The sequence below is a fragment of the Mesorhizobium sp. M0862 genome, from assembly GCF_040319795.1.
GTDB lineage: Bacteria > Pseudomonadota > Alphaproteobacteria > Rhizobiales > Rhizobiaceae > Mesorhizobium.
In genome coordinates this window covers 1-53,791 of record NZ_JAMYOJ010000033.1, presented here as the reverse complement: position 1 = coordinate 53,791, position 53,791 = coordinate 1, and the positions used below count along the sequence as shown (strand labels likewise).

General features: G+C 63.8%; 58 protein-coding genes. 31 read left to right on the top strand and 27 right to left on the bottom strand.

Going from position 1 to position 53,791, the window contains the following annotated elements; genetic code table 11:
* Nucleotides 1-146: 146 nt before the first annotated feature.
* From ftsY to NKI15_RS29980, 4 genes are all read left to right on the top strand, one after another.
* A complete protein-coding gene (gene ftsY / locus NKI15_RS29995) occupies nucleotides 147-1,844 on the top strand; it encodes a signal recognition particle-docking protein FtsY (protein ID WP_352887861.1) in 1,698 nt (565 codons plus the stop codon).
* A gap of 61 nt (nucleotides 1,845-1,905) precedes the next feature.
* A complete protein-coding gene (locus tag NKI15_RS29990; RefSeq protein WP_023687683.1) occupies nucleotides 1,906-2,577 on the top strand; it encodes a septation protein A in 672 nt (223 codons plus the stop codon).
* A 67-nt stretch (nucleotides 2,578-2,644) separates the two neighbouring features.
* Nucleotides 2,645-3,265 carry a pyridoxamine 5'-phosphate oxidase family protein gene (locus NKI15_RS29985; protein WP_023831872.1) on the top strand — a complete coding sequence of 207 codons (621 nt, stop codon included), beginning with the start codon at nucleotides 2,645-2,647 and terminating at the stop codon, nucleotides 3,263-3,265.
* 58 nt (nucleotides 3,266-3,323) lie between these two features.
* Entirely contained in the window at nucleotides 3,324-3,872 is a 549-nt protein-coding gene (locus tag NKI15_RS29980) for an NADPH-dependent FMN reductase (protein ID WP_023821954.1), read from the top strand.
* Between the two features lie 84 nt (nucleotides 3,873-3,956).
* On the opposite strand, the gene NKI15_RS29975 is transcribed toward NKI15_RS29980, so the two are convergent.
* Together NKI15_RS29975 and NKI15_RS29970 are read right to left on the bottom strand one after the other, a co-directional pair.
* Nucleotides 3,957-4,163: a tautomerase family protein gene (locus NKI15_RS29975; RefSeq protein WP_023683852.1), complete on the bottom strand. Its 207-nt coding sequence runs from the start codon at nucleotides 4,161-4,163 to the stop codon at nucleotides 3,957-3,959.
* A 165-nt stretch (nucleotides 4,164-4,328) separates the two neighbouring features.
* The gene (locus NKI15_RS29970) at nucleotides 4,329-5,249 is read right to left on the bottom strand and encodes an SMP-30/gluconolactonase/LRE family protein (protein WP_023671738.1); all 921 of its coding nucleotides are present in this window, start codon (nucleotides 5,247-5,249) and stop codon (nucleotides 4,329-4,331) included.
* A gap of 285 nt (nucleotides 5,250-5,534) precedes the next feature.
* Between NKI15_RS29970 and NKI15_RS29965 the strand changes: the two genes are divergently transcribed.
* Nucleotides 5,535-5,702 (top strand): hypothetical protein, encoded by a 168-nt coding sequence (locus NKI15_RS29965; RefSeq protein ID WP_023742107.1) that lies wholly within the window; start codon nucleotides 5,535-5,537, stop codon nucleotides 5,700-5,702.
* A gap of 183 nt (nucleotides 5,703-5,885) precedes the next feature.
* Here the strand turns inward: NKI15_RS29965 and NKI15_RS29960 are convergent, their stop codons facing one another.
* From NKI15_RS29960 to ccmA, 4 genes are all read right to left on the bottom strand, one after another.
* Nucleotides 5,886-6,467 carry a DsbE family thiol:disulfide interchange protein gene (locus NKI15_RS29960; RefSeq protein ID WP_023683850.1) on the bottom strand — a complete coding sequence of 194 codons (582 nt, stop codon included), beginning with the start codon at nucleotides 6,465-6,467 and terminating at the stop codon, nucleotides 5,886-5,888.
* Complete coding sequence (gene ccmD / locus NKI15_RS29955; RefSeq protein ID WP_023671735.1) at nucleotides 6,464-6,655, bottom strand: heme exporter protein CcmD; 192 nt, start codon at nucleotides 6,653-6,655, stop codon at nucleotides 6,464-6,466. The genes NKI15_RS29960 and ccmD overlap by 4 nt, the downstream gene beginning before the upstream one ends.
* A 122-nt stretch (nucleotides 6,656-6,777) precedes the next feature.
* Nucleotides 6,778-7,443, bottom strand: a complete 666-nt coding sequence (gene ccmB / locus NKI15_RS29950) for a heme exporter protein CcmB (protein WP_023828742.1) — start codon at nucleotides 7,441-7,443, stop codon at nucleotides 6,778-6,780.
* 229 nt (nucleotides 7,444-7,672) lie between these two features.
* Entirely contained in the window at nucleotides 7,673-8,278 is a 606-nt protein-coding gene (gene ccmA / locus NKI15_RS29945) for a heme ABC exporter ATP-binding protein CcmA (RefSeq protein ID WP_023834703.1), read from the bottom strand.
* A gap of 285 nt (nucleotides 8,279-8,563) precedes the next feature.
* Here ccmA and acnA point away from each other — a divergent pair, with 285 nt between their 5' ends.
* From acnA to NKI15_RS29930, 3 genes are all read left to right on the top strand, one after another.
* Nucleotides 8,564-11,254, top strand: a complete 2,691-nt coding sequence (gene acnA / locus NKI15_RS29940; protein WP_023726027.1) for an aconitate hydratase AcnA — start codon at nucleotides 8,564-8,566, stop codon at nucleotides 11,252-11,254.
* 342 nt (nucleotides 11,255-11,596) lie between these two features.
* Nucleotides 11,597-12,376 carry a DUF1223 domain-containing protein gene (locus NKI15_RS29935; RefSeq protein ID WP_027050491.1) on the top strand — a complete coding sequence of 260 codons (780 nt, stop codon included), beginning with the start codon at nucleotides 11,597-11,599 and terminating at the stop codon, nucleotides 12,374-12,376.
* A gap of 584 nt (nucleotides 12,377-12,960) precedes the next feature.
* On the top strand, nucleotides 12,961-13,347 hold the full coding sequence (locus NKI15_RS29930) for a DUF2794 domain-containing protein (protein WP_023683844.1): 387 nt from the start codon (nucleotides 12,961-12,963) through the stop codon (nucleotides 13,345-13,347).
* A 109-nt stretch (nucleotides 13,348-13,456) separates the two neighbouring features.
* Here NKI15_RS29930 and NKI15_RS29925 read toward each other — a convergent pair whose 3' ends face one another.
* The 4 genes from NKI15_RS29925 to NKI15_RS29910 all read right to left on the bottom strand — a co-directional run bounded on the left by NKI15_RS29925 (nucleotide 13,457) and on the right by NKI15_RS29910 (nucleotide 18,395).
* Entirely contained in the window at nucleotides 13,457-14,047 is a 591-nt protein-coding gene (locus tag NKI15_RS29925) for a GNAT family N-acetyltransferase (RefSeq protein ID WP_352515361.1), read from the bottom strand.
* A 117-nt stretch (nucleotides 14,048-14,164) separates the two neighbouring features.
* On the bottom strand, nucleotides 14,165-14,905 hold the full coding sequence (locus NKI15_RS29920) for a Bax inhibitor-1/YccA family protein (RefSeq protein ID WP_352515362.1): 741 nt from the start codon (nucleotides 14,903-14,905) through the stop codon (nucleotides 14,165-14,167).
* 239 nt (nucleotides 14,906-15,144) lie between these two features.
* Complete coding sequence (locus NKI15_RS29915) at nucleotides 15,145-17,694, bottom strand: ABC transporter permease (protein ID WP_023747388.1); 2,550 nt, start codon at nucleotides 17,692-17,694, stop codon at nucleotides 15,145-15,147.
* Nucleotides 17,694-18,395, bottom strand: coding sequence for an ABC transporter ATP-binding protein (locus tag NKI15_RS29910; protein ID WP_023747389.1), 702 nt, complete (start codon nucleotides 18,393-18,395; stop codon nucleotides 17,694-17,696). The genes NKI15_RS29915 and NKI15_RS29910 overlap by 1 nt, the downstream gene beginning before the upstream one ends.
* A gap of 86 nt (nucleotides 18,396-18,481) precedes the next feature.
* Between NKI15_RS29910 and NKI15_RS29905 the strand changes: the two genes are divergently transcribed.
* Together NKI15_RS29905 and thpR are read left to right on the top strand one after the other, a co-directional pair.
* Nucleotides 18,482-19,144: an arylesterase gene (locus tag NKI15_RS29905; RefSeq protein WP_502895766.1), complete on the top strand. Its 663-nt coding sequence runs from the start codon at nucleotides 18,482-18,484 to the stop codon at nucleotides 19,142-19,144.
* 180 nt (nucleotides 19,145-19,324) lie between these two features.
* Entirely contained in the window at nucleotides 19,325-19,921 is a 597-nt protein-coding gene (thpR, locus tag NKI15_RS29900) for an RNA 2',3'-cyclic phosphodiesterase (protein ID WP_023671722.1), read from the top strand.
* On the opposite strand, the gene NKI15_RS29895 is transcribed toward thpR, so the two are convergent.
* Nucleotides 19,825-20,352 carry a low molecular weight protein-tyrosine-phosphatase gene (locus tag NKI15_RS29895; protein ID WP_023671721.1) on the bottom strand — a complete coding sequence of 176 codons (528 nt, stop codon included), beginning with the start codon at nucleotides 20,350-20,352 and terminating at the stop codon, nucleotides 19,825-19,827. The two genes, thpR and NKI15_RS29895, sit on opposite strands and share 97 nt — an antisense overlap.
* A 104-nt stretch (nucleotides 20,353-20,456) precedes the next feature.
* Here NKI15_RS29895 and NKI15_RS29890 point away from each other — a divergent pair, with 104 nt between their 5' ends.
* The 5 genes from NKI15_RS29890 (at nucleotide 20,457) to NKI15_RS29870 (ending at nucleotide 23,859) form a co-directional block, all read left to right on the top strand.
* Nucleotides 20,457-20,753, top strand: coding sequence for a 4a-hydroxytetrahydrobiopterin dehydratase (locus NKI15_RS29890; protein WP_023698863.1), 297 nt, complete (start codon nucleotides 20,457-20,459; stop codon nucleotides 20,751-20,753).
* A 119-nt stretch (nucleotides 20,754-20,872) separates the two neighbouring features.
* Complete coding sequence (locus NKI15_RS29885; RefSeq protein ID WP_023687669.1) at nucleotides 20,873-21,235, top strand: YkvA family protein; 363 nt, start codon at nucleotides 20,873-20,875, stop codon at nucleotides 21,233-21,235.
* Nucleotides 21,236-21,549: 314 nt separating this feature from the next.
* The gene (locus tag NKI15_RS29880; RefSeq protein WP_023671718.1) at nucleotides 21,550-22,053 is read left to right on the top strand and encodes an invasion associated locus B family protein; all 504 of its coding nucleotides are present in this window, start codon (nucleotides 21,550-21,552) and stop codon (nucleotides 22,051-22,053) included.
* A 109-nt stretch (nucleotides 22,054-22,162) separates the two neighbouring features.
* Nucleotides 22,163-23,395, top strand: coding sequence for a dual-specificity RNA methyltransferase RlmN (gene rlmN / locus NKI15_RS29875; protein ID WP_023702598.1), 1,233 nt, complete (start codon nucleotides 22,163-22,165; stop codon nucleotides 23,393-23,395).
* Nucleotides 23,392-23,859, top strand: a complete 468-nt coding sequence (locus NKI15_RS29870) for a hypothetical protein (protein ID WP_023747391.1) — start codon at nucleotides 23,392-23,394, stop codon at nucleotides 23,857-23,859. The genes rlmN and NKI15_RS29870 overlap by 4 nt, the downstream gene beginning before the upstream one ends.
* Here the strand turns inward: NKI15_RS29870 and NKI15_RS29865 are convergent.
* On the bottom strand, nucleotides 23,831-24,472 hold the full coding sequence (locus tag NKI15_RS29865) for a LysE family translocator (protein ID WP_023747392.1): 642 nt from the start codon (nucleotides 24,470-24,472) through the stop codon (nucleotides 23,831-23,833). The two genes, NKI15_RS29870 and NKI15_RS29865, sit on opposite strands and share 29 nt — an antisense overlap.
* A gap of 188 nt (nucleotides 24,473-24,660) precedes the next feature.
* On the opposite strand from NKI15_RS29865, the gene NKI15_RS29860 reads away from it, so the two are divergent.
* Together NKI15_RS29860 and NKI15_RS29855 are read left to right on the top strand one after the other, a co-directional pair.
* Nucleotides 24,661-25,893, top strand: coding sequence for an argininosuccinate synthase (locus NKI15_RS29860; RefSeq protein ID WP_023747393.1), 1,233 nt, complete (start codon nucleotides 24,661-24,663; stop codon nucleotides 25,891-25,893).
* 139 nt (nucleotides 25,894-26,032) lie between these two features.
* Nucleotides 26,033-26,611, top strand: a complete 579-nt coding sequence (locus NKI15_RS29855; protein WP_352887849.1) for a hypothetical protein — start codon at nucleotides 26,033-26,035, stop codon at nucleotides 26,609-26,611.
* 91 nt (nucleotides 26,612-26,702) lie between these two features.
* Here NKI15_RS29855 and NKI15_RS29850 read toward each other — a convergent pair whose 3' ends face one another.
* The gene (locus tag NKI15_RS29850) at nucleotides 26,703-27,500 is read right to left on the bottom strand and encodes a lytic murein transglycosylase (protein WP_023671711.1); all 798 of its coding nucleotides are present in this window, start codon (nucleotides 27,498-27,500) and stop codon (nucleotides 26,703-26,705) included.
* Between the two features lie 293 nt (nucleotides 27,501-27,793).
* On the opposite strand from NKI15_RS29850, the gene NKI15_RS29845 reads away from it, so the two are divergent.
* From NKI15_RS29845 to NKI15_RS29815, 7 genes are all read left to right on the top strand, one after another.
* Nucleotides 27,794-28,891 carry a zinc-binding metallopeptidase family protein gene (locus tag NKI15_RS29845; RefSeq protein WP_023683835.1) on the top strand — a complete coding sequence of 366 codons (1,098 nt, stop codon included), beginning with the start codon at nucleotides 27,794-27,796 and terminating at the stop codon, nucleotides 28,889-28,891.
* 62 nt (nucleotides 28,892-28,953) lie between these two features.
* Entirely contained in the window at nucleotides 28,954-29,553 is a 600-nt protein-coding gene (locus NKI15_RS29840) for a DUF1236 domain-containing protein (RefSeq protein WP_023683834.1), read from the top strand.
* 147 nt (nucleotides 29,554-29,700) lie between these two features.
* A complete protein-coding gene (locus NKI15_RS29835) occupies nucleotides 29,701-30,651 on the top strand; it encodes a CPBP family intramembrane glutamic endopeptidase (RefSeq protein WP_023702592.1) in 951 nt (316 codons plus the stop codon).
* A gap of 383 nt (nucleotides 30,652-31,034) precedes the next feature.
* Entirely contained in the window at nucleotides 31,035-32,621 is a 1,587-nt protein-coding gene (ffh, locus tag NKI15_RS29830) for a signal recognition particle protein (protein ID WP_352514912.1), read from the top strand.
* A 7-nt stretch (nucleotides 32,622-32,628) separates the two neighbouring features.
* Nucleotides 32,629-32,955 (top strand): chorismate mutase, encoded by a 327-nt coding sequence (locus NKI15_RS29825; RefSeq protein WP_023671706.1) that lies wholly within the window; start codon nucleotides 32,629-32,631, stop codon nucleotides 32,953-32,955.
* A 105-nt stretch (nucleotides 32,956-33,060) separates the two neighbouring features.
* Nucleotides 33,061-33,462, top strand: a complete 402-nt coding sequence (gene rpsP, locus NKI15_RS29820) for a 30S ribosomal protein S16 (RefSeq protein WP_023671705.1) — start codon at nucleotides 33,061-33,063, stop codon at nucleotides 33,460-33,462.
* An 87-nt stretch (nucleotides 33,463-33,549) separates the two neighbouring features.
* Entirely contained in the window at nucleotides 33,550-34,395 is an 846-nt protein-coding gene (locus NKI15_RS29815) for an acyl-CoA thioester hydrolase/BAAT C-terminal domain-containing protein (protein WP_023687658.1), read from the top strand.
* A gap of 87 nt (nucleotides 34,396-34,482) precedes the next feature.
* Here NKI15_RS29815 and NKI15_RS29810 read toward each other — a convergent pair whose 3' ends face one another.
* The 3 genes from NKI15_RS29810 to NKI15_RS29800 form a co-directional block, all read right to left on the bottom strand.
* A complete protein-coding gene (locus NKI15_RS29810) occupies nucleotides 34,483-34,746 on the bottom strand; it encodes a YMGG-like glycine zipper-containing protein (protein ID WP_023683830.1) in 264 nt (87 codons plus the stop codon).
* Nucleotides 34,747-34,898: 152 nt separating this feature from the next.
* Entirely contained in the window at nucleotides 34,899-35,426 is a 528-nt protein-coding gene (locus NKI15_RS29805; RefSeq protein WP_352514911.1) for an SRPBCC family protein, read from the bottom strand.
* Nucleotides 35,427-35,440: 14 nt separating this feature from the next.
* Entirely contained in the window at nucleotides 35,441-35,851 is a 411-nt protein-coding gene (locus NKI15_RS29800; protein WP_023687655.1) for a DoxX family protein, read from the bottom strand.
* A gap of 357 nt (nucleotides 35,852-36,208) precedes the next feature.
* Between NKI15_RS29800 and NKI15_RS29795 the strand changes: the two genes are divergently transcribed.
* The gene (locus tag NKI15_RS29795) at nucleotides 36,209-36,610 is read left to right on the top strand and encodes an ACT domain-containing protein (protein ID WP_352514910.1); all 402 of its coding nucleotides are present in this window, start codon (nucleotides 36,209-36,211) and stop codon (nucleotides 36,608-36,610) included.
* A gap of 3 nt (nucleotides 36,611-36,613) precedes the next feature.
* Here the strand turns inward: NKI15_RS29795 and NKI15_RS29790 are convergent, their stop codons facing one another.
* Together NKI15_RS29790 and NKI15_RS29785 are read right to left on the bottom strand one after the other, a co-directional pair.
* The gene (locus NKI15_RS29790) at nucleotides 36,614-37,066 is read right to left on the bottom strand and encodes a GNAT family N-acetyltransferase (RefSeq protein ID WP_352514909.1); all 453 of its coding nucleotides are present in this window, start codon (nucleotides 37,064-37,066) and stop codon (nucleotides 36,614-36,616) included.
* A gap of 190 nt (nucleotides 37,067-37,256) precedes the next feature.
* Nucleotides 37,257-38,291 (bottom strand): aspartate-semialdehyde dehydrogenase, encoded by a 1,035-nt coding sequence (locus NKI15_RS29785; RefSeq protein ID WP_023671698.1) that lies wholly within the window; start codon nucleotides 38,289-38,291, stop codon nucleotides 37,257-37,259.
* Nucleotides 38,292-38,714: 423 nt separating this feature from the next.
* On the opposite strand from NKI15_RS29785, the gene NKI15_RS29780 reads away from it, so the two are divergent.
* From NKI15_RS29780 to NKI15_RS29765, 4 genes are all read left to right on the top strand, one after another.
* Nucleotides 38,715-40,556 carry a DEAD/DEAH box helicase gene (locus tag NKI15_RS29780; protein ID WP_352514908.1) on the top strand — a complete coding sequence of 614 codons (1,842 nt, stop codon included), beginning with the start codon at nucleotides 38,715-38,717 and terminating at the stop codon, nucleotides 40,554-40,556.
* Between the two features lie 324 nt (nucleotides 40,557-40,880).
* The gene (locus NKI15_RS29775; protein ID WP_352514907.1) at nucleotides 40,881-41,603 is read left to right on the top strand and encodes a DUF805 domain-containing protein; all 723 of its coding nucleotides are present in this window, start codon (nucleotides 40,881-40,883) and stop codon (nucleotides 41,601-41,603) included.
* 191 nt (nucleotides 41,604-41,794) lie between these two features.
* Entirely contained in the window at nucleotides 41,795-42,223 is a 429-nt protein-coding gene (locus NKI15_RS29770) for an SRPBCC family protein (RefSeq protein WP_023694553.1), read from the top strand.
* 49 nt (nucleotides 42,224-42,272) lie between these two features.
* Entirely contained in the window at nucleotides 42,273-42,671 is a 399-nt protein-coding gene (locus tag NKI15_RS29765; RefSeq protein WP_245259985.1) for a MarR family winged helix-turn-helix transcriptional regulator, read from the top strand.
* 8 nt (nucleotides 42,672-42,679) lie between these two features.
* Here NKI15_RS29765 and leuB read toward each other — a convergent pair whose 3' ends face one another.
* From leuB to leuD, 5 genes are all read right to left on the bottom strand, one after another.
* Nucleotides 42,680-43,783 carry a 3-isopropylmalate dehydrogenase gene (leuB, locus tag NKI15_RS29760; RefSeq protein WP_023706813.1) on the bottom strand — a complete coding sequence of 368 codons (1,104 nt, stop codon included), beginning with the start codon at nucleotides 43,781-43,783 and terminating at the stop codon, nucleotides 42,680-42,682.
* A gap of 148 nt (nucleotides 43,784-43,931) precedes the next feature.
* The gene (locus tag NKI15_RS29755; RefSeq protein ID WP_023671691.1) at nucleotides 43,932-44,282 is read right to left on the bottom strand and encodes a VOC family protein; all 351 of its coding nucleotides are present in this window, start codon (nucleotides 44,280-44,282) and stop codon (nucleotides 43,932-43,934) included.
* 13 nt (nucleotides 44,283-44,295) lie between these two features.
* Nucleotides 44,296-44,679: a RidA family protein gene (locus NKI15_RS29750; protein ID WP_023683820.1), complete on the bottom strand. Its 384-nt coding sequence runs from the start codon at nucleotides 44,677-44,679 to the stop codon at nucleotides 44,296-44,298.
* Nucleotides 44,680-44,985: 306 nt separating this feature from the next.
* Entirely contained in the window at nucleotides 44,986-45,909 is a 924-nt protein-coding gene (locus NKI15_RS29745; RefSeq protein ID WP_023694555.1) for an Ivy family c-type lysozyme inhibitor, read from the bottom strand.
* Nucleotides 45,910-45,973: 64 nt separating this feature from the next.
* Nucleotides 45,974-46,579: a 3-isopropylmalate dehydratase small subunit gene (gene leuD, locus NKI15_RS29740; RefSeq protein ID WP_023694556.1), complete on the bottom strand. Its 606-nt coding sequence runs from the start codon at nucleotides 46,577-46,579 to the stop codon at nucleotides 45,974-45,976.
* Nucleotides 46,580-46,741: 162 nt separating this feature from the next.
* Between leuD and NKI15_RS29735 the strand changes: the two genes are divergently transcribed.
* Both NKI15_RS29735 and NKI15_RS29730 read left to right on the top strand, forming a co-directional pair.
* Nucleotides 46,742-47,167, top strand: a complete 426-nt coding sequence (locus tag NKI15_RS29735; RefSeq protein ID WP_023694557.1) for a GNAT family N-acetyltransferase — start codon at nucleotides 46,742-46,744, stop codon at nucleotides 47,165-47,167.
* A 145-nt stretch (nucleotides 47,168-47,312) separates the two neighbouring features.
* Nucleotides 47,313-48,044 (top strand): DUF72 domain-containing protein, encoded by a 732-nt coding sequence (locus tag NKI15_RS29730; protein WP_023694558.1) that lies wholly within the window; start codon nucleotides 47,313-47,315, stop codon nucleotides 48,042-48,044.
* Between the two features lie 200 nt (nucleotides 48,045-48,244).
* On the opposite strand, the gene NKI15_RS29725 is transcribed toward NKI15_RS29730, so the two are convergent.
* Genes NKI15_RS29725 through NKI15_RS29710 form a run of 4 tightly spaced genes read right to left on the bottom strand, consistent with a single transcriptional unit; the run spans nucleotide 48,245 to nucleotide 53,262 of the window.
* Nucleotides 48,245-49,411 carry an NAD(P)/FAD-dependent oxidoreductase gene (locus tag NKI15_RS29725; protein WP_023736743.1) on the bottom strand — a complete coding sequence of 389 codons (1,167 nt, stop codon included), beginning with the start codon at nucleotides 49,409-49,411 and terminating at the stop codon, nucleotides 48,245-48,247.
* A gap of 29 nt (nucleotides 49,412-49,440) precedes the next feature.
* The gene (locus NKI15_RS29720; RefSeq protein WP_023694560.1) at nucleotides 49,441-51,036 is read right to left on the bottom strand and encodes a sensor histidine kinase; all 1,596 of its coding nucleotides are present in this window, start codon (nucleotides 51,034-51,036) and stop codon (nucleotides 49,441-49,443) included.
* Nucleotides 51,024-51,719 (bottom strand): response regulator transcription factor, encoded by a 696-nt coding sequence (locus tag NKI15_RS29715; RefSeq protein ID WP_023694561.1) that lies wholly within the window; start codon nucleotides 51,717-51,719, stop codon nucleotides 51,024-51,026. Before NKI15_RS29715 ends, NKI15_RS29720 begins: the two co-directional genes overlap by 13 nt.
* A 4-nt stretch (nucleotides 51,720-51,723) precedes the next feature.
* Nucleotides 51,724-53,262, bottom strand: coding sequence for a DUF4153 domain-containing protein (locus tag NKI15_RS29710; protein WP_352887833.1), 1,539 nt, complete (start codon nucleotides 53,260-53,262; stop codon nucleotides 51,724-51,726).
* Nucleotides 53,263-53,791 lie beyond the last annotated feature (529 nt).

Sequence of the window (53,791 nt, the reverse complement as noted above, 5' to 3'; positions counted from 1 at the left end):
CCCCCCCCCCCCCCCCCCCCCCCCCCCCCCCCCCCCCCCCCCCCCGGGGGGGGGGCGGCCCCCCCCCGGGCGGGGGGGGGGGGGCCCACCGCGCCGACGCCGGCGCCACTCACCCCCACCCCCAAGCTTCGCTTGGGACCTCCCCCATCGAGGGGGAGGTAAAGCCTGCGCCGCAGTCGGCGCCAGAAGAACCGAAGCCCAAACCCGCGCCGACCATCCCGCCCGCGCCGGAACCGGTCGTCCCATCCGAGCCGGAACCGTTGCCGGAGCCCGCGCCGGTAGAAGAACCGCAGCCTGAGCCGGAGATACCCGAGCCGCCTGCACCGGAAGAAGTTCCTGCGCCGCCAGCGGTTCCGGAGCCGGCTCCCGAGCCGCAGCCCCAAGAAGTGCCGCCGGCGCCGGCCGAGCCGGAGATCGAACCATCGCGTCCGGAACCGCAGCTGGAGCCCGCTCCCGTCGAAGCGCCGACGCCTGCCGAGACTCCAGCAGAACCGGCCGCCCCGATCGAAGTGCCGCAACCGTCCGCGCCTCCCGCAGAGCCTAACTCAGAGGTCAGCGCCGCCCCTCATCCGCCTGCCGGCACCTTCTCCCCGTATAGCCACGGGGAGAAGGACGAGGCGCCCCACCCTCCCCTCGATGGGGAGGGTCGACGCGAAGCGGCGGGGTGGGGTGACAGCGCTGACGCCAGCGCAAATCACCCCCACCCCCAAGCTTCGCTTGGGACCTCCCCCATCAAGGGGGAGGTAAAGCGCACGTCGGTTGAAGCTGTACCCGCGCCGGTCGAAGCCAAGACCATCGTTGCCGAGCTAGCGCCCGCGCCGGCCCCGCAACCTTCGCCACAGTCAAAACCAGCTCCCGGCAAAGTCACCGTCACCAAAAAGGTCGAGCAGAAAGCCGAGCCGCAAAAGGCGCCCGAACCGGCGCCTCGACGCTCCTGGTTCCAGCGCATGCGCGACGGGCTTGCCCGCTCCTCGAAAGAACTCACCGGCAACATCGCCGGCGTCTTCACCAAGCGCAAGCTCGACGAGGAGACGCTGCAGGATCTGGAGGACGTGCTGATCCGTGCCGATCTGGGCATGGAAACAGCCTTGCGCGTCACCGATGCCCTCGCTGCCAGCCGCTACGGCAAGGATGTCTCCGACGCGGATGTCCGCACCATCATGGCGGCCGAGGTGGAGAAGGTGCTGGCCCATGTCGCCATGCCGCTGGAGCTCGACCTGTCGCACAAGCCGCATGTCATTCTGGTGGTCGGCGTCAACGGCACCGGCAAGACCACGACCATCGGCAAGCTCGCCGCCAAACTGACCGATGGTGGCCTGTCGGTGATGCTGGCCGCCGGCGATACCTTTCGCGCTGCAGCCATCGAGCAGCTGAAGATCTGGGGCGAGAGGACGAAGTCTCCGGTCATCGCCTCGAAGATCGGCGCGGATGCCGCCGGCCTTGCCTACGACGCTTTCGAACGCGCCAAGGAGGCCGGCTCCGACGTACTGATCATCGACACCGCCGGCCGGCTGCAAAACAAGACCGAACTGATGGCGGAGCTGGAAAAGATCGTGCGCGTGCTGGGCAAGCTCGATCCGGAAGCGCCGCATACCGTGCTGCAGACGGTCGACGCCACCACCGGCCAGAATGCGCTCAATCAGGTCGAGATCTTCCGCAATGTCGCCGGCGTCAACGGCCTGGTGATGACCAAGCTGGACGGCACGGCGCGCGGCGGTATTCTGGTCGCGATCGCGGCAAAGCACAAACTGCCGGTCTATTTCATCGGCGTCGGCGAACAGGTCGACGACCTCGAACCATTCTCGGCCGGCGAATTCGCCAGGGCGATCGCCGGCGTAGCGTAACAGGCAATGATCCCGAAGAGCTGACGGCTTTTTGGACAAGATCATGCGTCAGAAGGAAGTCATGAACCCACCCATCCTCGAACGCGACCCGTCCGACCCGCGAAAGAAGAAAGAAAGCGTCAATCCGCTGCTCAAGCTGGTGCTGGAACTCGGGCCGCTGATGGTGTTCTTCTTCGCCAATGCACGCGGCGCCTGGCTGGTGCAGAAATTTCCTGTCCTGGCCGAATTCGGCGGGCCGATCTTCGTCGCCACCGGCCTGTTCATGGCGGCGACCGCGATCGCGCTGATCGCCTCCTGGCTGCTGCTGCGCACCTTGCCGATCATGCCGATGGTCTCGGGCGTCGTCGTCTTCATCTTCGGCGCGCTGACGCTCTATCTGCAGGACGACGTGTTCATCAAAATGAAGCCGACCATCGTCAACACCCTGTTCGGCGGCGTGCTGCTCGGCGGTCTGTATTTCGGCCGATCGCTGCTCGGCTATGTCTTCGATTCGGCCTTTCGCCTCGATGCCGAAGGCTGGCGCAAGCTGACTTTCCGCTGGGGCCTGTTCTTCCTGTTCCTGGCTCTTGCCAATGAAGTGGTGTGGCGGAATTTTTCCACCGACTTCTGGGTTACCTTCAAGGTCTGGGGCATCATGCCGATCACCCTGTTGTTCACCTTCAGCCAGATGCCGCTGATCCTGCACCATTCGATCGAGGATAAGGCCGAGAAGGTGGAAGAAGCCGGCAAGTAGAGCAATTCCAGGAAAAGTGTGAAGCGGTTTTCCGTCCGGAATTGCGTCCGAATAAACGGAGACGGCCATGGAATTCGTCACCACGCGCGACGAACTGAGGACGATCTACAAGACCCCGCGGCCGACCGACGCCTCAATGCGCAAGGAACTCCGGGCGCTCGACGGCCACTGCCGCTCCTTCATCGGCAAGAGCCCCTTCGTGCTGATTGGTTCTTCCGACGGCGCCGGAAATTCCGACGTGACGCCGAAAGGCGACAGGCCGGGCTTCGCCCTTGTCCTAGACGACACGACCATCGCCATTCCCGACCGGCCCGGCAACAACCGGCTGGACACGCTGGAAAACATCCTGCTCAACCCTTCGGTCGGGCTGCTTTTTCTCATCCCCGGCATGAACGAGACGCTGCGCATCAATGGCGACGCCCGCATAACCGTCGATGCCGGTTTGCGCGAGCGCCTCACCGTCGACGGCAAGCAACCGCAAAGCGTCGTCGTGGTGAGCGTCAAGGCCGCTTACATGCACTGCGCCAAGGCCTTCATGCGCTCCGAATTGTGGAAGCCGGACAGCTGGCACGACCGCGCGACATTGCCGACGCTCGGTCAGATCCTGTCCGATCAGATGGCGCATGCCGAAACTGCCGACGATTTCGACCGCTCGCTGGACGAAGCCTACAGCAAGACCCTGTGGTAGATTTCGGGTACGATTCGCCATTGCGGTCCTTTGCCGGTTTCCCTAGCCCTGTTTCCCCGTGATCGAACTCCTCGCCATCTCCGGCAGCCTGCGCGCCGCCTCGACCAATTCGGCGCTGCTGGCGGCGCTGTCCGCGAACGCGCCTTCGGATTGCCGCGTAACTGTCTATGACGGGCTCGGCCTGCTGCCGATCTTCAACCCGGATGACGAAGGCGAGCGCACACCGGCCGAGGCCATGCGGCTGATCGAGGCCGTCACCAGCGCCGACGGCATCATCGTCTCCTGCCCCGAATATGCCCATGGCGTGCCCGGCGGCATGAAAAACGCGCTCGACTGGCTGGTCTCGCGCGACGCCGCAGTCGGCAAGCCCGCCATGCTGGCCCACGCCTCCGCGCGCTCGCTCTACGCCCGCGCAGCGCTTGCGGAGATCATGCGGACGATGTCGTTTGCGCTTTGTGAGGACGCGGTTCTGGAGATTGCCTTGCTCGGCAAGAAACCGCCGGAGATGGAAGCGATCCTGGGAGAGAACGAGAACCTGCGGGCCATGCGCGAAGCGGTGCAGGTTTTCGCGAGTTTTATACGCGCAGACGTTGCCTCGTCATCCTAGGGCGGAGCAAGGAGCGAAGCGACGCGGCGCAGACCCTAGGATGACGAACGAAAGGGTGCGGCCGCACCCCAACGTGCCGCTGTGCTACCCCTTCCGCAACGTCTCGACATCGGTCACACCGACATACCAGTCGCGCGCGTTGACCTCTTCGAACACCACCCAGACGTCGTCATTGCTAAGCCCGGTGGCGTCCATGATGGCCGCCGTGACCTTTTTGGCGATGTCGGCCTTCTTGCCAGCGGGATCAGCGGCGATCACTTCCTTGACGATGCGGATGTTGACGAATGGCATGACGTCCTCCCCTTGAATTGTGTCTGATACCGCCGCCGCTGGGCGGCTTCGAAATCCGCTCCGGCGAACCGCTTGGCGGCGGTTCCGGCGGCCGCCGCGCAACAGGCGCCGCGGACATGCGCAGAAACGCCATCAAGGGCCGCCAGAGAAGCGTTTCCAGCAGCCTCAATACGTCTTCGCCCCGTTCACCATCAGCCGCACCATGTAGAGCGACGTGGTGCCGGCGATGTAGAGGCAGTTCAGCTTGTTGCCGCCGAACACGCAATTGGCGGTCACTTCCGGCACCTTGACCTTGCCGATCAGCGTGCCGTCGGGATCGTAGCAATGGATGCCGTCGGCGGCACTGGTCCAGATGCGGCCGGCCTCGTCGAGCCGGAAGCCGTCGAACAGGCCGGCCGTGCAGTCGGCGAACACCTTGCCGCCCGACACCTTCTTGCCGTGCTTGCCGACGTTGAAGACCCGCATATGCGCGGGGTTCTGCGCGCCATGCGTGCGGCCGGTGTCGACGACATAGAGCTGGCTTTCATCCAGCGAAAAGGCAAGCCCGTTCGGCCGGACCATGTCGGTGATCACGGCCTCGACCTCGCCCGTATCCGGATCGACCCGGTAGACATTGCAAGCGCCGATCTCGCTTTCGGCCTTGTCGCCCTCATAGTCGGTGTCGATGCCGTAGCTCGGATCGGTGAACCAGATCGAGCCGTCGGATTTCACGACCGCGTCATTGGGCGAATTCAGCCGCTTGCCTTTCCATTCGGCCGCGATGGTGGTGACGGAACCGTCATGCTCGGTGCGGCTGACGCGGCGGCCGGAATGCTCGCACGTCACCAGTCGGCCCTGGCGGTCGACGGTGTTGCCGTTGGAATTGCCGGAGGGCTGACGGAAGACGCTCACATTGCCGTCGGTCTCGTCATAGCGCAGCATCCGGTTGTTGGGGATGTCGGACCAGACGACATAGCGGCCGGCGGCGAACCAGGCCGGCCCTTCCGCCCACTGACATCCGGTAAACAGCTTTTCCACCTGGGCGTTGCCGTTGAACAGCCGCGCGAAACGCGGATCGAGAATTTCGTAATAGTCTGCGGTCGCCATGCATTTCCTCCGGGCATCACGTGACGCGCGGATCAAGCCAGCCTGCGGGCGCGATGGCAAGGTGGCGCAGGCGCAATTGTAAGACAAAAGGTGCCCGGCCGGCATGGCCCGCCAGCCTGTCCGGCCGTTTATGGTGCTGTTAGCGCTGTATTAACCCGCTATGCGCCCTGTGCAATGGTGCATTGCAACATCTTCTTTTTGCATCGCACCATTCCTATGTCATGGTGCGAACGACCAAGGGAGGAACAATTCACCGCTGATATGCGGTACGAAAGGACCCTTGCTATGGCTTTTGACAACCTCTTCTCCCGCGCGCGCACCTCGATGGCCAAGCGCCGCCACTACAACCGCCTCGTCGCGGAAATCGAAAACCTGACGAGCCGCGATCTGGCCGACCTGCGCGCCGACCGCTCGGAAATGCTCTACCAGGTCCACAAGCAGATCTACGGCTGAGCTTTCAGACGTCAGCGGGGCACCGCCCCCTCACCCGGATTGCCAAACCGAATTGCATGAGCAATTCGGGCAATTCGACCTCTCCCCCCGGGAGAGGAGCTAGCCTGTGCCGATGCTTCCCTCTTCTCCCCACGGGGAGAAGGTGGCCGCGTAGCGGCTCGATGAGGGGGCATGGCGCCAACGTCAGCCCGGTGCCGCGAGCGCCTTTTCAATCTGCGGCAACAGAACATCCCTCGCCGACTCCCCTGTCAGCGGCCCGACATGCTTGTAGGCAATCTTGCCGTCCTTGCCGATGACGAAGGTTTCCGGCACGCCGTAGACGCCCCAGTCGATGGCCGTGCGGCCGGCCTCGTCGACACCTATCGCCTGGAACGGATTGCCGAGATCACCAAGGAACCGGCGCGCGTTTTGCGCTTGGTCCTTGTAGTTTAGCGCGGCCATGACGAAGCGCTTGTCCTGCGACAGCTGCAAGAGCACCGGATGCTCTTCCCGGCACGGCGCGCACCACGATGCAAAGACGTTGACCAGCGTTACCTTGCCGGCGAAGGCTTTCGAATCCAGCCCGGGCAGGTTTGACCCTTCCAGCGCCGGCAGGTTGGTCTGCGGCGCCGGCAGGCCGATCAGCGCCGACGGCACTGCCGCCTCATCGCGTCCCGACAAAAGCTGCGACAGGAACAATCCGGCGAGGCCGAGAAAAACCAGCAGCGGCAACAGCACGACCAGGCGGCGGCGCGGCGACGCCGGCGTTTCGCTTTCCGTGCTCATGGCTTGCTGGCCCCAGTGCTGGCCCCAGTACCGGCTTTGTCCGAGCGACGCCGCACGCCGGCCGCTTCGAGGTCTGCCAGTTCGCGCTTGCGGGTCCGCTGGTCGAGCAGGATCCAGCCGATCAGCCCGGCCAGCACGATCACCGTGATGCCATAGGCGGCCGCGACATAGAGTGCGTGTGCACTCATGCGCTTCGCTCCCCTTCCACCGTCACTTCGTCGTGCTCGATCATGGCCTTCCCATAGCTTTGCGGCTTTCTTAGCTTTGCGGCTGGGGCTTCGCAATTGATCGTCGCGCCGCAGCGGTCATATCAATCCGTTCCATGCCGCAGCGCCAGTGCTGCCGCCACCGGACCCAGCACGGCAAGAAACAGCGTCAGCGCGGCAAGAATGAGGAAGGGCTGCAGGAACGGATCAGGATCGGCCACCGCGCCGTAGCTCGCCGACACCCCGAAGATCAGCACCGGGATGGTCAGCGGCAGCACCAGCACCGAGATCAGCAGCCCGCCACGTGGCAGCGCCACCGCCACCGCCGCCCCGACCGCGCCGATGAAAGTGATCGCCGGCGTGCCGACCAGCAGCGTCAGCGCGGTGGCGCCGATGCTGAGCGGCTCCATGTTCATGAACAGGCTCAGCAGAGGTGCCGCAACCACCAGCGGCAGAACGCTGCCCGCCCAATGCGCCAGGCACTTCACCAGCACCGTCAGCGCCAGCATGTGGCGGTCATTGCCCAGCACCAGAAGATCGAGCGAACCGTCTTCGCGATCGGCCTGAAACAGCCGGTCGAGGCCGAGCAGGCAGGCGAGCAGAGCGCCGATCCAAAGGATCGCCGGACCGATGCGGGCGAGCAGCTTCAGGTCCGGTCCGACACCGAAGGGGATGGTGGCGATGACGGCGAGGAAGAAGATGACGCCGGTGAGCGCCCCGCCCCCGGCACGGATTGAGAGACGGACGTCGCGCAGGAAGAGGGCTAGCATTGCCAAGCCGCGCCTGCGGTTTGATCGCCATCTTGCCGAAGGTGGCGTTCCTTCACACCCCCCTCTGTCCTCCCGGACATCTCCCCCGCAAGGGGGGAGATTGGCAGTTCCGTTGCTGACGCCTCTTTTTCAATGCCGGTGATTGGCGAAAGCCGGCATGACATCTGATCTCCCCCCCTGCGGGGGAGATGCCCGGCAGGGCAGAGGGGGGTGGGCGGGAATGCCGACATCACCCTGTTGCTCCCATCCTCAATGCCTGTGCTCCATCCAATCCCAGTGGCAAATGCGTCGCCGCGACAATGATTCCGCCTTCTGCGCAATGCCTCGTCATCAGCCCCGCAAACCGCGCCTCCGAGGCCTTATCCAGCCCAGCCGTCGGCTCATCCAGCAGCCACAGCGGCTTATGACTGACCAGCAATTTCGCAATCGCCGCCCGCCGCCTTTGCCCGGTCGACAAATATCCGAAAGGCAGATGGCCGATGCCGCCGAGACCAACCGTCTCCAGCGCCTCTCCGACACCCAACTGCCCATCGCCGTTGAAATCGCGCCAGAAGCGCAGATTCTCCGCCACGCTGAGCGCCGTCTTCAGTGCATTGAGGTGGCCGAGATAGTGGACCGCCGAAGCGATCGTCGGAAACCTTTCGCCGCCCTCGATGCGCACATCGCCTTGCGCCTTCGGTAGCAGCCCGGCGATGACCCTGAGCAGCGTCGATTTGCCCGAGCCGTTCGGCCCGGTGACGACCAGCACCTGGCCCTTGTCGAGCGCAAAACCGATGCCGGAAAAGACCGTCTCGCCGCCGCGTTCGCCGCCCAGATTTTCGGCAATCAGCCGCATGCCTGCCCGTCCCGAAAACTTTACCGCGCGATAGCTGCCGCATCGCACAAATTTGCTCCGCAACTGTCTAGAACTATTCCAGAAAATTCTCTATATGCGGGACATCCGTGCCAGCGGTCGGCACGGGAACAGAATTTGCGCCGAACCAGCGCACGCGCCGCCTTGAACGGCTCGGGTTGGCTGGGAACGGACAGCGGAAATGGCCGTACCCGCACCTTTGCGCGTGATTGCATGCCCATCGGCGTCCGTTCCCTTTCAGGCTGAACAGACAAGGACGGACCGCACGTGTCAAAATCCCTCGACAGTTTCAATTGCCGCCGCACCCTCACCGTGGGTGGCGCGGACTATGTCTATTACAATCTGGTCGAGGCCGAGAAGAACGGCCTCACCGGCATTGCCCAGCTGCCTTATTCGATGAAGGTGCTGCTGGAAAACCTTTTGCGCAATGAAGACGGCCGCTCCGTCACCAAGGACTCTATCCAGGCTGTGGCCGGCTGGCTGACCGACAAGGGCACCGCTGGCGTCGAGATCGCCTATCGCCCGGCGCGTGTCCTGATGCAGGATTTCACCGGCGTCCCGGCGGTGGTCGACCTTGCCGCCATGCGCGACGGCCTCAAGGCGCTCGGCGGGGATCCGCAGAAGATCAATCCGCTGGTGCCGGTCGACCTCGTCATCGACCACTCCGTCATAGTCGACGAATTCGGCACGCCACTGGCCTTTGCCAGGAATGTCGAGCTCGAATATGAGCGCAACGAAGAGCGCTATAAATTCCTGAAATGGGGCCAGCAGGCGTTCCGCAATTTTCGCGTCGTGCCGCCCGGCACCGGCATCTGCCATCAGGTCAACCTCGAATATCTCGGTCAGGTCGTCTGGACCAACACGGAAGACGGCGAAACCACCGCTTATCCCGACACCTGCGTCGGCACCGATTCGCACACCACCATGATCAACGGCCTTGGCGTGCTCGGCTGGGGCGTCGGCGGCATCGAGGCCGAGGCGGCGATGCTCGGCCAGCCGGTTTCCATGCTGTTGCCCGAAGTCATCGGCTTCCGCCTCACCGGCAAACTCAGGGAAGGCATCACCGCCACTGACCTGGTGCTGACCGTCACCCAGATGCTGCGCAAGAAGGGCGTCGTCGGCAAGTTCGTCGAGTTCTTCGGCCCGGGCCTGTCCAACATGACGCTGGCCGACCGCGCCACCATCGGCAACATGGCGCCCGAATATGGCGCCACCTGCGGCTTCTTCCCGGTCGATGGCGAGACCATCCGCTACCTCACAATGTCGGGCCGCGAGGAAAGCCGCATCGCCCTGGTCGAAGCCTATTCCAAGGCGCAAGGCATGTGGCGTGACGCCGGCTCGGCCGACCCTGTCTTCACCGACCTGCTCGAACTCGAGCTCGACAGCGTCGTGCCGTCGATGGCAGGTCCCAAGCGTCCCGAAGGCCGCGTTCCGCTCGAAGGCATTCCGGCCGGCTTCGCCAAGGCGATGGAGACCGAGTACAAGAAGGCTGCCGAAATCCACAAGCGCTATGCCGTCGAAGGCACCGACCATGATCTCGGCCATGGCGATGTCGTGATTGCCGCCATCACGTCCTGCACCAACACCTCCAACCCGAGCGTGCTGATCGGCGCCGGCCTCTTGGCGCGCAACGCCAACCGGCTCGGCCTCAAGCAGAAGCCGTGGGTGAAGACCTCGCTGGCGCCGGGCAGCCAGGTGGTCGCCGAATATCTGGAAAAGTCCGGCCTGCAGAAGGAGCTCGACCAGATCGGCTTCAACCTGGTTGGTTTCGGCTGCACCACCTGCATCGGCAATTCCGGCCCGCTGCCGGCGCCGATCTCCAAGACCATCAACGATAAGGGCCTGATCGCCGCCGCAGTGCTCTCCGGCAACCGCAACTTCGAAGGCCGTGTTTCACCTGACGTGCAGGCGAACTATCTGGCGTCGCCGCCGCTGGTGGTAGCCCATGCTTTGGCCGGCACCGTCACCAAGGACCTGACCACCGAGCCACTCGGCGAAGGCCGCGACGGCAAGCCGGTCTATCTCAGGGATATCTGGCCGAGTTCGGCCGAGATCCAGGAGTTCATCGAGAAGAACGTCACACGTGAGCTATTCGCCCGCAAATATGCCGACGTCTTCAAGGGCGACGAATACTGGCAGAACGTCAAGGCGCCGGAAGGCCAGACCTATGCCTGGGACGACAACTCGACCTATGTGCAGAACCCGCCCTATTTCGCCGGCATGACCTCCGGTTTCGGCAAGATCGGCGACATCAAGGGCGCGCGCGTGCTCGGCCTGTTCGGCGACAAGATCACCACCGATCACATCTCACCGGCGGGTTCGATCAAGGCCGCTTCCCCGGCCGGCAAATACCTCACCGACCATGGCGTCGGCGTTGCCGACTTCAACCAGTACGGCACAAGGCGCGGCAACCATGAGGTGATGATGCGCGGCACCTTCGCCAACATCCGCATCCGCAACCACATGCTGGGCGAGAACGGCCGCGAGGGCGGCTACACCATCCACTACCCGTCGAAGGAAGAGGAATCGATCTACGACGCGGCGATGAGATACAAAAAGGAAGGCGTGCCGCTGGTCATCTTCGCCGGCGTCGAATACGGCAACGGCTCCTCGCGCGACTGGGCAGCTAAAGGAACGAATCTCCTCGGTGTCCGTGCCGTCATCGCCCAGTCCTTCGAGCGCATCCATCGCTCCAACCTGGTCGGCATGGGCGTCATCCCCTTCGTCTTCGAGGAAGGCACCTCATGGGCCTCGCTCAACCTCAAGGGTGACGAGCTGGTCGAGATCGACGGCATAAGCACCATCAAGCCACGCCAGACGATGATCGCCAAGGTGACTTATGGCGACGGCACCGTGAAGAACGTGCCGATCATCTGCCGCATCGATACGCTGGACGAACTCGACTACTTCAAGAATGGCGGCATTTTGCAATACGTGCTGCGCGATCTGGCCGCGTAGCGCCAGGGCTTAGGCAGTAGGGATTGGGCGGTAGCGGGAACGACACTCCCTACTCCCTACTCCCTACTCCCAGTCTTTCCAAAGCATTGCCCGACCCGATCGAAGCTCCGCCCTGTACGACAGGAGTAAAAACCGGCTGGGCTCAGCAAGATCTGCCGCACGCACATGATGCCATGCTCCCGATCGAACCGGGCGGTGAAGTGCTCCGCCTGTGGTGGCCATACCCATGGTTGCGGCAGCAAAAATTTCACCGCAACGTGACTTCCCGTTGACTGTCGCTTCTGCCACAAATCTGGGCAACCAGAACAAAGGCCGGCGTCACCGGCGGGAATCGGAACGACCATGGCACCTCGACAACCTCTGCGGCTTGCGGCTTTTGCGCTGGCCTTCTCGGCGCTTGCCGGGACCGGGTTCGCCGAGGAACCGGGAACGACCCAGACCGACAAACCGCAGATTGACAGGCCCTTGGGCGTGGTCGAGCTGTTCACCAGCCAGGGCTGCAATTCCTGCCCGCCGGCGGACGCTTTCTTTGCCGAGCTGGCGGCCAAGGACAACCTCGTCGCGCTCGCCTACCACGTCAATTACTGGGACTATCTCGGCTGGCAGGACACGCTGAGCAGCAAGGACAATACCGACCGGCAATATGACTATATGCGCGCCTTCGGCACCCGCTCCGTCTACACGCCGCAAGCCGTTATCAATGGCCGCAGCCATGTCAATGGCGCCAGCCGCAAGGAGGTCGACGGCGCGCTTGCCCGCATGGAAAAATCCGGTGAAGGCATGCGGGTCAGCGTCAAGGTCAGCCGCACCAGCGATCGCGTCATGATCGATGCCGGCGACGCCGGTAGCGGCCCGAGCGACGCCCACGTCGTCATCGTCTATTTCGAACCACCGCAGACGGTGACCATCGCCAAGGGCGAGAACACCGGCCGCAGCATGACCTACTGGAACGCCGTCACCGGCATCCAGACCGCCGGCATGTGGCACGGCAAGGCGCAGCGCTACGAATTGCCGATGACCGAGATCGCCAAGAAAGGCGGCTGCGCCGTGCTGCTGCAGTCGGTCGGCAAGGACGGCCTGCCGGGGCCTATTTTGGGCGCCGCGTTTATTCACAAGCCTTAAGAGGCCCCCTCATCCGGCCGCTGTCGGCCACCTTCTCCCCGAGGGGAGAAGAGGCTGAATCAGCGCTGGCGCGAACTCCTCTCCTCTCGGGGGAGGCCGGATTGGGCCGAATTGCTGTTCGCAATTCGGCTGGCAATCCGGGTGAGGCGATGCGCCCGCAAACTGGGCACCGCAGCCTCCGGCAAATTCTTCAAGCAGCCAAAAACAAAAAAACCGACGTCAGCTTGCTTCTGACGTCGGTCATTTAGGTTTTGGGATCGTCGCACCCGGTCTCTCCCTGAGGAAAGTCCGAGGTTGGTTCGATCCGACGCAGACCCGTGGGCGGGGGGCTTGGGGTTTACGAGCCGGTGCCGGACCGAACCGTCTCAGGCAACGCCGGTAAATTCGTCGGACATTGGGGCATGAGCGCGGATAAAAAAAGGCGGAAATGTGGCGAGGCATCACCAATTCAAACACCGCGTTTTATAAAAGTGACTGGACGTTGCGAAAACAGCGCGGTCCCGGGATGGTTAGCCGGGCCTTGCAATTCCACGGCGAACACGCCAACTTCTGCAAGCGAGATTCATTTTCAAAGGGATCGCGGGATGACTGATCGCAGCGGTGGGACGGAGGATGGGGACGCATCCGCAATATTGATCCCGCTGCACGAGGCGCGACGCGAACGCCTCGACCAGCCGGTCCGTTTCGACCGGCGTGAACTCGACGAGATCCTGAGGCTGTACGGACGCATGGTCGCCGCCAACGAATGGCGCGACTATGCCATCGATCATCTGTCTGATCGGGCTGTGTTTTCAGTCTTCCGCCGGGCCAGCGAAGTGCCGCTGTTCCAGATCGTCAAGGATCCGAAACTGGCACGCCGGCAAGGCGCCTTCGCCGTCATCGCCGCCGGCGGCCGAATCCTCAAGCGCGGCCAGGAACTCGGTCGCGTGCTCAACGTCTTCGATGCTAAGCTGAAGATTGTCCAGGCCTAATTGAAAATTGGGGAATTGAAGAGCTGAAGAATTGAAAAAAGAGGATGAACGGTCGAAGTACCGCCGGGTTTGTTCTCAGCTATTCGGATCCTCAATTCTTCAGTTCTCTTCAGTTCTCCTCAATTCCCCTCCTCAGGCTCTCACGAAACTTCCGCTCCGGCAGCGAATGCGGATCGGGCGGAACCGTTACGCCGCCATTCAGCGACAGCTGCATGAACACCGTGTCAAGCCAGCGCCCATGCTTGTAGCCCGAGCCTTCCAGGCGACCGGAATGGCGAAAGCCGAGCTTTTCATGCAGCCGCACCGAGGCGCTGTCTGCATGGCCGTCGCCGATCACCGCGACGATCTGGCGAAAGCCCGCCATACGGCAGGCTTCAATCAGCGCCTGCATCAGCAGCAGCCCGACGCCCTGGCCCTTCGCATCAGGCGCGACATAGACGGAATCCTCTACGATGAAGCGGTAGGCCGGGCGCGGCCGGAACGCGCCGGCATAGGCGTAGCCGAGCAGCGCGCCATCTCGTTCCGCCACCAGATAGGGAAAGCCCCCCGCCATCAGGCTGTCGAAGCGCCCACCCATCTCAGTGCGGCTGGGCGGCTCCAGCTCATAGCTCGCGGTGCCATGCGTCACGGCATCGCCGTAGATCTCGGTGATTCGGCCGAGGTCGCCTTCCAAGGCCGCGCGGATGGAAATAGTGCTCATGATTTATGCAGACGATTCATCTGCCTCCATGACAGCAAAGGCCGGCACAAAAGAAAAGGGCGGCGGTTGGCCGCCCTCTTGATATCAGCTGGTCCAGTGGCCTGATGGGAAGACCGCCTAGCGGCGATCGCCCATGAACTGCAGCAGGAACATGAACAGGTTGATGAAGTCGAGATATAGCCTCAACGCGCCCATGATCGCCTTGCGGCCGGCAACGTCGGCCTGATCGCCTTCGTAGTACATTTCCTTGATGGTCTGCGTGTCATAGGCGGTGAGCCCGGCGAAAATCAGCACGCCGATCGCCGAGATGGCGAAGCCGAGCGCCGACGACTGCAGGAAAATGTTGAGCAGCATGGCGATCACCAGGCCGACCACGCCCATGACCAGGAACGAGCCGAAGGCCGAAAGGTCGCGCTTGGTCGTGTAGCCGTAGAGCGACAGCGCGCCGAAGGCGGCCGCCGTGGCAAAGAAGGTCTGGGTGATCGAGGCGCCGGTGTAGACCAGGAAGATGGTCGACAGCGACAGGCCGACCAGGCCCGAATAGACCCAGAAGGTGGTTTGCGCCGCGGCCACGCTCATCGACTGGATCCTGAACGACAGGAAGAAGACGGCGGCGAGCGGAGCCAGGATGACCACCCAGCGGAAGGCGCTGGCATAGATCAGCGTGCCGAAAGCGGTCAGCTGTCCGTTGCCGGTGACGGCGAGCTGGAAAGCGCCCCAGGCGGCGACGCCGGTGATGAGGAGGCCAAGCCCCATCAAATTGTAGACCTTGAGCATGTAAGTGCGCAGGCCTTGGTCGATGTCGGCGCGCGCGCCCGGCACGGCCGAAGTCTGGTAGTTGCGAATGGGCTCAGCCATTGGAATCCTCTGTTGCTTCTGCCCCGTACGGTGTCAGGCCCTTTCGGACCTGGGCGCCGCTGGCGGGGCTCCAGCATGCCTGTGGCGAAATATGATGGTTCTTGACGTCAAGAACAAGACCGTAACGGGCTGCAACGCTTGGTGAATCTCCGGAAGCCGGTTTTCTTGGGCTTCCATGACTGCACATTACCAAGATTTAATCGGAAACGGCAGATTCGGCCAACCTTGCCGTTTGGGGCCTAGAGGTCGCGCAGCACCGGCGCCGCCTTGTGCCCGAGCACCCGCCAGGTGCCGGCAAGGCCGATGCCGACCGTGATCACCAGCGCAAACACCAAGGTCGCCACTGCCACCTCCGGCATGAAATGCGACGGCAACGTCATGATGCGGGCAACGACGTACCAGGCGGCGATGCCGCCGGCAGCCAACGCAAACACCGCGGTGGCCAGGCCGATCAGCATGTATTCCAGCGAAAACGCCGCGATCAGCGTGCGCCTCGTGGCGCCCAGCGTCTTCAGCACCACGGCATCGTGGATGCGGGCGCGATTTCCCGCGGCGAGCGCGCCGGCCAGCACCAGCACCGAAGCGATCAGCGCCACGCCGGCCGCCGCCCGGATCGCCGTGCCGAGCTGGCCGACCAGCCGGTTGACGACATCGAGCGCGTCCTTGACCCGAACTGTCGTCACCGCCGGGAGGGCGCGGGTGACGGCGTTAAGCAGGCGGGCATCCTCTGCTGCCGTGGCATCCTTTTCGGTCAGCGTCGCCAGCCAGCCATGGGGCGCGCCTGCAAAAGTATTAGGCGAGAACACCATGACGAAGTTGATGCCCATCGTCTCCCATTGCACCTCTCGGAAATTGGCGATCCTGGCCGTCACATTGCGTCCGAGCACATTGACGGTGACGGTATCGCCGAGCTTCAGGCCGAGCGCCTTGCCTTCATCGTTGGAGAACGAGACCAGCGGTTCGCCGCTGTAGTTCTCCGGCCACCAGCTGCCCTCTGTCAATGTCGCATTGGCCGGCTGTTTGGCGTGGTAGGTCAGGCCGCGATCGCCGCGCAGCACCCAGGCGCCTTCCGATGGCACATTGGCCTTGTCGACACTAACGCCGTTCAGCGCCATCACCCGGCCGCGCAGCATCGGCACCTTGACCAGCGTTCCCTTCGGCGCTTCTTTGCCGATCAGTGTCGAGAAGGCATCGACCTCGCTATTCTGGATGTCGACGAAGAAGAAATTCGGCGCCCGTTCCGGCAGACTGCCGGAGATCTGCTGCCTGAGATTGCCGTCGATCAGCGCCAGCGTCACCAAAAGCGTCAGCCCGAGGCCCAGCGACAGCACGACGGACGGCGTCAGCGCGCCGGGCCGGTGGATATTGCCGATGGCGAGCCTGAGCGCGACCGAGCGCACACGCGGGCTTTTGCGCGCCACCCACTGCACCAGCGCACCGACCAGGCGCAACACCAGAAAGGCAAAGATCGTCGCGCCGACGAAGATCAAGGCGATGCGCCGGTCGCCGGAAAACAGGATGGCGAGCGCCGCCAAAGCGAGCGCGATGCCGACCGCCGTGGCAAGATAGGGCAGGCGTGGAAAGCCGCGGCCCTCAAAACCCATTTCGCGAAACAGCGCGGTCGCCGGCACATCGCGGGCGCGGCCGAGCGGCAACAGCGCGAAGGCAAGCGTCACCAGCAGCCCGAACAGCGCCGCCATAGCCAGCGCGTCCGGATAGAGACCGCCTTGCGCCGGCACCGGAATGACCGACTGAAGCGCCGCACTCGCCGCAAACGGCATGGCGGCGCCGAGGATGAGGCCAAGCGCGATGCCGAGGCCGGCGATCATCAGGATTTGCACGAGATAGACGGTGAAGACGAAGCCGCCCGAGGCGCCAAGGCTCTTGAAGGTGGCGATGACGCCGCGCTTGCCGTCGAGATAGGCGCGCACCGCATTGGCAACGCCGACGCCGCCGACCACCAGCGCCGTCAGCCCGACCAGCGTCAGGAATTGCGAGAAGCGCTCGATGTTGGCCGACAGCGCCGGCGCCGCATTGGAACGCGTGCGGATCGACCAGCCGGCTTCAGGGAAATCGCTCGCCGCCCGATCCTGGATGGTCTTGAGATCGGCCTCGCTGGCGCCGGCCGGCAGCCGAACCTTGTAGGCATTCTCGACCAGGCTGCCCGGCTGGATCAGGCCGGACGCGGCAAGCCCCGCGGTCGAGACCATCAGCCGTGGCGCGAAGCCGAAACCGTCCGACACCGCATCCGGTTCGCTCACCAGCCTGGCCCGCAATTCGAATGTCGCGCTGCCGACCTTCAGCCGGTCACCGATCTCCACATTCAGCCGGTCGAACAACAGGTCGGGCGCGGCGGCGCCAAAGACGCCTGATTTCTCGCCGAACAAATCCTCTCTGCCAAGCTGCGGCGCGGTCTCGAGCGCGCCATAGAGCGGATAGGCGTCGTCGACGGCCTTGGCCTCAACCAACGCCTGGTCGGAGCCGTCATCCAGCCGCGCCATCGAGCGCATATTGGCGCTGTGCGACACAGTGCCGAGGCGGTCGAGGAAGGTGCTTTCGGCTGGCGTCGCATCGCGCTGGTTGAGCTGGAAGCGCAAGTCGCCGCCAAGCAGCGTCTGGCCCTGGCCTGCAACGCCTGCGGTGATCGCCTGCGCCACCGAATTGACCCCGCCGATTGCAGCGACGCCGAGCGCGATGCACGCAAGGAAGATCAGGAAACCCGACAACCCGCCGCGCATCTCGCGCAGCGAGAAGCGGAACGCGAGCTTCATCGTCTGCGACAGTGGCATCAGGCCGGCACCTTGACCTGCGCTACCGGCGCATCCTCGATGCGGCCCGAGCGCATCGAGACCTGGCGCGAGCAGCGCGCCGCAAGGGCCGGATCGTGCGTGACCAGCAACAAGGTCATGCCGCGCTCGGCCGCCTTGGCGAACAAAAGGTCGGCAACCTGCCGCCCCGTCGCATGGTCGAGATTGCCGGTCGGCTCGTCGGCGATGAGAATGCGCGGCGACGGCGCCAGCGCGCGGGCGATCGCCACGCGCTGCTGTTCGCCGCCGGACAGCTCGCCCGGATAGTGGGTGACGCGGTCGCTCAAGCCCACCGCTGCCAGCTCGCGCGCCGCGACACCGAACGGATCGGCATGGCCGGCCAGTTCCAGCGGCACCGCGACATTTTCGAGCGCCGTCATGTTGGGAATGAGATGGAACGACTGGAAGACGATGCCGATGTTTCGGCCCCGAAACGATGCGATCTCGTCCTCGCTTTTGCCGTTCAGCAATTCGCCGGCGATCCGCACCGTCCCCGAATCGACCTGCTCCAGCCCGGCAAGCACCATCAGCAAGGTCGACTTGCCGGAACCCGAAGGGCCGACAATGCCGGTCGCCTCGCCGCGCGTCACGTCAAGGCTGACGCCTTTCAGCACATGCACCGACGAAGCCCCTTGGCCCAGGGTCAGGGATATGTCTTTCAGCGCGATGACGGCTTCTGTCACAATTAAAGCGTCCTATATCAGGATGAAGGCTCTGCTTGCCGGAAGCCGCCGCCGGAAGAATTCCTCGGGTATATGGGGCCTGCCACATGTCTTTCAAACGCAAGATATCTTTCAAACGCTTGAATGCCGCAGGGCTCGTCCTTTTCGTCACCCTTTGCGGCGCCATTTCGTCCGTGAGCGCCGAGACGTTCACCATCGTCGGCTTCGGCGACAGCCTGATGGCCGGTTTCGGCCTCGGGCCTGGCGATGGCTTTACCGACAAATTGCAAGCTGCGCTGCGCGCCAAAGGCCATGACGTCACCGTAGCCAACGCCGGCGTTTCAGGCGACACCTCGAGCGGCGGCTTGGCGCGGCTTGACTGGTCGGTGCCGGATGGGACAAGGCTGGTTATCCTCGAACTCGGCGCCAACGACATGCTGCGCGGCGTCTCGCCCAGCATTACGGAAAAGAACCTGGACGACATGCTGGCGAAGCTGAAAGCGCGCAAGATCGCGGTGCTTTTGGCCGGCATGCGCGCCGCTCCCAATCTCGGCGCCGACTACCATAACGCCTTCGATGCGATCTATCCAAAGCTGGCCGCGAAATACGATGTGCCGCTCTATCCGTTCTTTCTCGATGGCGTCGCCGGACAGTCCGGCCTGCAGTTGGAGGACGGCCTGCATCCCAATCCGAAGGGCGTCGCAGTGATGGTCGAGCGCATCCTGCCCGCCGTGGAGAAGGCTGTTGCGGCAGTTCAGGGTGGCGGTTGAACGCCGGCCTGACGAGAATAACGCGGCGTTCGCCTCGCGCGAACTTTGACAAAAGACCGGGCTGCAGAGGGCCCGGTTCGCCTGTTCGTAAAAATGCCTGCAACCAACAAACCACTTGCCCCGTTTGACTATCGATGATTCGCTAGGGGCACAGTTCGATTCGAGGAAGGGAGGCTCACCATGCCGCGTCTTTTCACCGCCCTCGAAATACCTCGTGACGCCGCTCTTTCGCTGTCCCTGCTCAGGGGCGGCCTGCCCGGAGCCCGCTGGATCGATGTCGAAAACTACCATCTGACGCTGCGCTTCATCGGCGACGTCGAAGGCCATATCGCCGACGAAATCGCCAACGCGCTCGACCGGGTGCACCGCCCATCCTTCTCGCTCACCCTGTCCGGAGTTGGCGCTTTCGGCCAGAAGAAGCCGCACGCCGTCTGGGCCGGCGTCTTCGCCTCGCCCGACCTTTCGGCGCTGCAGAGCGAAATCGACCGCATCTGCCAGCGGCTCGGCCTGCCCGCCGACCCGCGCAAGTTCACCCCGCATGTTACGCTGGCACGCTTGCGCAATTCGAGCCCGCTCGACGTCGCCCAGTACCTGTCGGCGCGCGGCAATTTTGCGACGCTACCGTTTCGCGTCGGCCGCTTCGTGCTGATGTCGTCGCGCGATTCGGTCGGCGGCGGTCCCTACATTGTCGAGGAGGCGTGGCCGCTCTCCGGCGTCGACGCCCGCGCCACCAATCTCGTCGCCAGCGCCTCCGACGCTTCGCGGATCATGCGGTAGACCGAAGCGAACGCTTCGGCCCCGTCATAATAGGGATCCGGCACGTCGCGGGTTTTGCCCTGCGCAAACTCTGCCAAGAGATGAATACGTTCGCGCGCACCGGCCGGCGCCAACGCCTTGAGGTCGCGGACATTCTGCCTATCCATGCCGAGGATCAGGTCGAAGCGCGAAAAATCCCCCGGCCTGACCTTGCGTGCCCGCTGCCCTGATATGTCGATGCCGTGGCGGGCCGCAATCGCGATCGAGCGCGGGTCGGGCGCTTCGCCGAGGTTCCAGCCGCCGGTCGCCGCAGAGTCCAGCACAATATCGTCCAGCACCATGTCGCGGCCGCGCTCCGCCAGCACGGCGCGAAACACGCCTTCGGCCAGGGGTGAACGGCAGATGTTGCCGAGGCAGACGAAGAGTATGGAATTTATCGGCTTTACGCTCATTCGATATGCGCCGTTCGTGCATTTGGAAGCCCAAAACGCAAAGGACTTTTGGGCGACTTGCATTATGGTGAGGGTCGATATGTGGGATAGCACGGGAAATCATCATGAAGAGAGAGAAACTCAGCAAGGACGCCATCGCCGCCGCACTGGCCGAACTGCCTGGCTGGTCGCAGGCAGCCGATGGCGCCTCCATCAAGCGCAGCTTTGTCTTCAAGAATTTTTCCGAAGCCTTCACCTTCATGACCCGCGTCGCGCTGGCCGCCGAGAAGATGGACCATCATCCCGACTGGTCGAACGTCTACAAGACTGTCGACGTGACGCTCAACACCCATGATGCCGGCGGTGTCACCGCGCTCGACATCGCGCTGGCCAAGAAGATGAATGGGTATGCAGGCGGCTGAACGCTGGGGCGGCAACGCCAAATCGGCGCCATCCTCTTGCAGTGGACCGGGACTTTCACCACATTTTCCGTGGCGGCCGCGCGCAACGCGTAGCGCGACGGCCGGCAAGGAGAGGATTGATGGCGCAGCAGCCCGGTTTTGATTTCTTCGGCTTCGGCAGCAAGCTCGGCGACGAGAGTGAAGTGCGCGCCAAATTCTGGCGCACGGCCAAGAAGGCCGCCCGGCAGATTCCGTTCATGGAAGAGGTCGTCGCCGGCTATTATTGCGCGCTCGACAGGAAGACGCCTTTGCGTGCCAAGGGCATATTGCTGGCAGCGCTTGGCTATTTCGTGCTGCCGGTCGATGTCATACCCGATTTCGTCTTCGGCCTCGGCTTCACCGACGACATCGCCGTGCTGACCGCCGCGATCTCCGCGGTAAGCGCCCATATCACCCCTGCGCACCGCAAGGCCGCCAAGGAGGCGATCGCCGACAAGAGCTGAATCGGCGTCGCGTTGGCAACTGGGTTCAGAAGAAATCCTCCGCTCAAACAGGACGATAGCGGCTTGGCTTCGGGTTCCGCTGCGGCCGTTCGAAAAGTCAAACTCTTGCCGCTTTCGTGGCCTCCAAGTCGCCGCAGGGACATTGCGAAAGCCGTTTTTTCAAGAAGCGGCGCGGAAATGGCGGTGGTTTCCATGGGTGAATGTCCTTTTCCAAGGGAAATTCACCGTTTGGTAACCCAGATTAAATCAAAATGAAGCGACGGGCAGGACGCCAAGCCGGCCTGCCCCGCACCATTTGGAATACGGGAAAAGCGATGCGCGGATTGATTGCACTAGTCTCGAGCCTGGTCCTGGTGGCCTTTGCCGCGCCGGCGCTGGCGCAGCAGGCGACCAAGATCGGCCAGCACAATGCCTGGGGCACCTACAGCTACCAGGCGCAGGGCGGCAAGGTCTGCTATGTGCTCACCGTGCCGACCGACAAGCAGCCGCCGACGCTCGATCACGGCGACATGTTCTTCTTCGTCAGCCAGCGCCCGGGCCAGCAAGTGTCCTACGAGCCGCAATTCATCGCCGGCTACACATTCCAGGAAGGCTCCAAGGCCACCGTCACCATCGACAAGAAGACGTTCTCGATGTTCACCCGCGGCAAGTCGGCCTGGGTCGAGAACGCCGCCGAAGAGCCTGTGCTGATCGCCGCCATGAAGACCGGCACCGACATGAAGGTCTCGGCGAAGTCTGGCCGCGGCAATCCGACGACTTATGTGTTTTCGCTGAAAGGCATCTCGGCCGCGCTGACGTCGATCGCCAAGTGCAAGTAGGCTAGCGCGGTTCCCGCCGCATGACTCTCGCCGCAACCTGTGCTATGCGCCGCGCTTCTTTCGGCACGATGGATGAAATCGGCCGCAATTCGCTTATATTGGCGCTGATATGACCCTTTCCTTCGATCTCACCAATGAGGGCGCACGCGACGCGTTGCGCACTCGCGCCACGCCCGAGAAGCCGTCGCTGATCGGCCTGACCCGGACCGAGCTCGGCGAGGCCCTCATCAGTGCCGGCATCGTGCCCGAGCGCCAGGCGAAAATGCGCGCCCAACAGCTCTGGCACTGGATGTATGTGCGCGGCGTCTCCGATTTTGCCGGCATGTTCAACATCTCCAAGGATCTGCGCGCCGAACTCGACAAGCATTTTACCGTCGCCCGGCCCGAAATCGTCGAGGAGCAGATTTCCTCCGACGGCACGCGCAAATGGCTGTTCCGCTTTCCGCCGCGCGGCGCCGGCCGTCCCGTCGAGATCGAGACCGTCTACATCCCCGAGGAAGGCCGCGGCACGCTATGCATCTCATCGCAGGTCGGCTGCACGCTGACCTGCTCGTTCTGCCACACCGGCACGCAGAAGCTGGTGCGCAATTTGACGGCGGAAGAGATCCTGGCGCAATTGCTCACCGCCCGCGACCGGCTGGGTGACTTCCCCGACCGCGACACACCCGACGGCGCCATCGTCCCGGCCGAGGGCCGCAAAGTTTCCAACGTCGTCATGATGGGCATGGGCGAGCCGCTCTACAATTTTGAAGCCGTGAAGAAGGCGCTGCTGATCGCCTCCGACGGTGATGGGCTTTCGCTGTCGAAGCGCCGCATCACGCTCTCGACCTCCGGCGTCGTGCCCGAGATCTTCCGCGCCGGCGAGGAGATCGGCGTCATGCTGGCGATCTCGCTGCACGCCACCAATGACGATCTGCGCGACCTGCTTGTGCCGATCAACAAGAAGTATCCGCTGAAGGAACTGATCGAGGCCTGCCGCGCCTATCCCGGCCTGTCCAACGCCAAGCGCATCACCTTCGAATATGTGATGCTGAAGGACGTCAACGATTCCATCGAGGACGCCAAGGGGCTGATCAAGCTGCTCAAAGGCATTCCAGCCAAGATCAATCTGATCCCGTTCAACCCGTGGCCGGGCACCAACTACCAGTGCTCGGACTGGGAGACGATCGAGAAGTTTGCCGACTACATCAACAATGCCGGCTATGCCTCGCCGATCCGCACCCCGCGCGGCCGCGACATCCTCGCCGCCTGCGGCCAGCTCAAATCCGACTCCGAACGCATGCGCAAGGTCGACCGCCTGGCGCTGGAAGCCATGATGATTGCGGGGCATGGCGAGGCGTGAGCCGCCTCTTCGCCTATATCCTCCGTTTCGCTGTCATCCTGTTCGGCTATGTCGTCGCCTCATTGGCGGCGAGCGCCTTTCTCAACGTGCTGTTCCTGGCTTCCGTCGGTTATATGCCGGACGATGCGCACCCAGCGGCGGCCGCGGCGCTGTATTTTTCGATCCCGTTCGTGGCGCTGTTTGTCGCCTATTTCGCTTTCATACCGGCGGTGGTCGCAATCCTGATCTCCGAGGTCCTCAGCCGCCGCGACTGGCTGTTCTATGCACTCGCGGGCGGCGTCGTGGCCGCGGCCTTCCTCGGCTTCGTCCACCAGAACGTGGATTTCGACGTCACCGAACCGCGCGCCATCGCCCCGGTGATCGGCTGCGGCATGGTCGGCGGCATCTTCTACTGGCTAAGCGCCGGCCGCTGGGCCGGAAGCTGGTGGCAGGCCGCTACTTCGCCTGAGCGGTCAGGATCTTGAGCGCGAAGGCCGAAAACACACCGGCAAAGAGATAGTCGACGACCCGCGTCACCCGCGGGCTGGCCTTCATCGCCGCCGAAAACCTTTCCGCGGCAAACACCATCGGCGCCGTCACAGGGATCGACAGCACGATGAACATGAGGCCGAGGAAGAACAGTTTTCCCGGCGCGTTCGGATCGTGAGCCGAGACGAACTGCGGCAGAAACGTCATGAAGAACAGGATGATCTTCGGGTTGAGCAAATTGACGCCGAGTCCGGCGGCCCAGCTGCGGAACAGCGAAATCTGCGGCCCGTTCTTCTTCTGCGGTGAAAACGCCGAGCCCTTGGTCATCGCCTGCCAGGCCAGGAACACCAGATAGGCGGCGCCGAAGATTTTCAGCACCAGGAAGGCCATCGGCGAGGCGACGATCAGCGCCGAGATGCCGACCGCCACCAAAGTTGTGTGGATCAGCGTTCCGAACAGAGCACCCGCCAGCGAGGCAAAGCCGGCGGCGCGGCCCTGGCTCAGTGTTCGCGAGACGAACAGCGTCATATCCGGCCCCGGCGTGATCGCCAGGATCATGGTGGCGATGGCGAACTGGATCAGTGTTGTGGTGTCGGGAATGAAGGACATCGGTGGCCCCTGGCGAATGATCGTCGGTCTATAACGCAGCCTCCCCGCTCACGCCAGCAACTGACTGGCGTGGCATCTGGTCCAGCGGCTGCGGCGGCCGGCGCCCGTTCATCCCTTGCGCTGGCCGGAAATGCCGTGATACCTCGCCCGCGAAACTCACGCGCGGAACCGCCAAAATGTCCCCAGCAATGCCCAAGACAAAAGACGTCAAGAAGGTCGTGCTCGCCTATTCCGGCGGTCTCGACACCTCCATCATCCTGAAATGGCTACAGACCGAGCTCGGCGCCGAAGTCGTCACCTTCACCGCCGATCTCGGCCAGGGTGGCGAGCTGGAGCCGGCGCGCCAGAAGGCTGAGATGATGGGCATCAAGGATATCCGCGTCGTCGATGTGCGCGAGGAATTCGTCTCGGATTTCGTCTTCCCGATGTTTCGCGCCAACGCCGTCTATGAAGGCACCTACCTGCTCGGCACCTCGATCGCCCGCCCGTTGATTTCCAAGCACCTGGTCGAGATCGCCCAGGAGGTCGGCGCCGATGCCATTGCGCACGGCGCCACCGGCAAGGGCAACGACCAGGTGCGTTTCGAGCTGTCGGCCTATGCGCTGAATCCCGACATCAAGGTCATCGCGCCGTGGCGCGACTGGTCGTTCAAGTCGCGCACCGACCTGATCAACTTCGCCGAGCAGCACCAGATCCCGGTGGCCAAGGACAAGCGGGGGGAGGCGCCGTTCTCGGTCGACGCCAACCTTCTGCACTCCTCTTCCGAGGGCAAGGTGCTGGAAGACCCGTGGAGCGAGCCGCCGGAATTCGTCCATCAGCGCACCGTCTCGCCGATGGACGCGCCGGACAAGGTCACCGAGATCGAGATCGAATTTTTGAAGGGCGATCCGATTGCGCTGAACGGCAAGAAGCTGTCGCCGGCCGCCATGCTGACGGCCCTCAACGATCTTGGCCGCGACAATGGCATCGGCCGGCTCGATCTGGTCGAGAACCGCTTCGTCGGCATGAAATCGCGCGGCGTCTACGAGACCCCCGGCGGCACCATCCTGATCGTCGCCCACCGCGCCATCGAATCGATCACGCTCGACCGCGGCGCCGGCCACCTCAAGGACGAGTTCATGCCGCGCTACGCCGAGCTGATCTACAACGGCTTCTGGTTCTCGCCCGAGCGGCTGATGCTGCAGGCGATGATCGACAAGAGCCAGGAGGACGTCGAAGGCACGGTGCGCCTGAAACTCTACAAGGGCAATGTCATGGTCACCGGCCGGAAGTCAAAGAAGACGCTCTATTCCGACGCACTGGTCACCTTCGAGGATGACCGCGGCGCCTACGACCAGAAGGACGCCGCCGGCTTCATCCGCCTCAACGCGCTGCGGCTGAGGACGCTGGCGGCAAGGAGCCGCAAGGGTGAACCAAACTAGTGTTCCAGGAAAACCCGGCGGTCACGCAGGGTTTTTATTTGGTACCTCTAATATAAGAGGCCAAGCTGGCTGACATGGTTTCCGTTTGACCTTTTAAAAGCCTCATCTAAATTCCTTCGCGGGACGAGGGATTCTGATCGTGAAAAACGCCATTTTTCTCATGCTTGCGGCGGCCATCGTCTTTACCGGATGCCAGTCCTCGCAGGCGGCCGCGAAACGCGAGCAGGACGGGTGCATCTCCGCAGTCCATTTGTGGAGCATCACGTTCAAGCACGAAATCGCCTCTTTCATGGGCGTCTCGCAGGAGCGCATGCCAGCCCTGTTCTGCCAGCGCCTTGGCGAAGGGGTCCGCAGCGGGCGGATCAGCCACTCCGATTTGAACAGAGTGCAGCTAGACCTGCCCACCGAGATATGGCTGGTCATCAAGGGCAAGTCAAAGGCGGCTGCCAGGGCCGCGCCAGCGCCGCGGAACTCCAACTTCCGTACCTGCAACGGTATTACCGGTACCTACCAGATTCCCGCTTCCCGCAAATGCCCAGTGAGCGGCTACGCTCAGCTCGACCAACCGACCAAAATCGATATAGAGGGCAGGCCAAAGGCGGTTCCGCCAATGCGGAGGAACTCCAAGTTCCGTACCTGCTCAAATGTTTACAGCGGCTCCTTCGAGGTTCCCGCTTCCGAGAAATGCCCGTCGGGCGGTGGCTACGTGGGCAATTGAGGAACCCAGGCGCTCGCCGCTCTTGCCTCACGCACCAACAAAAAACCCGGCGCATGGCCGGGCTTTCCGTTCTTCGATCTGGATATTTCTATCAGCCGCCGTCGATCGCGTCGGCGATCTGGGCGATGGCCTGCTGGTAGACGCTGGCGGAATTCCAGCCGGCGATGGCCCCCATATTCGCACTCGCGCTCGCACCCGCCCGCCAGCCATGAGCCTTGAGAAAGTTGGCCGTCGAAGCCAAGGCCGTCGCCTTGTCGCGCAGATTTCCGTTGCCGACGCCATACTTCAGGACATTGCCGGGCAGGAACTGCGTATGGCCGATCTCGCCATGCGCAGCGCCGACCGACGAGGCGCTCAGCGCGCCGCGATCGACCAGCTTCAGCGCCGCAATGGCATGCGGGTAAAAGAAGCCCGGGCGACGGCAATCATAGGCAAGCGTCAGAATGGCGGAGACCGTGTTCTGGTTGCCCAGGGAGGCTCCGAAGCCGGTTTCCATGCCCCAGATGGCCAGCAACACGCCCGGCGACACCCCGTAATTGCTCTCGATCCTGTCGAACATCGCTGCATTCGACTTCTTCAGCGCACGGCCCCTGGAAATGATCGCAGCTCCGCCACGACGCTTCATGAAGGCGTCCACCGAACCGCTGAACGCCTTGTGGATGGCGCGGTCGACGGAGATTGTCTTTGTCGCGTAGCTGGCACCGGCCAGAGCAGCCAGACCCTTCCCGCCGACACCTTCGGACCTGGCCTGCGCGGCAAAGTCCTGCTTCCACGCCTCGAAGCCCGCGCCGGTCTTGCCGCAGCTGGCCGCCGCCTGCGCGCCCGTCGCCAGCGCAAGTACCGCGACCACCGCGGCAGCAATAATCTTTCCCTTGGCAAGCAATGCCATGCTTTTTCTCCTGATTGCCTGAATCACGTCCCGGTTGCGAACTTGCCAGCGAAACGCGCCATTGTCACCGTACCCCCGGCGCTACCCTGGCCAATGCAGCGGAATTTGCTTACGATCAAGTGCTTATTGTGGCCGAAACGCCCGGCGCCGGGCAGGCGAATTCGCTGCTCGGGTAAAAAGAGGTGACGGGGGCATGGAACGGCGGCCCGTGGCGGGCGTTTGGGCGAGGCGCCGCTCCGCACCATATTCCTCCTCTGACGCCATACGCCAACGCCTGACGCATCGAGATCGACATGAAACTGTTCGACTGCCCGCATTGCGGCCACCGCCTCTACTTCGAGAATGCGCAGTGCCTGAATTGCGGGAGTCTCGTGCTTTACGATCCCGAGCATGCGCGCTTTGCCTTGTCTGATGTCGACGGCATCTTCCACTGCACCAATGCGGATGAATGCGCCTGCAACTGGATGGCCGAACCGGGCCATACTTACTGCCGCGCCTGCGTGCTGAACCAGCTGATCCCCGACCTCTCCGTCGACGGCAACCGCCGCCGCTGGATTCGCGTCGAGGCGGCCAAGAAGCGCGCCGTCTATTCGCTGCTCGCCTTCGGCCTTCCGGTAGCGCCCAAGCACAAGCACGGCGATGAAATCGGCCTCGCCTTCGACTTCATTGCCGATCCGATCGGCGGCGGTCCCGGCGGCGAACGCATCCTTACCGGCCACGACAACGGCCTGATCACGCTCAACGTCGCCGAGGCGGACTCGGCCGAGCGCGAGCGGCGGCGCGTCGAGATGGGCGAAAATTACCGCACGCTGCTTGGTCATTTCCGTCATGAGCTTGGCCATTACTACTGGGACCGGCTGATCCGCGACGTGCCGCAACGGCTCGAAGCCTTCCGGGCGCTGTTCGGCGACGAACGCCCGGACTACGAGCAGGCGCTGAAGGCCTATTACGCCAATGGCGCTGCGCCCGACTGGCAGCAGAACCACATCTCCGCCTATGCGACGTCGCATCCATGGGAGGACTGGGCCGAGACCTGGGCGCACCATCTCCACATCACCGACACGCTGGAGATGGTGCACGCGCTGAATTTTCCACTCGGCCAGCTTGAGACGATGGAGACCAATGTGCTGCCGCAAGGCGACACCGGCGGCCGGTTGCAGGCGGCGCCCGCGGAACCCAACGCCGTGCCCGAGCCGTTCGGAAAGATTCTCGCCCGCTGGCTGGTACTCTCGGAAGCCTCCAACTCGATCAACCGCTGCATGGGCCTGCCCGATCTTTATCCCTTCGTCATTTCGGACGTGACGGCGCAGAAACTCAGCTTCGTGCATGAGCTTTTGACCGGTTTGCCGAAAGAAACCGGAACAAATCGTGAGCTGGCGTCGGTATTTTAGCCGGAACGCATGCGCTCTGGTTTCGTTTGGTGTCGCGAGGGACCATGAAAGGGAGAGAAACCATGAGACGCATATTGTTTCCGGCCGTCGCCGGGGCGCTTGTCGCGATGTCGGGTGCGGCACTCGCCGATACCGCCGTCTCGGCCGTCACCGATCTTAATGTGCGCGCCGGCCCCGGCCCGCAATATCCTGTGATCGGCGTGCTCGCCGCCGGCCAGTCGGCGACGCTCAATGGCTGCATCGAAAACAGCAAATGGTGCACCATTGCCGAAGCCGGAGGCCAGGGCTGGGTCTATTCCGACTATGTCACGGCCGATTTCGGCGGCAACCGGGTCGTTCTGACACGCCGCCCCGCCGACGCCGCCATCACCGTGGTTACACCGCCGCAGGATGATTATCCCGATACCTATACCGGTGCGATTCTGTCCGACGACGGCCCCGTCGACGCCATCGACAGGCCACCGGCGGAAGTCGGCACCTATGTCAGCACGCACCGGCTCGATCCTGTCTATCTCGAGGGCGAGGTGGTGACCGGCGCTACCTTGCCCGACACGGTCGAACTACGCGAAATCCCCGACTACCGCTACCGCTACGTCTATGTGAATGGCCAGCAGGCGCTGGTCGACCCGCAGACACGGCGCATCATGTACGTCGTGCGCTGATTTTGCCTGGAAAGAATGACAAGTGAACTCGTGCCGCCCTCCTGCCGAGGCTGAGGGCGGCAAAAGGGTCGCTGAACAGCAGCAATTGCGCGAGAGCCGACGATCCCCTAGATCATGCGACCCGATGCGTTCGGCAGAGGAACTCGCGTGATATCAGATCCAGCCGCCTTCGAGCGCTATAGCAACACGGCCACCGAAAAGACGAACCTGCCGCGGCTGATAATCGGAACGGCGGTCGTCGTCCTGTTCTGGGTGGCGATCACCCTGGTTGTGGTGCTTGGCGGCACCTATGTCGCGATCGTCTGGCATGTATTGCCGGACGATCCGCGCGGGCCGCTTCAGGGCTTTCTGGCCTCGCCCATCGGCATACTCACCGCACTCACCTCGTTTACCGGCATCTGGCTCGGCCTCTGGCTTGCCATGCGTTTCGTCCATGGCGAGCCGCTCTCGGCGCTTTTCGGCGCCAGTCGCCGCGTGTCCTTGTCGGGCTTCCTCAAGGGCCTGGTCGCGGTGCTGATCACATCGGCGCTTTCCGAAATCCTGCTCTACTGGCTACAGCCCGAAATCGCCCGCGGCACGATCAACCTGTCGACCTGGCTGCTGTTCCTGCTCCCCATCGTGGCGCTGACCCTGCTGCAGACCTCGTCCGAGGAGATGCTGTTTCGCGGCTATCTGCTGCGCGGCCTGGCCAGGCGCTTCGAGAGCCCTTACGTGTGGGCGCTATTGCCCGCTTTGCTGTTCACCTCCTTGCATTGGAGCCCGGGCTCGACCCCCGCCATCAACGCCTGCGTGCTGGCCTCGATCGCCGCCTTCGCCTTGCTGTTGACGCTGGTGGTTTATGTCACCGGCAATCTCGGCGCCGCCTTCGGCGCCCATCTCGGCAACAATCTCACCGGCTTCCTGCTGATCTCGCATCAGGAGAACTACAATTCCTTCGCCCTGTTCAACGCCAAGCCGCTGGAAGGTCCGGACTGGACGACGACGGATGCCGTCATCATCGCCGCCATCGGTATCGTCTGCACCTTGCTGACGATCCTGCTGCTTCTGCACCCGCGCTCGCCGCTGAAGGTTACGGCCGACCCTCGGGATGCAGGGTGAACTAAACAGGGACCGATCCAGAGACCGGCAAGCCGCCCTTGTCTTGACTCTTCGGCCGATTTCCTGTCTACAGCCCCGAAATCCGCGACGAGTATCCCTCCGAGCAAGCCGACCAGGACGCCAAAACCTTTTGAGGTGGGTGCTGTAAACAGATCCTGGAGGCCAACACCCGGCAGCGCTGAGCGCCCCCGGGTGCTTTTTGGTTTTGAGCTTTGCTTGGATGAGCGGCGCGAACGCACTACCTCTCGGGCACCATCGGGGTGCCTGAGAAAAAGGAAACGGAATGTTTGAATCGCCGCAGGAGCGCACAAGAGGCGTGGAGGGCCATCGGCCCGACAGGGATCACCATGAATCCAAGGCGCTCTCGCGCGGCGGGTTGACCAATGTTTGAATCACTTCAGGAGCGCCTTGGCTCCATCCTGAACGGCCTGACAGGCCGCGGCGCGCTGTCGGAGGCTGATGTCTCGGCGGCGTTGCGCGAGGTGCGCCGTGCGCTGCTCGAGGCGGACGTTGCGCTGGAAGTGGTGCGTTCCTTCACCGACAAGGTGCGCGAAAAGGCCGTCGGCGCCGCCGTCGTCAAGTCGATCAAGCCCGGACAGATGGTCGTCAAGATCGTCCATGACGAGCTGGTCGACATGCTCGGCGCCGAGGGCGTCGCCATCGACCTCAATGCGCCGGCGCCGGTCGTCATCATGATGGTCGGCCTGCAGGGCTCCGGCAAGACGACGAGCTCGGCCAAGATCGCCAAGCGCCTGACCGAGCGCCAGAACAAGAAGGTTCTGATGGCCTCGCTCGACACGCGGCGGCCCGCGGCACAAGAGCAGCTGCGCCAGCTCGGCGAGCAGGTCAAAGTCGCGACCCTGCCTGTCATTGCGGGCCAGAACCCGGTCGACATCGCCAGGCGCGCCGTCCAGGCAGCCAAGCTCGGCGGTCATGACGTCGTCATCCTCGACACCGCCGGCCGCACCCATATCGATGAGCCGCTGATGGTGGAGATGGCCGACATCAAGAAGATGTCGAGCCCGCACGAAATCCTGCTGGTCGCGGATTCGCTGACCGGCCAGGACGCCGTCAACCTTGCCAAAAGCTTCGACGAGCGCGTCGGCATCACCGGCCTGGTGCTGACCCGCATGGACGGCGATGGCCGTGGCGGTGCCGCGCTTTCGATGCGCGCCGTCACCGGCAAGCCGATCAAGCTGATCGGCACCGGCGAAAAGATGGACGGGCTGGAGGAATTCCACCCCAAGCGTATTGCAGACCGCATCCTCGGCATGGGCGACATCGTCTCGCTGGTCGAAAAGGCCGCCGAAAACATCGACGCCGAGCAGGCGGCGGCGATGGCCAAAAAGATGCAGTCGGGCAAGTTCGACCTGAACGACCTTGCCGGCCAGCTTCAGCAGATGTCGAAAATGGGCGGCATGGGCGGCATCATGGGCATGATGCCCGGCATGGGCAAAATGAAGGACCAGATGGCGGCCGCCGGCCTCGACGACAAGATGTTCGGCCGCCAACTCGCCATCATCTCGTCGATGACCAAGGCCGAGCGCGCCAATCCGGACATGCTGAAACATTCGCGCAAGAAGCGCATCGCCGCCGGCTCAGGCACGGATGCGGCCGAGATCAACAAGCTCTTGAAAATGCATCGCGGCATGGCCGACATGATGAAGGCGATGGGCGGCAAGGGCAAAGGCGGCGGCCTGATGCGTGGCATGATGGGCGGCATTGCCTCCAAGATGGGCCTCGGCGGCATGATGCCGGGTGGCCCCGGCGGCATGATGGGTGGCGGCATGCCCGACCTCTCCAAGATGGATCCCAAGCAGCTCGAAGCCTTGCAGAAGCAGATGCCCGGCCTTGGCGGCATGAAGGGCCTGCCCACCCCGAGCGGCGGTGGCCTGCCCGGTCTGCCCGGCGGCATGAAGCTTCCCGGCCTTGGCGGCGGTGGTCTGCCCGGTCTCGGAAAGAAGAAGTGAGGACGCTATGAACGAAGAAAAAGACATGGCCGACGCACGCACCATCCTGGCCGGCTATCGCGCCTCGATCGACAACATCGACGCCGCCCTCATCCATATGCTGGCCGAGCGCTTCCGCTGCACCAAGGCGGTCGGCGTGCTCAAGGCCGAGCATGGCCTGCCGCCCGCCGACCCGGCGCGCGAGCAGGAGCAGATCACCCGCCTTCGCCAGTTGGCGAAGGACGCCCATCTCGACCCCGATTTCGCGGAAAAATTCCTCAACTTCGTCGTCCGCGAAGTGATCCGCCATCACGAGCAGATCGCCGCGTCCAACGGCGCAAGCAAAACCGGCTAACAAAGTGCATGTCGCCCAAAAGTGCGCAGCGGTTTTGGGACATCGACCTGCACCAGACAAAGCCATTAACCCAACACTGACATCAGAAATTTTAGGAGAAACGAAATGCCCTTGAAGATCAGACTGGCCCGTGCGGGCTCGAAGAAGCGCCCTTACTACCACGTCGTCATCGCCGACGCCCGTTCGCCGCGTGACGGCCGGTTCATCGAGTCGATCGGCTCGTGGAACCCGCTGCTGCCCAAGGACGGCGAGCGCGTCAAGGTCGACGCCGACCGCGTCAAGCATTGGCTGTCGCACGGCGCCCAGCCGACCGACCGCGTGCTGCGCTTCCTCGATGAGGCCGGCCTCCTCAAGCGCGAAGCCCGCTCCAACCCGAAGAAGGCCGAGCCCGGCAAGAAGGCGCAGGAACGCGCCTCTCTGCTGAAGAAGGCCCAGGAAGACGCTGCCGCCGCCGTTGCCGCCGCTGCTGCAGCCCCGGCCGAAGCGGAAGCCGCCACCGCCGAATAAGCATCGCGTCATCGCATCGACAAAACGGCGGGCCTGTGCCCGCCGTTTTGCTAATGTGCGGCGATGTCATATGCGTTCGAACGAAAGATGACTGAGCGGACCGTCACGGAAGAGACCCTTTTCGGCGGCGTAGCCGGAACGCTGTTGCGATGCGCCGGCGCCACGACAGGCGTCGTCGTGCTCAGCGGATCGAGCGGCCGCATCGACGTCACCCGCGCCCGGCTCTTTGCCAAGGAAGGAGCATCCGCTCTCGCGCTGCAATGGTTTGGCGGCGAAGGTCAGGTGCCCGGCATTTGCGAGATCCCGCTCGAAACGTTTTTCGCGGCGACCGACTATCTTGTCCAGATGGGATGCCGGCGCATCGTCTATGTCGGGACCTCGAAAGGCGCCGAGGCCTCCCTGCTTGCGGCGGCTCACGATCCACGCATCGGCCTCGTGGTTGCGATCAGCCCGACATCGGTGGTCTGGGGCAATATCGGGCCGGGCCGCGACGGCGTCAGCTGGCCGGAACGATCGTCGTGGACGCTCGAGGGGATTCCTTTGCCGTTTGTCCCAAGCAATCCCGCTTGGAACGCTGAGTATGTCGATGGTCTGGTGTCCTACCGGGGGCTCTTCCTACGTGCCTTGCAAACCTTCAAGGACGCAGCGGCCAAGGCTGCCATTCCCGTCGAAGCTATTTCAGCCGACATTGTTCTGGTTGCGGGCGGCGACGACGCGCTATGGCCATCGCTGGATTTTGCCCAGTCGATCGTTCGGCGTCGCCAGGACACCGCAATGACCACCTGCCTCGTCTCAGTGCCCGACGCCGGCCACCGCATTCTGCTGCCGGGCGAAATCACGCCGCGCTCGAGGCTGCATGCCCATGGCGGCAATGACGACGCCGACACGCGCCTGGGCCGCCTGGCTTGGGAGCATATCCGGGGATTGCTGTAGCGCAGGCAGCCATGGTCCAGCTGCCTTGGGCAACAGCGAAACCGGCGATCTATAGCCGCCGGTTTCCGATGTTGGACCTGGCTGTGTTCAATAACCGTCGGGGCAGCTGGCGATATAGGTGCGCCCGTTGCGGCCGCGGTAGCGACATTGACCGCTTTCGCTGGCACGGCCGATCAGCGCGCCGGCTACGGCGCCGACGGCGCCGCCGACGACGGCGCCCTGAACCGGATCATTTGCCACAGCTGCGCCAACCGCCGCGCCGCCGAGACCGCCGACCGCGGCACCCTTTTCGGTTTGCGAGCACGCACCCAGTGCGGTCGCCAGTACCAGAATGATCATCGCTTTTTTCATTGTCGTTCCTCTCTCACGCGGATCGCCGTCCTCGCCGCCACGGCTCTAACTCCCAGACGGCTGATTTGATCCCGAAGACGTGAGAGATCCCGGTGCGCCCGCCTGTCACATTCGTAACGACCGCCGCCGAGCTTGTTGAAATGCAGGACGTTTTACCTTTCAGTGGCCTTCTTCAGATTGGCGAGGCCAGCCTCGAAATCCTTGCCGATCAGCGTATCGAAATTCATGAAGAGGCCCAAAAGCTTGGCAATGAAGGGCCGGCTGCCGCGCATTGCCCAGGTGACTGCGGTGGTGTCGCCCGAGGGCTTCAGGGTGAAGTCGACGCTGTTGTTGGCCCGGAACGGCTTCTCGAAGTCGAGCTTCAGCGACACCAGCGAGGATGGCACGGAATTGACGATCTCCATGCGTCCCTTGCCGGCCTTGGCATTGCCTTCCCAGGCGTAGGCGGCGCCCTTGCCGGCATCAGCGCCCGACAGCGTGCGCTTCATCAGCGGGTCGAGCTTTTCGTAGGGTGACCACTCCGGCCAGTGCTTGAAATTGTTGATCAGCGGAAAGATCGCTTCCGGCGCGGCCTTGATGCTGGCGGTGCGGGCGGTGACGAAATCATTCGACCTCGTCGCCGCATAGATGAGCACGGCGGCGATGATGACGACCAGGATGATGAGAACGGTGCTGAGCATGTTTTTCTCCTCGCTTAACGGCTGAACGGGATCAGGGCGCGCACGCTTGGGTCGCGCAGATAGAGACCGCCCCACAGGATGATGCCGAGATAGACGCTAAACAGCGTGTGCGAAAACAAGGGGCTGCCGACGCGCATGTTTGTGGCGATGGCGCCGCCGAGATAGCCGGTGAGCAGGATGGCGCCGAGCACCGAGGTGCGGGGCAGCGCATAGAGCGCGGTCGAGATCAGCCCGATAATGCCGAGCGTGCGCGCGACATTGACATCGGCCGGCCAGCCGAGCGGCACCATGGTCTGGGTGACGACATCGAGCGGCGGCAGCTTGATGACGCCGTCGAAGATCATGAACAGGATGATGAGGCCGCTGAGCACGCGGCCGGTCCACAGGGCGCCCGACGAGACGGGCATGGTTTGAGAAATACTCACGGGTGTTCCCTCCTAAGTGGTTCGAGCCGTTTGCTGGCTTCGGACCAAGGACGAGCGATGGGGCGGCGATCCTACAGGGTGCGGATTCTTTTTGGGTAGCAGCAAGCAAAAGCCGCTGCGTGGCGATCCTTCACACCCCCCTCTGGCCTGCCGGCCATCTCCCCCGCAAGGGGGGAGATTACACGCTCGACCGCTTCGGCAATGTTCCATGAATGAGCGGAGCATCTAAACCGCCGATCTCCCTCCTTGCGGGGGAGATGCCCGGCAGGGCAGAGGGGGGTGCTGTCCCTCGACCTTGACGGACTATCGACATCCACCAGTCACGGCTATTGATAAGGCTGGGCGAGAGACGAGCGAATGGCCGGAGAGACTGATCTGAAAAAGCTGCTGGCGGCGATGACGCCGGAACTGCTTCCCGGCGTCCATGTCTTCGCCACCCTGGTCCCCGGTGCACCGGTTCCCGAGACGCTCAATCCGGTGATGCTGTTTCGCGAGAAGGAGGGCACGACGCTGATCTTGCCCGAAGACCAGGCCGCCGGGCTGCAGTCCGCCTTCCGCTGCCGCATGATCACCCTGAACGTCCACTCCTCGCTGGAAGCCGTCGGCTTCCTCGCCGCCATCACCGCCCGGCTGGCCGCCGCCGGCATGGGCGTCAATCCGGTCTCTGCTTTCTATCATGACCATCTGTTCGTGCCCGCTGAGCGGGCCGAGGAAGCGATGGAGTTATTGCGCCAACTGGCCAAGGATAGCGCCGGCTGAGTATCAAGCTCGACGCACGTAGAGGATATCCGGCAGGCCTTCTTCATTGGTGGTGCCGTCGCCGAACGCCTCGGGGCGAAAGCCATGGCGCTCGTAGAAGCGACGCGCGCCGGTGTTGGCCTGGAAGCAGTGCAGTTTAACGATCCGCAGTGCCGCCGTCGCTTGCACCAGCAACCGGCTGCCTATGCCTTGCCCCGTCCAGGCGGGGTCGAGATAGAGCTGTTCCACCCAATCGCCGCTGAGGGCAATGAAGCCGACAATGCCGGTGCCGGTCTCGGCGACCGTCACCTGCTGCCGGGACAGCACGATCTCGCGGATGAAGGCAATATCCTCATCCGGCGTGTGGATGACCGGCATCCAGGAGAACGAGCCAAGTGCGGCCCGCATGACAATGGCGATGGTCGCGGCATCCAAAGCCGTGGCGGGGCGCAGCACGATTTTGGTGGGATCGTTCAAAGGCGTTTCTCAACAGAGGTCAGCGCTGCCCCTCATCCCCCTGCCGGGACCTTCTCCCCGAGGACGGGGAGAAGGAAGGTTTCGGCCGAAGGCCGAGCCCGCGACTGCGGGTCGCCGGCTTTCCGGCGCCCCCGCGGAGGGCCCGCCGCGGCAGCGGCGATACGGCCCGTGAGCGAAAACAAACCAGCCGTCAGGCCGCCTTCTTCTTCGGCTGGATCAGGCCGCGCTCGACCAGAAGCTCGGCGATCTGCACCGCGTTCAGCGCCGCGCCCTTGCGCAGATTATCGGAGACGATCCACATCGACAGGCCGTTGTCGATGGTCGAGTCCTCGCGGATGCGCGAGATGAAGGTGGCGTCCTCGCCGGCCGATTCCAGCGGCGTGATGTAGCCGCCATCCTCGCGCTTGTCCAAGACCTGGCAGCCTGGCGCTTCGCGCAGGATATCGCGCGCCTCGTCGGCGGTGATCGGCTTTTCGAACTCGATGTTGACGGCTTCGGAATGGCCGATGAACACCGGCACGCGCACGCAGGTCGCCGTCAGCTTGATCTTGGGGTCGAGCATCTTCTTGGTCTCCGCGACCATCTTCCACTCTTCCTTGGTCGAGCCGTCATCGAGGAAGACGTCGATATGCGGAATGACGTTGAAGGCGATGCGCTTGGTGAACTTCTTGACCTCGACGCCATCGGCGACGAACACCGCGCGGGTCTGTGTAAAGAGTTCGTCCATGCCTTCCTTGCCGGCGCCGGATACCGATTGATAGGTGGCGACGACGACGCGCTTGATGGTGGCGACATCGTGCAGCGGCTTCAGCGCCACGACCAGCTGCGCCGTCGAGCAGTTCGGATTGGCGATGATGTTCTTGCGGGTGAACAGCGAGATCGCATCCGGGTTCACTTCCGGCACGATCAGCGGCACGTCCTGGTCATAGCGGAAGGCCGACGAGTTATCGATGACGACGCAGCCCTGCTTGCCGATCTTCGGCGACCACTCCTTGGAGACGTTGCCGCCGGCCGACATGATGCAGATGTCGGTGTCGGAAAAATCATACTGGTCGAGCGTCTTGACCTTCAGCGAACGGTCGCCGAACGACACTTCGGTGCCCTGGCTGCGCCGCGAGGCCAGCGCCACGACTTCGCTTACCGGAAAGCCGCGCTCTTCCAGTATGTTGAGCATTTCGCGCCCCACATTGCCCGTGGCGCCGACTACCGCAACTTTGAAACTCATCAGAAATCTCCTGTCCCTCTCCGCTTGGTTTTTGGAGAAACCCGCCGGCCAATGCGGGTTTCGTCCCCCGGGCCGGACCCGGGAGAGGGTGGTTAGGCCAAGGGAATCACACCGTTTTGGTGGTGGTTTTGGCCATAGTTTTGCTGGAACGGTAAGACGCGCCAACGCGCCCGGCCCCATGATTGTGGCCGGGGAAGTCGAATGCAAGAAGAGCCATCAGAAGGCCGCGCATCGAAAATGATCCCGTTCGATGCCGGCTTTTACGCGGTTTGCGTCAGGAGTCAATTGCGGCAAGGCACTCGCTTGCCCTGTACAATAGCGGCCGCAAGAAGTACGAACGCCCAAATAGTGTTTGGCTGGCGTGGCGCCAGCCCCGGCATGTGCTGCATGATGAGCCCATGCCCCGAATTCCGAAAGAGTGAGATGTCCAATTTCGAACGTATCGTTCCTGCGCTGGCAGAGGCGCTGGAAAAACGCGGCTATACCGAGCTGACGCCGGTGCAGAAGGCGGTGCTGGAACTCGGCGAGGCCGACGCTCTGGTGTCGGCGCAGACCGGCTCCGGCAAGACTGTCGCCTTCGGCCTCGCTTTGGCGCCGACCCTTCTTGGAAGCGCCGAGCGTTTTGACCAGGCTGGCGCACCGCTGGCGCTGGCCGTGGCGCCGACGCGCGAGCTCGCTCTGCAGGTGATGCGCGAATTGCAATGGCTCTACGCGCCGACCGGCGCCACCGTCGCGTCCTGCGTCGGCGGCATGGACATGCGCTCCGAACGGCGCGTGCTGGAGCGCGGCGCCCACATCGTCGTCGGCACGCCCGGCCGCCTGCGCGACCACATCACCCGCAACTCTCTCGACATGTCGGCGCTGAAAGCCGTGGTGCTGGACGAGGCCGACGAGATGCTCGACCTCGGCTTTCGCGAGGACCTCGAATTCATCCTCGATGCCGCACCGGCTCAGCGCCGCACGCTGATGTTTTCGGCCACCGTGCCGCGCTCGATCGCCACGCTGGCGCAAGGCTATCAGCGCGACGCCGTACGCATCTCGGCCGGCGGCGAGGAAAAGCAGCATCTCGATATCGAGTACCGGGCGCTGAATGTCGCCTATCCCGACCGCGAGAACGCCATCATCAACGTGCTGCGGTTTTACGAAGCGAAGAACGCGCTGGTGTTCTGCAACACCCGCGCCGCCGTCAATCATCTGACGGCACGCTTCAACAACCGCAATTTTTCCGTCGTCGCACTGTCGGGCGAGCTCAGCCAGAACGAACGCACCCACGCGCTGCAGGCGATGCGCGACGGCCGCGCCAAGGTCTGCATCGCCACGGATGTCGCGGCGCGCGGCATCGACCTGCCCAATCTCGAACTGGTCATCCACGCCGATCTGCCGACCAATCCCGAAACGCTGCTGCACCGCAGCGGCCGAACCGGCCGCGCCGGACGCAAGGGCGTCAGCGCGCTGATCGTGCCCAACGGCGCCCGCAAGCGCACCGAGCGCCTGCTGCAGAATGCCGGCCTCAAGGCGACATGGGCGAGCCCGCCCTCCGCCGACGACGTGATCAAGCGCGACGACGAGCGCATCCTTGCCGATCCAGCCTTCGACGAGCCGGTAGCCGAGGACGAGCGCGGTTTCGTCGACACGCTTCTGGCCAGGCATGGCGCCGAACAGATTGCGGCCGCCTTCGTGCGCCAATGCCGCGCCAGCCGCTCGGCGCCCGAGGAGCTTACGGATGTCGCACCGTTCACGCCTTCGCGTGACAAACCGGCGGGCGAAAAATTCGAGCGCCGCGATGAAGCGCCAAGCCGGCGCGACGACTTCGGCGACAGTGTCTGGTTCTCGCTGTCGATCGGGCGCAAGCAAAATGCCGAGCCGCGCTGGCTGATCCCGATGCTGTGCCGCACCGGCAACATCTCCAAGCGCGAGATCGGCTCCATCAAGATGCAGCAGGATGAGACCTACGTGCAGATCGCGGCCGACTGGGCCGATCGCTTCCTCGCCGCCATCGGCCCCGACAAGAAGCTGCAGGGCAACATCGTGGTGAAGCGGCTGGACGGCACGCCCGACCTGTCGCGCGCCGGCTACCAGGCGCCGAAGCCCGACAAGAAGCCGCATCGCGGCAAGCGCCCGTTCGAGGCGCCGCAAAGCGCACACAAGCCGAAATTCGAGAAGCGGGAACGGCCCGCCGGCGATGCAAAACCTTGGGCCGGGAAACCGAAATTCGACAAGGCGGGACCGCCGAAGAACAAGAAGCCGAAGAAGCGGCCGGTTTGAGGCTCTTATCGGCCAATTACAAATGCAGGCGCTGCCCCTCATTGCCCTGCCGGGCATTTCTCCCCGTATAGTGACGGGAGAAAGGGCGGACCGCAGCCTTGGCGCTCTTCTTGCAGCGTTGGTGATTGGCGGAATCGTCGATAACAGCGACCCCTCTCCCCGTCACTATACGGGGAGGGGATGCCGGCAGGCAGGTGAGGGGCAGCGCCAACGCACCGGAAAATAAAGCAACTCATGCCTGAACCGTTTGCCCTCCATTTCGTCCACCCCCTTGCAGTCCGCCGCAACTTTGAACAGTCTGTGCCTGTACGGGGGCGAGGCTAAATGCGCGGCGAAGTTCTTCACTATGACGAGGCCCAGGGTTTCGGCTTCATCACCGGGGCGGACGGCAACCGCTACACCTTCGCGCGCGAGGATCTGCGCCGTGATACCGTGATCGCGAACGGCGCTGTGGTCGAGTTTCTGCCGGCAAGCGGTCAGGCGCGCGACGTTTTTTCAATCCGCGCCCAGCCCGCCAGTCCCGCCACCGCTGCGCCAGCGGCAAGCGCCGCGCCGCCCAAGGCGGCTGTCGCTTCAGCCGCGCCACAGCATTTCGGCCGCCTGGCGGAAGACGGCGCGGTTCGCGATAGCGGACTGCCGGGTTATTTCTGGCGAGGCGTGACGCGCAACTACATCAACTTCGCCGAACGCGCCCGCCGCAAGGAATTTTGGGGCTACTGCCTGTTCTGGACCGTCAGCTTCATCCTGGTCGGAATTGCCGGCGCCCTCGCCGACCAGGCCGTCGGCAATTTCGATGCCGGCAACTGGCCGATTGTGATGATCGGCGTCTGGGGGCTGTTTTGGCTAGCGACGTTCCTGCCCTGGGTCGGGCTCGTCGTGCGCCGCTTGCACGACATCGGCCTGACCGGCTGGCTGGCAATACCTTACTTCGCAATCACCTTCATGTTCGCTCCGGCCACGCTGATCCTCGCCCTGATCCTCGGATTGATCCCGACTCAGGACCACGAAAACCAGTGGGGGCCGGTGCCTGGAGGAGGCGGAGCCTAGACCGCACCAGAAATGAACTGCCGGCTGTTTGCGGACAGCCGCGATTTAACAATGGCTTAGGTCGCAGCCAGGAAGGCAGCTGCTGTTTTGACCGGACGAACAAAATATTTCTCTTGCCGTTTAGTCTGCGCACAGATAATCTGTGCACTCATCAAATCGACGATCGAAAACGGATGATGGAGCCAAGACAAATGTGGACCAACGAGTACACCGCAATTTCCCCCCTTTCGGCGCAGGCCATCTGGAACGCGCTCAAGGCGCTGCACGAAGGCCGCCTCACCTACGAAGGGTCCGATACGTTCGTGCTGCACGGCCCGTTCGCCAAGGGCACCCGCGTCTCTGTAACGCCCGTCGGGCAGGACACCTTCGAATCGACGATCGTCGATCTTGTCGACACTGTGACGTATGCCGACGAGACCTCGTTCGGCGACACGAAACTGCTGTTCAGGCATACGCTGACGCCGGTCGAGGGTGGCACTCAAGTGACTCATCGCCTCGAGATTTCCGGCCCATCGGCCGCCGAGGTCGGACCAGAGCTCGGGCCGCAGATCAGCGGCGATTTCGACACTTCGATGGCCAAACTGTTCGAGCAGGCAAGGGTGTTGGCGAACGGTGGCTGATCGGGGGGATCTGAACACGCGCTTCAGCGGACCATCCGAGAGCCCCGGCTTGCTGCTCTGGCGAACCACCATGCGCTGGCAGCGCGTCATGACGGCGGCGCTGGCCCCGCTTGACCTTACCCATGTCCAGTTCGTGCTGCTGGCTTCGGCGATGTGGCTCGGCCGCTATGGCGAGCCGCCCAACCAGGTGCAGCTCGCCGCCCAGGCCGGCACCGAGGTGAAGATGACATCGGACGTCGTCGCCCGGCTCGAGGCAAAGGGACTGATTGTGCGGGACACCAACCCGCGGGATTCCCGCGCCAAGGTGATCCGCGTCTCCACGACGGGGACGGCCGCAGTCCAGCGCGCTATCGTCGCCGTCGAAGCCGCCGACGCTGCTTTTTTCTCAGCCGTGGATGAGGCGCAACTCGTCGGCCTGCTGAAACGGCTGGCCGGCGAGATCCGCTGAGTCGGCCGCTAAGCCAGGAACTTGGCGATGATGGCATCGCCCATTGCGACAGTGCCGACTTCGGTCATGCCCTCGGACATAATATCCTTCGTCCGCAGCCCGTCGTCGAGCACGGCGGCTATGGCGCCTTCGAGCTTGTCGGCCTCATCGACCATGCCGAAGGAGTAGCGCAGGCACATGGCAAACGACGCGATCATGGCGATCGGGTTGGCGATGCCCTGTCCCGCAATGTCGGGCGCCGAGCCATGCACCGGCTCGTACAGCGCCTTGCGCTTCCTGGTCTTCACATCGGGCGCGCCGAGCGAGGCCGACGGCAGCATGCCGATCGATCCGGTCAGCATGGCGGCGATGTCGGACAGCATGTCGCCGAACAGATTGTCGGTGACGATGACGTCGAACTGCTTTGGCCAGCGCACCAGCTGCATGCCGCCGGCATCGGCCAGCATGTGGTCGAGCTTGACGTCAGCATATCTGGCTGCGTGGGTCTGGGTGACGACCTCGTTCCACAGCACCCCGGATTTCATCACGTTGCGCTTTTCCATCGATGTCACGTGGTTCTTGCGCGTGCGCGCCAGCTCAAAAGCGACGCCGGAAATGCGCTCGATCTCGAACGTGTCGTAGACCTGCGTGTCGATGCCGCGCTTCTGGCCGTTGCCGAGATCGATGATCTGCTTCGGCTCGCCGAAATAGACTCCGCCGGTAAGCTCGCGCACGATCAATATGTCGAGGCCCTCGACGACTTCCTGCTTCAGCGAGGACGACGCGGCCAGCGCCGGATAGCAGATGGCGGGCCGGAGATTGGCGAACAGCTCCATATCCTTGCGCAGCCGTAGCAACCCGGCCTCGGGACGCACCTCGTAAGGCACCTTGTCCCATTTCGGCCCGCCGACGGCGCCGAACAGCACGGCGTCCGCAGCCATCGCCTTTGCCATGTCGCCATCCGAAATCGCCGCGCCATGCGCGTCGTAGGCACAGCCGCCGACCAAGCCTTCATCAGTGGCAAAACCGCTGCCGAGCTTTGCGTTCATGGCCGCGATCAGCTTCTTCACCTCGGCCATCGCCTCGGGGCCGATGCCGTCGCCGGCGAGCAGGAGAAGATTTTTCGAAGCCATGGAGAACCGTCCGATGCTGTTTGGAGAAACCGCGGCCTTGCTAAACGCCAAGAGCTTGCGGCGCAAGGGGATGAAGAACGCTACGACGGCGCCCGCCTCTCAAGACCTGGGTTCCTCGCCGTGGCCAGAGGCGGGGGAGAGGAACAAATCACTTGTGGGACAAAATATTCACCAACCGGCCGAACGGATCGCGCACATAAAACCGCCGTACGCCCCACGGCTCGTCGGCCGGACCGTATTCGACGGCAAAGCCGGCGGCCTTCATGCCTTGCAGCGCCGCATCGACATCGTCGACCTCGATGGAGAGGTCCGGCACCGGCGTGCCGGAGCCGCCCTGGGCCATGAAGCTGATCTGCACCTGCATCCGTTCGTCGGACCCGTAGGTGACGATCCAGCCCTGATCCATCAGCACATCGAGGCCAAGCACGTCCTGATAGAAGCGTTTCGCCGCCGCCGCGTCCTGCGTCCCGATATTGGCTACGATGCGCCGGACCGTCATGGCTTTGGCCTCCTCAAGCCGTGCGCCGCAGCGCCGTGACTTCGATCTCGATCTTCATTTCCGGCTTGTTGAGCTGGCACACGATCATCGTCGCCGCCGGCCTGATCTCGCCGAAAGCCTCGCCGAGGATGGGGAAGACGACGTCCACGATGGCCCGGTCTGTGATGTAGTAATGCGCCCGCACCACATCGGCCATGTCGAAGCCGCCATCCCTCAGCGCCTCCGCGATGGTCGCCAGGCAATTGCGCGTCTGCGCCTCCACCGTTTCCGGCATGGTCATCGTCGCATAGTCGTAGCCGGTCGTTCCCGACACGAAGCACCAGTCGCCCTGCACCACCGCGCGCGAATAGCCGGCGGTTTTTTCGAAGGGCGAACCGGTGGAGATGAGTGTGCGCATGGAGCCTCGCTGTGGTTTCGGACACTTTGCAGGAAAGGACCGGCCAGGCCATGGGCCAAGTCAGGTGCAAATCTTGGTCGTCGGCGGGACAGCACCCCCCTCTGGCCTGCCGGCCATCTCCCCCTCAAGGGGGGAGATTAGCAGTTCGGACGCCTTTCTCGCTTTCCACATTTGCGATTGGCGAAAGCCAGAGTGACGTCTGATCTCCCCCCTTGAGCGGGAGATGCCCGGCAGGGCAGAGGGGGGTGTGACGGATCGCGACGGAACAAGCATGAACACCGATTGTTCGCCGCGCTGCCGCGAACTCTAGTTCCCCGACTCCTGCGCCTTGTCCATTGCTTCCTTCACATCCGCAGGCCAGGTCTTCACGTCAGGCCACGCCTGCGGCTCGCCATTGTCGCCGCGCCGGGCGAAGTAGAGCGTGTGCTTGGCCGGGTCGACCGCCATGAAACCGTCATTGCTGCCGCATGCGTGCGGCACGCAGCCGGTGGCGTAGAAGGCGCCCGACGCCGTCTTTTCGGTGCCGCCGCCGACCAGCAGGCTGGTCGCCATGTCGGGCATGGTGTCGCCGAGTAGCGTCTGCGCCGCCTTGTAGACGGCCTCATTGTGGAAGGCGTCGATGATGTTCTGGTATTTGGCCGGATCGACGTCCTTCCAGTCCGTACCCGGCTCCGGCGCGTAGGTCAGGTCGCCCGAGATCGTCAGCCCGTCGCTGGGCGACCATTGCAGCGCTTGCTTCGTATCGCCCGGCAACAGATACGGCACGAAAAAGATGGCGTTGTCGGCCACCGCCGCCGGCGGCGCGCCGCATTCGTCCTGTTCGACCTTGAGGCTTTGTATCTCGCCGCCTTCCGGCTTCCAGACGATGACCTTGGCCGGGCCGCACTGGTTGCCGCCGTCGCCGACATCGACCAGCGCCACGTCGACGCCGCCGACCTTGACTGTTCTGTCGAAGAACACGTCGTAATTGCTGGCCAGCTGCTTGCCGTCATAGGCCAGCACCTTTTCGCCATCCTGCTCCGGCTGGGTGATGGTCAGCTGCCCGCCCTCGAACGGGACCGGCCCCTGGCTGTCATCGTCCGCCAGGGCCGCATTGCTCGACGCGCCCGGATCGGCGGCGGACGGATCTTCTGCCGGCACGAGGACCGTGTCGGTCTGTGCTTGCGCGCCGGCCACCGGCATCAGCATCCACGCCAGCGCGCAGGCGCCGGCAAGAAGAAAACGTGTCATGACTGTCCCCTCCGTTCAGCCGCCACGAACCCGGCTTTGTGGCGGCCGGGCCATCTCGTACCACTCAGGCCCAAGGACGCTCGGCAGCGTTCTTCTTCTCGAACGAGGCGATGGCGCCGGCCTTCTCCATGGTCAGGCCGATATCGTCGAGACCGTTCAGCAGGCAGTGGCGCTTGAAGTCGTCGAGGTCGAAGGTGACCACGCCGCCGTCGGGGCCGCGGATTTCCTTGGCCTCGAGGTCGACCGACACCGTCGCATTGGAGCCGCGCGAGGCGTCGTCCATCAGCTTCTCCAGGTCTTCGGGGCTGACGGTGATCGGCAGGATTCCGTTCTTGAAGCAGTTGTTGTAGAAAATGTCGGCGAACGACGTCGAGATGACGCAGCGAATGCCGAAATCGAGCAGCGCCCACGGCGCGTGTTCGCGGCTCGAACCGCAGCCGAAATTGTCGCCGGCGACCAGGATCTGCGCCTTGCGGTAGGCTGGCTTGTTGAGCACGAAGTCGGGGTTTTCCGAGCCATCGTCCTTGTAGCGCATTTCGGCGAACAGGCCGCTGCCGAGCCCGGTGCGCTTGATCGTCTTGAGATAATCCTTGGGGATGATCATGTCGGTGTCGACATTGACGATCGGCATCGGTGCGGCGACGCCGGTGAGCTTGGTGAATTTTTCCATGGCTTTTGCCCGTTCTTGATCGAATTCGTTGCGTCAGGGTTTGCTGCGCCCGGTTTACACAAAGCCGCCGGCAAATAAAAGGCAACTGTTGGTGCGCGGCCCGATCGAAAGATCGGCGGCAAACGTCTTTAAAACCGGCCGCCGCTGGTGCACCTTGCGCCCATGACCACACAATCGAATATTATCTATGCCAGTGAGCCTGAGCTCGACGTCGCTGAATTCCGCCGCGTGCTGGTCGAATCCACGCTCGGCGAAACACGCCCCGTCGATGACGACGCCCGGCTGCAAGCGATGCTTTCAGGCGCGAACCTGGTGCTCACGGCGCGGCTCGACATCGAAGGCAGGCCGCTGATCGGCGTTATCAGGGCCATCACCGATTTTTCCTGGGTGTGCTACGTCTCAGAGCTCGCCGTGTCGCAATCGGCGCAAGGCGTCGGCATCGGCAAGGGCCTGATGGACGAGGCCCGCCGGCAGCTTGGGCCTTCGGTCGCCATCAGCCTGATCTCGATGCCCGACGCCGTCGGCTTCTACGAGCGTATCGGCATGAAGCGCATGGCCGACGCGTTCTGGTTCTCCCGCGAGGGCTGACGCCGCATCGGGCGCAATTGCCGACCGGGTTGGGCAGTCAAGGCGGGCAAGGTTATCGGGCAATGCGGAACGGTGTTCAGGACCCTGCTGAGCAACGCCTCCTTGCCGCCCTTGACCCGCGCTTCATCCGGTCCACATCCCCAGCATGGGAAATCGCCGATCTCTCATAGGCACCGCCGGCTGGGGAATTCCGTCTCGATACAAGGCTGAGTTTCCGCAGTCCGGTTCGCATCTCGAACGTTACGGAAAACGCTTTCCGGTCGTCGAGATCGACACCTCGTTCTACAAGCCGCACCGCCGCGAGACCTATGAGCGCTGGGCTCACGCCGTGCCGGAGCACTTCCGCTTCGCGGTCAAGGCACCGAAGAGCATGACCCATGAGCATCGCCTCGCCGATTGCGAGGGGCTGACGGAGGACTTTCTCGGGCAGGTCGAAGGTCTCGGCGAAAAGCTGAGCGTGCTTCTGGTGCAGCTGCCGCCGAGCTTGCCCTTCGAGCCGGAGGTCGCCGGCGGTTTCTTCGACATGTTGGGCAAGCGTATCCGGGCAAGGCTGGCATGCGAGCCGCGCCATCCCACCTGGTTCAGTGCCGAGACGGACGCACTGCTGGCCGGTCACCAGGTCGCCCGGGTCGCCGCCGACCCGGCTTCGGTTCCGGAGGCAGCAGGGCCGGGTGGCTGGCCCGGCCTTGCCTATTTCCGCTGGCACGGCGCGCCGCGCATCTACTATTCGGGTTACGATACCGAAACGCTCGACCGGTTTGCGCGGCAAGTGGAAGCAACGGCCGCTTCCGGTGCCGAGGTCTGGGGGATTTTCGACAACACGGCCGCCGGGCATGCACTGGGGAACGCGATGGCTGTCAGTGCGATGGTTGCTTAGACGCTCGCGGGACAGCACCCCCTCTGGCCTGCCGGCCATCTCCCCCGCAAGGGGGGAGATCAGATGCCGCGACCGCTTCGCCAATCGCCGACGTTGCAAGAATGGCGCCTTCGCCGAAGCTGCCAATCTCCCCCCTTGCGGGGGAGATGCCCGGCAGGGCAGAGGGGTGGGCGGGAACTCGACAGTGAGCTTTTGCCGCCTCAAATCACATTCAATTCCCGGAACGCCCTTCCTTCGGCCACTCTGGCGTACCCAAACGCCGAGCAATCCACCGTCCGATACCCGCCATGCACCAACAACTCCGCCAGCGCCTTGCCGACCGCCGGCGCCTGCTGCAGGCCGTGGCCGGAAAATCCGTTGGCAAAGATGAAATTGCCGACCTCGGGATGCGGCCCGATCACCGCGTTCTGGTCGAGCGTGTTGTAGTCGTAGTGGCCGGCCCAGGCGCGTGTCGGCTTGATCGCCTCGAAGGCGGGGATGCGGGTGGCCAGCACCGGCCAGATCACCTCTTCGAACAGCGGCCAGTCGACCTCGAAATCGGCTGGATCGGCGGGACCGTCGCCCTCTTCCGGCTCGGCGCCGCCGGTGAGATAGACCGAGCCTTCCGGCCTGACATAGATGCCGGAGGGATCGACCAGCAGCGGCATGTCGGCGTATTTTTCCCGCGCCTCGAAGACGAAAACGTTGCGCTTGCGCGGCTCGACGGGCAGCACGAGTCCCGCCATGCCGGCCACCTTGCCGGCATTCGGCCCGGCGGCATTGACGACGATGCCGGCTTGCAGTCTTTCGCCATTGTCGAGGTCCATGCCGGTGACGCGGTTGCCCTGCCTTTCGATGCCGGTGACGTCGGCGGCGATGAAATCGATTTGTCTGTCGCGCAGCGCCTTGCGGAACAGCGTCAGCATCGCATGAGCGTCGAACCAGCCCTCGCCGCTGCGGCCGAAGGCGCCGGCGCTGATGCCTTCCGTCGACAGCCACGAAAAGCGCTTTGCCAGCTGGTCGGCATCCTCGAGCAGAATGTCGGCGCCCTCGGCGACCTGCGCCTCGTGGTTGGCTTTCAGGATCGGCAACCCGGCCTCGCCGGCCAGGATGAGATAGCCGCCCTCGCGAAAGCCGATATCGGCATCGGCGCCGAAGGTCTCCTTCAGCCGCCGGAACAGGTTTAGCGTGAACTGCGACAGCCGGATGTTTTCCGGGATCGAGAATTGCTGACGGATCGAGGCCATGGACAGCGTCGTTGCCGCATGGGCGAATTGCGGATCGCGTTCGATCAGCGCAATCGAGCCGGTAAAGCCTTCCTCGCGCAGATAATAGGCGACAGAGGAGCCGACGATGGCCCCGCCGATGATGACAATGTCGTAGCGCACGTTTTCTCCGATCCGGCCGCCGGTATGCTTCACGCCGCCGGCACAATGATCTCGAAGCGCGTGCCGCGTCCGGAGTCAACCAGCGCGATCGTGCCATCATGCGCTTTCAGGAGGGCCAGCACGATGCCGAGGCCCATGCCGGTGCCGCCGGACTCACGGCGCGTGGTGAAGAACGGCTCGAAAATGCGGGCCCTGTTGCTCGGCGAAATACCGGCGCCGTCATCGCTGACCGCAACGGTCGCCTTGCCGTCGGCGGTGGCCGCAGAGAGAAGAACCTGGGTGGCTCCGTGCCTGGCCGAATTGTCGATCAGATTGGCAAGCACGATCGCCGCATTCTCGGCTGATATCCGCAGGCCGATTTCGCCACCCGCCTCAATGTTGACCGCCAGCCGGCCATCGACCGGAAGCAGCGCCAGCGCTGCATCGAGCGATGTGCTTTCGCCGCTCGGCGCCAGATTTTCGGCGCGCGCCAGGTCGAGCAGGCGACGCACCAGCAGATTGAGCCGGCCGGCGTCATTGACGATGTTGCCGGAGAACCGCTTGCGCTCGGCGGCATCCATCGCCTCGCCGGAATCGCGCAGCAGCTCGGCCGCGCCCTGGATCGCCGTCAGCGGCGATTTGAGCTCGTGCGAGACATGGGTGGCAAAAGTCTGGATGCTGTCGGAGCGCGCTTGCAGCTTTTCGGCCATGTCGAGAAAGGCGGCGGACAGCTCCGCCATTTCGCGCGTGCCGTGATGGTCGAGCGGCCGGATCGCGTCGCGGTCGCCGGCGGCGATGCGCCTGGTGCGCTCCATCAGCGCGTAGATCGGCCGGCTGACGGTGCGCAGGAAGACCAGCGCGATCAGCAGCGTGCCGAACAGCATGGCAATGGCCGCCAGCGTCACCTTGCCGCGTTCGCCATAGAGATGTTTGACGATGTTGTTCGGCGTCCGGGAGAGATAGATCACGCCGGCGACGTGGCCAGCGACCGCAATCGGCATGGCGACGAAGACACGAACTTTCGTGCCGCGGCTGACCGAATAGAGCGGCGGCGGCGGCTGATCGGGGATTCGTTGCCTCAATGCGCTGGCATAGCGGCCGGCAAGGGCCTCGCGCACCTCCTCGACATTGGCCAGGGATAGTCCGACCTCGTCGCGCCCGGCAATGACGACGCCCTTGGGATCGAGCAGCCGGAAGCCGGCCAGCGTGGTTTTTTGCGTCGTGTCGAGAATGCCGGACAGTCGCGCGCCGATGGCCGTGAAGGCTGGATCGGTGGCGGCGGCAATGCCGGCGGGCCGGGTCGGCAGCAGATAGTCGGAAGCGAGATCGAGGCTCGGCTCGATCGGCTGGTAAGGCGAGTCGTCGCCGCGGCTGGCATCGCCGCTGTCAGCCTGCATCGGCACCCCTAGCTTCTCCGGGGCAATGGCGGCGTCACTGATATTCTGTGCATAGATGGCGGCGATGACGGCGCCTTGCGCGATCAACTCGCCCTCGGTCTGGCGGATCAGCTGGTTTTCATAAAGCCGGAAGAAGAACAGGCCGACCAGCGGCAGCGCCAGCACCATGATGAGGATGGCGAGAACCACCGTGGCCAGCCTTGGCCGCCATTTGGTGCCGATCCATTTGGCGTCGCTCAGGCGCCGCATCGGCCGAGCCGGAAACCAACGCCATGCACGGTTTCGATGGCGTCGAGACAGCCCGCCGCCGCCAGCTTGGCGCGGATGTTGCGGATGTGGCTATCGACGGTACGGTCGGCGACATGGATGTTGGCGGCATAGGCGCTGGCGACCACCAGGTCGCGGCCCAGCACATGCGCCGGCCGCGCCAGAAATCCTTTCAGGATCGAGAATTCGATCGCCGTCAGCGCCAGCGCCTTGCCGTCGAAACTGGCGCCGTGGCTGGCCGGCACCAGGCTGAGCTTGCCATGCGCAAAGTTCTTGTCATCGGCGGGGTCCGGCGCCACCGGGCGGGCGCGGCGCAGGATGACGTTGACGCGCGCCACCAGCTCGCGCGGGCTGAACGGTTTCGTCACATAGTCGTCGCCGCCCATTTCGAGCCCGAGGATGCGATCGATCTCCTCGTCTCGCGCCGACAGGAACAGTATCGGCACATCGGAGCGCTGCCTCAGCCGCCGGCAGACTTCCAGCCCGTCCATCTCCGGCATGCCGATATCGAGCACGACGAGGTCGGGCTCGCGGCCTTCGATCGCCTGCAGGGCGGCTGCGCCGTCAGCGACGGCCTGCGTCTTCATCCCGGCCCTCTCCAGCGCAAAGCAGATGATCTCGCGAATGTGCGGATCGTCGTCGGCGACCAGGATCTGATGCGGCATGGATCTAACGGTCCGGCACTGAAGGTTGCGAGGGCTGGGTAGGTGGAGGAAGCACGAGCGGACCTCTCTTGTCGAGAACCTGCAGGAGCCTCCAGCCGCGAAAGCTCCAGGCGCGCCACTGCTTCTGCTCGGCGATAGTGTCGTCGATCATCATTTGGTCGGCCAGACAGGTGGTTTGGTTTCCGAATTGGTGCATGTAGAGGCGGTCCAGCGCCGGCATGGCGGCAGCGCCAAGCGAGCGCAGATATTCGGTATCGATAGGCGTGCCGTCGCCGGTCATTTCAAGGGAATGGTCGACATTGAAGTTGGCGATCGCTGCGGCGAAGTTGATGAAGCAGCAGGCATAAAGCGTCGCAGATAACGTCGCAAGATTGGCGGAGAGCAGCCATTCGTTGGATTTTCCAAGCGCGATGCGGGCAATGATCAGTACAAGCCCTGACGCCACCAACCCCATCCAGACGAAGGCGGCGATGCGCCAGTAGGTCAGTGCATAGACGCCGATATAGAGATCGAGCCTGAGAATCGACGAGATGACCAGCACGATGTTCTGTGCCACCCAGGCATAGACCAGCCGGCGGATCAGCGGATCGCCTGAGGTTTCGCTGCCCGGCCGCAGCGCCGCCAGCACGAAGCCGGCGGCCAGCAGCGCGGTGGCGATCAGCGGATACGCGCCGCGATGGGCATAGGCGGCATAGCTCAACCCGTCGGGAAGGGCGACCCCGCCCCAGAGATAGGCGGCGTCGAGCCCGGTCTGCAGCGCAAACAGGGCATTGAAGACGATCAGCGCGCGCAAGATCGCGGCCTTGCCGAAGACGACGGCCTCGATCGTTGTCGCTGGTTTAGTCGCGGCCGGTGCGGCCACAGCTGCAGGCGGCGTCAAAGGTGGAAGGCGGCGTGGAAGGCGGCGCGGGAAACGCGGCAGGCGAGGCCGCAGGAAAGCCCAGACGCCGGCGAGCACGAACAGCCAGAAGACGATCCGCGCCAGTTGGATGAGATCGAGCAGCTTCATCAGGTCGATCAGCGACAGCCAGTATTCGATGACCGGATTGGCGGCGCCGAACAAGAACAGGAACACCGCGCCCAGCGTCACCGGCATGACCCAGACGATGATGGACGCCAGGTGGATGCGGCGGCCGCCAAGCCGGCGCACCGTGCGGCGCCATTGGAAAAAGTCACGGATAAGGCGCAGCGGCGCCGCCAGCAGGAACAGCGCGACCTGGCCGGCAATGCGGGCGATGCCGTGCCGCAGCCGCCCGGACAGGGACAGCGCAAACACCACCAGCGCCACGACAGCTATCGCCACCGACAGCGGGCTGACGTTCTCGGCCAGCGGCAGCAGCGCGACGAACAAAGCGGCCGGCTTGAGCCAGGGTCGGGTGGAATTCAGCGCGGCAGGATGCACAGCGACCACCGCGCCGGCGATCAGGATGGCAAACAGCAGCACCGTGATCCCGGCGGGCTGGCCGTAAAAGAAAAAATCCGCCAGCGCCACGAGCAGGACGGCGATGCCGAAGCGGCTGGAAAAGCTTGCAAACGATGTCATGCGCGGATTTTCCTGATGGGCTGGGTCCGCTCGGCCGGTGGGCGGATAAAAGGGAGCAGGCTCGCTTCCAGGTAAGGGCGGGCCTCCGGGGCGGATCGACCAACCACCAGCTTTCGCTGCGCAGGCGATAGGGCAAGGACCAAAGGTGAGCGTTTCGCTGTTGCATGCCGCTGTTGTCGCGGGCTCGCATGGAAACGGCGGGGCGGAGCGGAGGAGGTTTTCCGCAGGGATGTGCAGTTTTCGTGCAGGACCTGCGCTTACGGCCGGGGCGCTCCCCCCATCTTTCCGGACGTTGGCGCTGTCCCAGCCAGGCTCCTTTCCTCTCCCTCCGGAGGGGGGAGAGGTGGCTCGGCGAAGCCGAGACGGAGTGGGGGAACCACCTGGCAGTCGCCGCGAACGGACATCGGAAGGGCATTCGGTGCAAACATCGCCTCGCCTTGCGCCCCAAGGGTCGACATCCACTCCGTCGACCCCCACTCCGTCCCGCATCCCTCGACACCACTACCCCCAACGACCGGGGCGGGATCAT

Bases quoted from the DNA above. Each gene is read 5' to 3' on its own strand.
- leuD (WP_023694556.1), bottom strand. From the start codon at position 46,579: ATGGAAAAATTCACCAAGCTCACCGGCGTCGCCGCACCGATGCCGATC.
- NKI15_RS29810 (WP_023683830.1), bottom strand. From the start codon at position 34,746: ATGAAAAAAGCGATGATCATTCTGGTACTGGCGACCGCACTGGGTGCG.
- NKI15_RS29915 (WP_023747388.1), bottom strand. From the start codon at position 17,694: ATGCCACTGTCGCAGACGATGAAGCTCGCGTTCCGCTTCTCGCTGCGC.
- NKI15_RS29860 (WP_023747393.1), top strand. From the start codon at position 24,661: ATGCCCAAGACAAAAGACGTCAAGAAGGTCGTGCTCGCCTATTCCGGC.
- NKI15_RS29965 (WP_023742107.1), top strand. From the start codon at position 5,535: ATGGCTTTTGACAACCTCTTCTCCCGCGCGCGCACCTCGATGGCCAAG.
- NKI15_RS29805 (WP_352514911.1), bottom strand. From the start codon at position 35,426: ATGCTCAGCACCGTTCTCATCATCCTGGTCGTCATCATCGCCGCCGTG.
- NKI15_RS29890 (WP_023698863.1), top strand. From the start codon at position 20,457: ATGAAGAGAGAGAAACTCAGCAAGGACGCCATCGCCGCCGCACTGGCC.
- rlmN (WP_023702598.1), top strand. From the start codon at position 22,163: ATGACCCTTTCCTTCGATCTCACCAATGAGGGCGCACGCGACGCGTTG.
- NKI15_RS29845 (WP_023683835.1), top strand. From the start codon at position 27,794: ATGAAACTGTTCGACTGCCCGCATTGCGGCCACCGCCTCTACTTCGAG.
- NKI15_RS29720 (WP_023694560.1), bottom strand. From the start codon at position 51,036: ATGCGGCGCCTGAGCGACGCCAAATGGATCGGCACCAAATGGCGGCCA.
- NKI15_RS29715 (WP_023694561.1), bottom strand. From the start codon at position 51,719: ATGCCGCATCAGATCCTGGTCGCCGACGACGATCCGCACATTCGCGAG.
- NKI15_RS29990 (WP_023687683.1), top strand. From the start codon at position 1,906: ATGAACCCACCCATCCTCGAACGCGACCCGTCCGACCCGCGAAAGAAG.
- NKI15_RS29925 (WP_352515361.1), bottom strand. From the start codon at position 14,047: ATGAGCACTATTTCCATCCGCGCGGCCTTGGAAGGCGACCTCGGCCGA.
- rpsP (WP_023671705.1), top strand. From the start codon at position 33,061: ATGCCCTTGAAGATCAGACTGGCCCGTGCGGGCTCGAAGAAGCGCCCT.
- leuB (WP_023706813.1), bottom strand. From the start codon at position 43,783: ATGGCTTCGAAAAATCTTCTCCTGCTCGCCGGCGACGGCATCGGCCCC.
- NKI15_RS29865 (WP_023747392.1), bottom strand. From the start codon at position 24,472: ATGTCCTTCATTCCCGACACCACAACACTGATCCAGTTCGCCATCGCC.
- ccmA (WP_023834703.1), bottom strand. From the start codon at position 8,278: ATGCGGCTGATTGCCGAAAATCTGGGCGGCGAACGCGGCGGCGAGACG.
- NKI15_RS29985 (WP_023831872.1), top strand. From the start codon at position 2,645: ATGGAATTCGTCACCACGCGCGACGAACTGAGGACGATCTACAAGACC.
- thpR (WP_023671722.1), top strand. From the start codon at position 19,325: ATGCCGCGTCTTTTCACCGCCCTCGAAATACCTCGTGACGCCGCTCTT.
- ffh (WP_352514912.1), top strand. From the start codon at position 31,035: ATGTTTGAATCACTTCAGGAGCGCCTTGGCTCCATCCTGAACGGCCTG.
- NKI15_RS29795 (WP_352514910.1), top strand. From the start codon at position 36,209: ATGGCCGGAGAGACTGATCTGAAAAAGCTGCTGGCGGCGATGACGCCG.
- NKI15_RS29785 (WP_023671698.1), bottom strand. From the start codon at position 38,291: ATGAGTTTCAAAGTTGCGGTAGTCGGCGCCACGGGCAATGTGGGGCGC.
- NKI15_RS29930 (WP_023683844.1), top strand. From the start codon at position 12,961: ATGACTGATCGCAGCGGTGGGACGGAGGATGGGGACGCATCCGCAATA.
- NKI15_RS29825 (WP_023671706.1), top strand. From the start codon at position 32,629: ATGAACGAAGAAAAAGACATGGCCGACGCACGCACCATCCTGGCCGGC.
- NKI15_RS29755 (WP_023671691.1), bottom strand. From the start codon at position 44,282: ATGACGGTCCGGCGCATCGTAGCCAATATCGGGACGCAGGACGCGGCG.
- NKI15_RS29815 (WP_023687658.1), top strand. From the start codon at position 33,550: ATGACTGAGCGGACCGTCACGGAAGAGACCCTTTTCGGCGGCGTAGCC.
- NKI15_RS29880 (WP_023671718.1), top strand. From the start codon at position 21,550: ATGCGCGGATTGATTGCACTAGTCTCGAGCCTGGTCCTGGTGGCCTTT.
- NKI15_RS29735 (WP_023694557.1), top strand. From the start codon at position 46,742: ATGACCACACAATCGAATATTATCTATGCCAGTGAGCCTGAGCTCGAC.
- NKI15_RS29745 (WP_023694555.1), bottom strand. From the start codon at position 45,909: ATGACACGTTTTCTTCTTGCCGGCGCCTGCGCGCTGGCGTGGATGCTG.
- ccmD (WP_023671735.1), bottom strand. From the start codon at position 6,655: ATGAGTGCACACGCACTCTATGTCGCGGCCGCCTATGGCATCACGGTG.
- NKI15_RS29935 (WP_027050491.1), top strand. From the start codon at position 11,597: ATGGCACCTCGACAACCTCTGCGGCTTGCGGCTTTTGCGCTGGCCTTC.
- NKI15_RS29920 (WP_352515362.1), bottom strand. From the start codon at position 14,905: ATGGCTGAGCCCATTCGCAACTACCAGACTTCGGCCGTGCCGGGCGCG.
- NKI15_RS29770 (WP_023694553.1), top strand. From the start codon at position 41,795: ATGTGGACCAACGAGTACACCGCAATTTCCCCCCTTTCGGCGCAGGCC.
- NKI15_RS29710 (WP_352887833.1), bottom strand. From the start codon at position 53,262: ATGACATCGTTTGCAAGCTTTTCCAGCCGCTTCGGCATCGCCGTCCTG.
- NKI15_RS29975 (WP_023683852.1), bottom strand. From the start codon at position 4,163: ATGCCATTCGTCAACATCCGCATCGTCAAGGAAGTGATCGCCGCTGAT.
- ccmB (WP_023828742.1), bottom strand. From the start codon at position 7,443: ATGCTAGCCCTCTTCCTGCGCGACGTCCGTCTCTCAATCCGTGCCGGG.
- NKI15_RS29885 (WP_023687669.1), top strand. From the start codon at position 20,873: ATGGCGCAGCAGCCCGGTTTTGATTTCTTCGGCTTCGGCAGCAAGCTC.
- NKI15_RS29750 (WP_023683820.1), bottom strand. From the start codon at position 44,679: ATGCGCACACTCATCTCCACCGGTTCGCCCTTCGAAAAAACCGCCGGC.
- NKI15_RS29775 (WP_352514907.1), top strand. From the start codon at position 40,881: ATGCGCGGCGAAGTTCTTCACTATGACGAGGCCCAGGGTTTCGGCTTC.
- NKI15_RS29895 (WP_023671721.1), bottom strand. From the start codon at position 20,352: ATGAGCGTAAAGCCGATAAATTCCATACTCTTCGTCTGCCTCGGCAAC.
- NKI15_RS29780 (WP_352514908.1), top strand. From the start codon at position 38,715: ATGTCCAATTTCGAACGTATCGTTCCTGCGCTGGCAGAGGCGCTGGAA.
- NKI15_RS29970 (WP_023671738.1), bottom strand. From the start codon at position 5,249: ATGGCGACCGCAGACTATTACGAAATTCTCGATCCGCGTTTCGCGCGG.
- NKI15_RS29840 (WP_023683834.1), top strand. From the start codon at position 28,954: ATGAGACGCATATTGTTTCCGGCCGTCGCCGGGGCGCTTGTCGCGATG.
- NKI15_RS29905 (WP_502895766.1), top strand. From the start codon at position 18,482: ATGTCTTTCAAACGCAAGATATCTTTCAAACGCTTGAATGCCGCAGGG.
- NKI15_RS29960 (WP_023683850.1), bottom strand. From the start codon at position 6,467: ATGAGCACGGAAAGCGAAACGCCGGCGTCGCCGCGCCGCCGCCTGGTC.
- NKI15_RS29730 (WP_023694558.1), top strand. From the start codon at position 47,313: ATGGGAAATCGCCGATCTCTCATAGGCACCGCCGGCTGGGGAATTCCG.
- NKI15_RS29850 (WP_023671711.1), bottom strand. From the start codon at position 27,500: ATGGCATTGCTTGCCAAGGGAAAGATTATTGCTGCCGCGGTGGTCGCG.